Here is a 57,671-nt window from a genome sequence, read left to right as displayed (position 1 = left end):
AGGATGATCGCGGTCTGCTCGTCGCGCGCCTGATGAATGCGGCCAATCAGCTCGTGCTCGGCGTTGGACTGGAACCAGACCAGCTCATGGCCGGCGGCCTGGGTCTGCGCGGCCAGGGCGGCATTGATGTCGGCCAGGGTCTGGCGTCCATAGATATCCGGCTCGCGAACGCCCAGCAGGTTGAGATTGGGTCCGTGCAGGACCAGGATCTTTGCCACACCGCATCCCGTCAGCTTCCGGCAGATCCGGAACGGGCGGAGTGTGCGCGCACTCGGGGATGTTGTCTAGTTCGGCGCAGTTCGGCGCAGTTCGGCGGAGAAGTGTCATGACAACCGTGCGTCGCCGTATGTCCGACTGCTTCTGCGGGGTGATGGCCGCGGTAGCGCGAGGCCGCCGCGGCCAGACCTAAGGCTGCCCCGAGGAGGGCTTTAGCCACGTTTCCAGCTGCTGCGGCGTGAGCTTGCCGACGTGGCGCTCAAGCACCCGGCCATCGCCATCGAGCAGCACGCTATAAGGCAAAACCTCGGCGGCATCGCCGAAACGCAGCGAGGTGCTGGGGCTGTCCAGCCGCCCCAGCAACATCGGGTAAGGCACCGGATGGGCGGCCAGGAACTCGCGCACCGCCGCCGGCTTGTCCATCGCAATGCCGACGACGATCGTCCCCTGATCGCCGAACTTAGCCTGCATGCGCGCCAGCGCCGGCATTTCTTCCAGGCAGGGCAGGCACCAGCTGGCCCAGAAGTTAAGCAGTACGCGGCGCCCGCGGAAGTCGCCAAGCCGGTGTTCGCGGCCGTCGATGCCCGGCAGCGACAGCTCGGGGCCTAACTCACCGACGCCGCCGACCGCGGCCGGCACGCCGGCGGTTACTTTCGCTGTCTGCTGCTGATGTTGAAACCAGCCGCCTACGGCGGCGGCCAGTACCGCGAGCATCAGGATCGCCCAGTTGCTGCGGCTCATCGCTGCTTACCCGAGGCTGGTTGAAAGGAGCCTTTAGCGCTCTTTGTGCGTAAGCCGCCCGGGGTGGTGCTTGGTGTAAGCGTCACTGCGCCGCCTCGGTCAGGGCCTGCTCGACCAGCGACGAGGTCAGCACGGTGGATAGCTTGCGTCCCTCGCCGCCGTTTTTCGGAAACACCACATACAGCGGCACACCGGGCGAGTGGTACTGCTGCAGAAAGCTGGCAATGGTCGGGTTGACGTCGGTCCAGTCGCCTTTCATATAAACCGCACCGGTGCGCTTGAGCAGGGCACGGAAGGCATCGGTATCGAGCACGGCATGCTCATTCGCCTTGCAGGTAACACACCAGTCGGCGGTCATGTCGACCAACACCGGCGTACCCGCCTTGCGCAGTTCGGCCAGCTTCTCCGGCGAATACGCCACCACGCCATCCTCAGCGACCGCCACCGCGCTGGGCGGTGGCAAGCTGGCCACGTAGTACAGCGGCACCAGCGTCGCCAGGGCCAGCACAGCAACCCATGCCCGGCTCAGCGCACCGCGCGAGCGGCTGCGCTCGAGCCACCACAGTGTCATCGCCAACAACACCGCCGAGACCAAGACCAGCCCCACCGCATCGGCACCGCGCTGCTTGGCCAATACCCACACCAGCCAGGCCGCGGTCAGATACATCGGGAAGGCCAGCACTTGCTTCAGCGTTTCCATCCAACGGCCAGGACGCGGCAGCAGGCGGGCCAGGGCCGGCACCGCGGCAATCGCCAGAATCGGCAGCGCCAAGCCCAGACCCAGCGTCATAAAGATCAGCAAGCTTTGCAGCAGCGGCGCGCTCAGCGCATAGGCCATCGGCGGACCCATGAACGGACCCGTGCATGGCGTGGCGACCAGCACCGCCAGCACGCCGGTAAAGAAATCGCCGCTGGGGCCTTTGCGTGCCGCCAGCGATTGACCGACGTTACCCAGCGAACCACCGAACTCCACCACGCCGGATAGCCACAGCCCCACGGCCAGCATCACGCAGACCAGCACCGCCACCATGGTCGGGTTTTGCAATTGCGCGCCCAGCCCTTTGCCGAACAAATGCGCAATCACCGCCAGCAGCGCAAAGCTGAGCAGCACGCCCGCGGTGTAGAACACCGCATGCCGGCGCAAGGCGCGAAGTTCGCTGGCGTTTTCCAGCACACCGATGACCTTCAGCGACAACACCGGCAACACGCAGGGCATCAGATTCAACAACAAGCCGCCCAATAGCGCACCGAGCACCAGCGCCAGGGTGAACTCGGTGGTGGCGGGGGCGGTTGCCGCGGCCTTGGCCAGTACCTCGGCCGGCGGCGCCTGCGGCGCGGTTTCCGCACTGACACCGGTAGCTGCCGCCCCGCTGCCGAGATCGATACTGACCGCGCGGGTCATCAGCGGATAGCACAGGCCGCCATCCTGGCAACCCTGAAAACTGGCTACGAGCTGCAGTGATTTTTGCGCGGCGGCATCGCCTTCGATCGTCACCGGCAACTCGACCTGATCGAAGTACACGATAACATTGCCGAAATTCGCATCCTGATGCGCTACGCCACCTGCCGGCCAGGCGGGTTTGCCCAGCTGCAGCCCGGCCGCGTCTTTCAATTGCACGCGGGTCTGATCGCGATACAGGTAATAGCCCTTGGGCATGCTCCAGCGCAGCAGCAGCTGTTTCGGCGAACGCGCCAAGGCTTCGAAATGAAAAGCCTGCTCAGCCGGTAGCGGCGCGGCATCCATCCCCTGGCTGGCGCCGCCGGGTTTGCCGGCACCCAGTTGATTGAGCGCTGCGCCCAAGCTGCCCGCCGCTGCATCGGTCGCTGCCGTGTCAGCGCCAGGCAGCGGCAGATCCAGTTGTTCGGTATGCGGCGGATAGCAGATCTTGGGCTCGACCTCGTGGCAACCCTGGTACTGCACCGAAAGCTTTAGCCGCTGGGTGCCGGGGGCCACGCTGTAAGGCACGCTGGCGTCGACAGCGTCGTGATAAGTCTCGACATCGCCGAGGAATTCATCGTGATGTTTTTTGCCGTCCGGCAGCTGTGCGTCACCCAGGGTGATCCCTTCGCCAGGCTTGAATTTCATCCGGCCGCGATAGAGGTAGTAGTCCGGCGCAATCACCCAATGCAGCTTGACGACGCCCGGTGTACCGGCATCGGCACTGAGCTTGTAAGCCTCGGTGACCGGTAGTAGTCCATCCTCGGTATCCTGCGCCAGCGCAGATCCCGAGCAAAGCAGCCAGGCAAATAACAGCAGGCCGAGCAGGGCGGTGAATCGTGCGGCCATACGGCCGGGAAGGGTCGAGCGCATTGCAACTCCAGCTTCAGAGGGCCCGCGCCTGGACGCGGGTGAAAGGGGATTATGGCGCAGCTGGCCGGGTGAAGCCGGTTAGCCGTGTACTCAGGTCTCTTCGGTGGCTGGCTTGGCGACTGCGGCCAGGCGAAAACGGATCAATCCGGTAGTCAAGGCGGTGCCGAGCAAAATCACCGCACAGCCCACGGCCATCGCTGCGGTAAAGGCTTCGTCCAGAAACAGCCAGCCCCACAGCACGCCGAAGGCCGGGATCAGGTACAGCACGGTCATGGTCGGCGCTGTGCCGGCGCGGGCAATCAAGCGAAAGAACAACAAATAAGCCAGCGCGGTACAGGCCACCGCCAGCCCGGCCATAGCGAACCAGGCTTGCAGCCCCGGCGTCGTGGCCGGCCATAGCCAGATCGTGGACGGGGTCAGTAGCAGCGCCGCGGCGACCTGGCTGCCGGCGGTGGAGGTCATGACCGAGACATGGCGCAGATAACGATGGCTGTAATGCACCGAGAACGCATAGCACACGGTGGCGCCCACACAGGCGGCCATGGCCCAGCCGGCGGTGGCGCCGCCATGGCCGAAGCCGGCGGTATCGCCAACCAGCCACAGCACGCCGGCCAAGCCGATCAACAAACCCCAGATGCGCGGCGCATCGAGTTTTTCGCCCAGCCACAGCCAGCCTGAGGCGGCGACCAGCAGCGGGGTAATTGCATCGAAAATCGATGAAAGCCCGGCCGGCAGTATCTTTGCGGCGAACGAAAACAGCACATAGGGCAGGGCCGAATTGGTCAGGCCAAACAAGGCAATGGGCCGCCAGTGCGCGCGCAGTTCCGCCATGTGCTGGCGCGAGGCCAGCAATGGCAAGAAGCACAGCGCGGCGCCGATCGCCCGCATCCCCGCCAGCGCCATGGTGCCGAAGGCATCGGCGCCCATGCGCATAAACAAGAACGAGGCGCCCCACAGGGCTCCCAGCAACAGCAATACACCGACGTCAGAGCGTTTCATGAGAGGGCTCGGCAAGGGAGGTTTTCAGGCAATGGCTTTGGTTGCCGCTGCGGCGGCTGCGATCAACGCGTGGTGGTGGCGCTTTGTCCGAACAGCACCTTGCGCTCTTCGTCAGACATTGGCTTGCCCTGCGGCGCATACGGATTGGCTACACCTTTATAGGTGCGCTGCGTGGCCGGCCGTGCCGCCATGGCGTTGAACCAACGCTGCAGATGCGGAAACTCGGCCAGGTTTTGCCCGTGCTCCTTATGCGGCACCAGCCATGGATAGCAGGCGATGTCCGCGATAGAGAACTCCTCGACAATGAACTCGCGATCGGCCAGCCGCTGATTGAGCACGCCATAAAGACGACCCGTTTCTTTGCTATAGCGCTCGATCGCGTAAGGCACCTTCTCTGGCGCGAAGACATTGAAATGCCCGATCTGCCCGGCCATCGGGCCTAGTCCGGCCATTTGCCAGAACAGCCACTGCAGCACCTCGGCACGGCCGTGAATATCGGTAGGGATGAAGCGGCCGATCTTCTCGGCGAGGTAAAGCAGGATCGCCCCCGATTCGAACATGCTGACCGGCGCGCTGCCATCGGCGGGTGCGTGATCGACGATGGCCGGAATTTTGTTGTTCGGTGAAATGGCCAGAAACGATGGTTTGAACTGCTCGCCCTTGCCGATATTCACCGGTAGCAGCCGATACGGCAGGTCCGCCCCGGCCAGCGCGGCCTCCTCCATAAACAAGCGTGCCTTGAGGCCATTGGGGGTGGCGGCGTAATAAAGGTCGATCATGATCGGATGCTCCGGTAGGGCTTTGCACGTGGGACACAGATTAGGTGTAATTTTGGGCCCCCATAAGATCCACATATCGGACATTTAATGGATCCAATTTTCGGGTTCCCGATCGTCTTGCCGCCGCCCGGCACACGCGAACGGCTGCGCGCCTTGCATGGGCAATTGCACGCGGCGATTCTCGATGGCCGTTTGAAGCCAGGACTTCGTTTGCCGGCCACCCGTGAGCTGGCGGAAGCGCTGCAGATCTCGCGCAATACGGTGGTGGCGGCCTATGACTTGCTGCTCAGCGAAGGTTATGTGATCGCCCGGCGCGGGGCGGGGAACTATGTCGCCGATTTGCTGGCGCGCCATGGCCATGGCCGCGCGCTGAGCCGTCACGCCGACATGCAGCGCCGCCTGGCGCCTTACTGGCGCGAGTCCGCCGGGGCTCATTCGCTGGCGCGGCAGGTGTCGTCGCCGCAGGATTTCCGGCTGGGCATTCCGGATAACCGGCAGTTTCCGTTCGAGGTATGGCGGCGCTTGTCGGCGCGGGCATTGCGCGATTTGTCCAAGGCGGCGCCGGTGTATGGCCCGGCCGAAGGGCGCCCCGTGCTGCGAGAGGCCATCGCCCGACATGTCTCGTTTGCCCGCGCGGTGGCCTGCCAAGCCGACGATGTCATCGTCACCAGCGGTGCGCAGCAGGCCTTCGATTTGTTGGCGCGGGTACTGGTGACGCCAGGGCAAACCACCTTGGCGATGGAAGATCCGGGTTACCCGCCATTGCGTGCGGCGTTTACCGCGGCAGGCGCCAATGTCGTGGCGGTGCCGGTGGATGACGAAGGGCTGGTGGTCGAGCAACTGCCTGCTTCGACCCAGGTGATTTACGTCACCCCATCGCACCAGTTTCCACTCGGCATGCCGTTGTCGCCGCGTCGGCGCACTGCGTTATTGGCGTTTGCCCAAGCGCACAACGCGACCATTATCGAAGACGACTATGACGGTGAATTCCGTTATGGCGGGCGCCCGCTGGACGCGTTGCAAACGCTCGACCGACACGGTTCGGTTTGCTACGTCGGCACGTTTTCCAAATGTCTGTTCCCAACCTTGCGGTTGGGCTACGTGGTGGCGCCGCCGTGGCTGCATCCGGCGCTGGCCGAGGCCAAGCAACTAAGCGATTGGCATTGTGATGTGGTGGCGCAGGACACCTTGGCGGCGTTTATCGCGGAAGGTCATTTGGTTCGGCATGTCCGCAAGATGCATAAGGTTTATGCGCAGCGGCGGGCGGCGCTGCTGCATGCGCTGGCTAGCTATGGTGGCAGCGCGGTGCAGGTGTTGCCGTCGGATGCGGGCTTGCATTTGGCGGCGTTGTTGCCGAGCACGGTTGAGATTGATCGGATGATTGAGCGGGCTGCCGAGGAGGGGATTCAGCTGGAGGGGTTGGGCGGGTATGCGGTGGGCGCGTTGGTGCCGCATGGGTTGGCGTTTGGTTTTGGAACAGTGGATGTGCGGTATATCGATGAGGCGGTGCGGCGGGTGATGCTTTGGGTGGGTGAGTAGGTTTTGTGGAGTTTTCGTGAGCTGGTCGCCTGCGGCGTGTTTCGCCCTCCTGCCGGAGACCGAGTTACTTTCTCTTGCGTGGCCAAGAGAAAGTAACCAAAGAGAAGGCCATCCCCGCTTGTCGCCCTTCGGGTGCGTGAGGGTTGGCCGGGCTTTTCGACAGGGCTCCTGCCCTGGCGAAAAGGACTCGGCGTCCATGCCGAGTCCCCTGCGGGCCTGATCGTCCAGCCCTCACCGACGCACAGGGGCCCCTGACGTCAAGAGCAACGGCAACATCAAAGGCAAAGGCAAAGGCAAAGGCAAAGGCAAAGGCAAAGGCAAAGGCAAAGGCAAAGGCAAAGGCAAGGGCAAAGGCAAGGGCAAAGGCAAAGGCAAGGGCAACGGCAACGGCAACCGTATCGGTCGTGTGTGGTGTTCGCGTTGATCGTCGGCGCTCAGGCTTTTGCCCCTCCCCCTACGTGTAGGGGGAGGTTAGGAAGGGGGCTTTTCGATAGTCAGGAGTAGCGCCAGGGTGTCGGCTCCATGCCGAAGCGCTCAAAAAAACGCTCCTCAAGGTGGCTCCCTTAGATTTGCGCAAAGTGGTTCTTATCGGCGCGGGGCGATGTCGCCAGTATGGCGGCATCGTAACTACCCGATCATCGACTATGCGCATCTTGCTGGGGCTTTTTTGTTTGTTGTTTTCGTTGAGCGTGCTGCCGTTGCGGGCGGATACCGGGCAGCAGCGGGCTGAGGCTGCGGGGCATGGGCTGGTGGGGTCGCTGGCGCCGCGGTTGGTGTTGAAGACGATTGATGGGAAGACCATCGATCTGGCCAGTCTGTATGGCAAGCAAGCGGTTTATTTGAAGTTCTGGGCGACCTGGTGCGTGCCTTGTCGTGAGCAGATGCCGCACCTGGAACATACCTATGAGCAGGCCGGAGCGGATCTGGCGGTGATCGCTATCGACGTCGGTTTTGACGATACGGTGGAGGAGGTGCGCAAGTATCGTCAGAAAATGGGTTTGCAGATGCCGATCGTGTTTGACGATGGCAGCTTGGGCGAGGCGTTCAATTTGCGGGTGACACCGCAGCACATCGTGATCGGTCGCGATGGGCGCATTCAGTATGTGGGCCATATGGCGGATGCCAAGCTCGATGCGGCCTTGCTCGCCGCACGCACGGCAGCGCCGATGCCGATGGCCGGTGCGGCGGCATCGAAAAGTGGCGTGCAGGAGGAGGCTGCGCATGTCGATATCGGAGATCGGCTGCCTGCTTTCAGCGCACAGACGCTCGATGGCGCGACGTTTCAGGCGCAAGACGCCGCGGTGAAGCGGCCTACGGTGTTGGTGTTTCTGTCGCCCTGGTGCGAGTCGTATCTGGCGAGCAGCCGTCCTGCGGTCGCCGCGAGTTGCCGTGCGGTACGCGAGCAGGTGGCGAAGTTGTCGCGCCAAGGCTCTACGCGTTGGCTTGGTATCGCCTCGGGTCTATGGGCGGGCAAGGACGATTTGAGCAGCTATCGCGACGAGCATCACATCGGCATTCCGTTGACGCTCGATGAATCGGGCAGCTTGTTTCGCCGCTTTCGGGTGATGCATGTGCCGACGCTGTTGGTGATCGATGCCGACGGCAAGATCGTACGCCGCACTGAAGGCGTGGACGCGCAGCTTTCCAGCACGCTGCGGGCCTTGTCGGCACGTTGAGTATCTGGCCGCGTGGGTCATCCATTCGCGTTCACTTGCTCCCGTATCCCTGTTCAACCATCAAGGTGAGGCTATGAATCACGGCTCGATTTTTGCAAAAGGACTATTTGCCACGCTGTGGCTGATGCTTGGCTGCAGTAGCCCCGCTATCGCTGCCGGCGCGGAGGAGCAGTCGCTGTTGCAGGCCAGGTTGACCCAGGCGCCGGGGCAACAACTCAGCGCGCTCACGGTGACTTATGCGCCTGGCCAATCGACGCCGCCGCATCATCATGACGCCGATGCGTTTGTTTACGTGTTGTCGGGGCATATCCGCAGCCAGCTGGCCGATGGCCCGGTCAAGGTTTATGGCGTGGGCCAGAGCTGGTTCGAGCCCGCGGGCACCGAGCACCGGGTCAGCGGTAACGCCAGCAGCAGCGAGCCGGCAAGCATGCTGGTGGTTTTTGTGGCCAAACCTAGCGCTGAGTTGATGATTACGAAGTAGTTGGCAGTGTAGGTCGTGGCCCTATGTTTTGCGCTGGCGGATTCAATCTTTCACGCTTGTCCGCACCCAGTCCAGATAGGTCGCATGGCCGCGATCCACCGGCACGGCGATCAGTTCGGGCAGTTCGTAGGGATGCAGCTCCAGCAGGCGCGTCTTCAATGCCTCGAAGCGCTCCGCGGTGGTCTTGATCAACAGCAACACCTCGTCATCCGTGGTTACCGCACCTTGCCAGCGATAGGTAGAAAGCACGCCGGGCAGGCGATTGACACAGGCGGCGAGTGATTCGCCGACCAGGGTCTCCGCCAGCCGCTGGGCGCTGGCGGTATCGGGGCAGCTGCAATAGCAGAGCAAGACGGTCTGGGGCATGGGCAGGTTATGGCAACTGGTAGTCGAAGGTGTATGAGTGTTGTCCATGCTCTATGATGATCGCCATGCTGCCGGTCAGCCCGGTCAGTTGTTCGGTACCCGAATCAGGGATGACATGGATGGCCAATTGCGGCTCGCCGCGATTCATCGTACCGCTGTGCTGCAACAGGAAGCTGCCATGGCGGCCGTGCAACGTGCCGGTGACGCGTTCGATCGCCACATAGCCGGCCGAGCCGGGCACTTCGCCGCCGGCCGAAAGCATTTCGCCGAGGCTGTGCGCCTCCAGCTCGCCATGAAACTGCTTGTCGATGGTGCGCGCATCGACGCGTGCCGGCTCGATGCCGGGTATTGCCGGTTGTGGCGTCAACTTCACTTCAAAAGGTCCGCTGGCGTGCATGGTGGTGGCTTCCTTCGACATCGATGGGGCTGAAACAAGCAGGCCAAACATGAGGCCTAGGGCCGCCATGATGCCTGCTGACGAGGATGATCGGGTGCGCATGATTGCTTTACCATTCGGGCACGGCGTGGTGGGCGCCGCCTTGCCATGGATTACAGCGAAAGTGCCGCGCCGATGATTGGAAAAACGCGACAGCCTGGCGCTGACCCGGGCCCACCGCGCGGTGTCTTGAAGACGCGGCTGGATCATGGCGAGTTTCAGCACGTCCGGCGCGCGCCATCGGTGGCTTTGGCGGAGTGGATCGAGCACTACTGGCTAGTCGGCTGGGATCTCCGTGGCCTGCCGGCGCAACAGCAGGAAACGTTGCCGCATCCCAATGTGCAATTAGTGATCGAGGCTGGCTGCACACGTATCTACGGTGTGCATAGCGGCCGCTTTACGCGCCTGCTCGAAGGGCAGGGCCGGGTTTTCGGAGTCAAATTCAGGGCCGGCGGCTTTTATCCTTTTCTGCGTGCGCCGGTAGCTACGTTGATGGATCGCTCGATGGGCGTGACCGAGGTATTCGGCGCATCGGCGGCAAGCTTCGAAAGCGAGGTGCTTGCCTGTGCCGACATGGATGGCATGACGGCGGTAGCAGAACAGCTGCTGTCCGCTCATCGGCCCTCGGCGGATACGCAACTGGCGGGCATCGCGGCGCTGGTTGCCGATATTGCCAACGATCGCAGCCTGACGTCGGTGGAGCAACTGACAGCACTCAGCGGCTTAAGCAAACGCGCGCTGCAACGCTTGTTTCGACAATATGTCGGTGTCGGTCCGAAATGGGTCATCAACCGCTATCGCCTGCATGAAGCGATTGCGCAACTACAGGCAGGCAAGCCGGTGCTCTGGGCCGACCTGGCCTTGGAGCTAGGCTATTTTGATCAGGCGCATTTCATCCGCGACTTTCGCCAGCTGGTGGGGCGCTCGCCGAACGACTATGCGCAGGCGGAGCGCCGATCCACTTCGTAGCGTTTATCGGAGTCAAGTCCTGGTCAATGGGTGGCTGATGCGCTCATCCGGCGCGTATGAAGCGGGCGATGGCGAAGCACTCCGGTGTTGTTGACGAAGTAGCTCTCACGCTCATCCGGTCAAGCGTGCCTCGCGGTCAGGCCGTGGCTTGGCCGTGATCAGAAAATATCCTCGCTTCGTCACGCAGGCATGCGATGCTTCGCCGCTGCCCGTTCCATTACAAGACCAAAGGTCGAAGCATGTTGCCCACCCTGCTCACGCGCAAACCCATTGACGAACTCACGGCCGACGATCTGGATACCTTTCACGTCTGGGCGTTTGCCGATGACGAAGAAGAGGTTGAGGGGCAGGATGAAACATGGGTTCGCCCACTCGATACGACGGTGGTTCCGCAGGGAGCTTTTTCGTTATCCGTCGCCGCGGCGTTCACTACCTCAAGCGGTTTGGAGCTGAGTGGTTTCGTCGGCGTATCGACCGACGAGGGGGTCGAGATCAGCCACGCCTCGTTGGTTACGTCGGGCCGTTACCTATGCCTGCCCGCTGTGGGCTACGCCGATGCCGCCGCGGATTACGACGAGCTTGCCGACGCACTCGGTCAAGCCGTTGCGGCGGTTTTTCCGCTGCATTTCGAGCTGCGCGTTCTGCTGGACGGCGAAAGCGTGTTTCGCCGCGGCCAGTTCAAATAAGCCCGTTGGGCTGGTCGGCCTGATCAACCCATGTAGGCACCGCCATTCACGGCATAGTCCGCGCCGGTGACGAACGCGGCGTCGTCGGAAGCCAGCCATGCGCAAACCGCCGCCACTTCGTCAGGCGATCCCAGTCGCCGCATCGGCACATTGGCAGCGAGCCGATCAAGCATGTCGGGTGGAAACGAGCTAAGCGCGGTACCGGTGATATATCCCGGCGACACCGTGTTGACGGTGACGCCGTGCGCGGCGATCTCGGCGGCCAGCGCGCGGGTAAATCCTTGTACCGCGCCCTTGGCGGTGGCGTAGTTGATCTGGCCTATCTGTCCTTTTTGCGCACTCACCGAAGCAATGTTGATGATGCGTCCCCAGCGGCGCTTGACCATGCCCTCGGCAACCTGCTTGGTGACGTTGAACAGCGAATTGATATTGCTGGAGATCACCGCGGACCAGTCGTCCGGGGTCATTTGTCGAAACAACACATCGCGAGCGCTGCCGGCATTATTGATCAGCACGTCGATCGGCCCTACTTCACTGCGCACCTTGTCAAAGGCTGCAACGGTGGATGTCCAATCGCGCGCGTTGCCTTCGGAGGCGATGAAGTCAAAGCCGCCCGCTCGCTGATCACGCAGCCATTCCAGCCGTCGTGGCGAAGCGGGGCCGCAGCCAGCCACCACGGTGTGGCCGCTGCGGGCCAATTGTTGGCAGATGGCGGTACCCAGACTGCCCATGCCGCTGGTGACGTAAGCAATACGCAAACTCATAGATATCTCCAAGATTGGTTGGCGCGCACGCCAGTCACAGAGGAACAATGCCGAGCAACAGCGAGGCGCTTAGCAGTGCCAGGCACATCAACAAGGCCCACTTCAGTGCGAAACGCTGGAAATCGCCGAAATCGATGCCAGCCATGCCCACGAGTAGATAGGTGGACGGCACCAGTGGGCTGAGTAGATGCACCGGCTGGCCCACCAACGAGGCGCGCGCCATTTCCAGCGGCGTAATGCCGTATTGGGCGGCGGTGTGAGACAGCACCGGCAGAATGCCGAAGTAGAACGCATCGTTAGAGACGAAGAAGGTCAACGGAATACTGATGATGGAGGTGATGACCGCCAAGTGCGGCCCCATGGAATCGGGGATGATCGCCAGCAGGCTGCCAGCCATGGCCTTGACCATGCCGGTGCCCGACAAAATGCCAGTGAAAATGCCGGCCGCGAATACCACCACGACCACGGATAAGGCATTGCCCGCGTAATGGGCAATGCGCTGTCGCTGTAGCAACATGTTCGGGTAGTTGATCGTGATCGCCAGCGCAAAGGCGATCATGAACAACACCGGCAGTGGCAACATGTTCACCACCAGGGCGGTGAGCAGCCCAATGGTAAGCAACAGGTTGACCAGCATGAGCCGGGGGCGGCGCAAATCGTCGGCAACCTCGACCTTCGGCAAGACCGGGTCGGCATCGTCCTCGTCTGGGCTGGGGATGAGTGGCTGATCGCGGCGGTAACCGAGCCGGCGACGCTCGCCCATGCCCAACACCCAGGCGACCATGACCACGCCCAGCATGCCTGCCAGCATGGCTGGAATCATCGGCATGAAAACCTCGGCCGTGTCCACGTTCAGTGCGGTAGCCGCGCGTGCCATGGGCCCGGCCCAGGGCGATATATTCATTACCCCGCTGGCTAGAATGATCACCCCGGCCATTTTTATGGTGCTGATTTGAAAGCGTCGGCACAGTGACAGCATCGCCGATACCGAAATCATGTAGGTAGTTGTGCCCTCGCCATCCAGCCCCGCCGTCATGGCCAGCACCGCCGTGCCCACCAATATTTTTAGCGGGTCACCTTTGACCATGCGCTGCACGCGGTTGACCAGCGGATCGAACAGGCCGGCATCGATCATCACGCCAAAATAGAGGATCGCGAACATCAGCATGACGCCGGTGGGCGCGATCTTCTTGATGCCTTTCAGCATCATCTCGCCGATGTCACTGCCGAAGCCGCCGAACAGCGCAAAGATGATGGGAATAGCGATAAGCGCGACCACTGGCGATAATCGCTTGAGCATGATCAACGTCATGAACGTGATCACCATGCCAAATCCAAGTAGTGTCAGCAAAATATTGCTCCCTATCAGGCAAGGTCGAATCGCATCGTCGCGGCACAACGCCGCACGATGGCGATGCGATCAGAAAATGAGTTGCACTCGGGTCGCCAGAGCGTTGGTGTTGTCGAGCGTGGAGTGAGTCAGCCGATCGCGACTGCGGCTATGAATAAAATTAAGCATCAGGCGCAGATTGGCGCTGTACGTCCAGGTGAGGCCTAACGTGTAGGCATCCACCGCGCGGTGGCTGAGTGGAAGGTCGCCCAGCGTGCGCTGACGGCCATCGATATGGTCGTAGCGCCATACGAGATCCCATGCACCCGATCGTTTGTTGCGCGGTCCAATGCCGTCGAAGCGTCCGACATTGCGGTTGTATGGGCGCGACTCGCCGGTGAGGGCATAACTCAGTTGCGTGTAGTACGTCGTCACGACGGCGCGCTGAATGCCATCGTCATAACGGGCATTCGCATATTCGCCCTGCAACGACCAAGGGCCATAGACTGTGCCCAGCTCCAACGCGCTCTTGATTACATCCGTCGGTGCGCCGTTGCGGAACAAGAGCAGGTTGAGCCGGCTATCGTCGCCCTTGGCGCCTACGGGACGCACGGTGAGGCTGGCGGCCCGTCCTTGTTCTGTGGCATTGCTGCGTGAGTAGCGTTCCTTGGCCAGCGACAAGCCCAGGTGCAACAACCGATTTTCGGCGCTGGGCGGCGACCAGGTGAAGCGTGCCGCCTGACCCGAGCCATTGGAACGCACGCCGTCGATATCGTTGAGACTGTAGGCGGTCAAGCCATAGGTGAGTTGGTGAAACCGCCCCTGATAGGCTGCTCCAAGACGGAACAAAGGGGCCACCGTAGTGGCGACGAAAGCACGCTCCAGCAGCATGATGTTGTCGGAGCTGATGGTGTCGTCCAACGAGAAAAAAGGTTTGAACTGGCCGAGAATCAACCTGCCTGGACCGATCCGCCGACGCAGATAAAAACTTTTGTAAGACACCTGGTTGTCGGCCAGATCCACCGAAACGCGATAATCGAAATCGTAGATCTTGCCGACTAGATTGACCCACCCGCGCCGCACCTGAATGCCACCGGCATTACCTGCGCCACGGTTATCATTGTCGAACCTCACGAAATCCAGATGCAGACGACCGCCAAGCTGCGCGGTGATGCGACCGTTCGCCTCCTTGATCGGCGGCAGCAGCCACGACGGCGTCACCGATTCAGCCGATAGGGACTGCCATACGATGCTTAGCCCCAGGGCTATCGCTGCGATCCGTCCATTGCGCATCTGCCAATCTCCTTGCGTATCGCTCATATCAAGCGATCAACATGGAAGGCAGGCTAGGTAAATCTAGCTGTCAAATACCTGTCATTCGATGTTGCGCCGCATCCTGGCCGCGCAGCCGTTAAGGCCTATGATGTTTCACGCCTTGACGGAGAAACGATGCGAATTTTGCTGGTTGAAGACCACGCCGAGCTTGCCCATACCATCGCCCGGCGATTGCGACGCGGCGGTCACACCGTGGACTGGCAAGCAGATGGAATGCGCGCAAGCGGACTGCTCGAGTACGAACGCTACGATCTGGTGGTACTCGATATCGGTTTGCCTCGACTGGACGGCATCGGCATTCTTCGGCACATGCGCGACCGCGGTGACCATACCCCGGCACTGATGCTTACCGCCCGCGCCGAGATCGAGGATAGGGTCAGCGCTTTGGATGTCGGTGCTGACGACTATCTGGGCAAGCCTTTCGACTTTCGCGAGCTTGAAGCCCGCTGCCGCGCCTTGCTTCGGCGGAGTCAAGCGCATGGGGTTAGCGTGATCCATATCGGTGGCTTGCGCCTCGATCATGCCGCGCGGCGACTCACCCTGCACGGTCAGCCGATAGATCTGCCACGGCGCGAATACAGCTTGCTGGAGATGCTGATCGGCCAGCTCGGGCAGGTGATCGACAAGCAAGAACTGACCAATCGCCTATTCGGTTTCGCCGAACACGGCGGCCCCAATGCCATCGAACTGTATGTGGGGCGCCTGCGCAAACGGCTGGGCGACACGGCGGTACGCATCCAGACGGTAAGAGGAGTCGGCTATATGGCCGAAGCCGTGGACCGCGCCGAAACCCTGCGCGATGGATAGCCCGTTGCAGGTGCGTGGTTCGATCCGGCGCAAGCTGATGACTTATCTCGGCGCGTTGTTTCTACTCGGCATGATCGCCTTGTTTGTTGTGGCCCAGCGCTATGGTCGAAGTGCAGCCAATACCGCCTATGACCATTTGCTGGCGGCTTCCGCACTGTCCATTGCCGACGGCGTTACGTTGGATCGCGGCCAGTGGAAAATGGATCTGCCCTACGCCGCGCTCGACTTGCTCGCGATGGCGCCGGACGACCGCGTGTTCTACCGCATCGTAACCTCCGACGGCCGCACCCTGAGTGGCTACGACGATCTGCCAGGGCCGCCCTCGGGCACGGCTTCGCAAGTCTTTTACGATGCGATGTATAGCGGTGAGCGCGTGCGTGTGATCAGCCTCGAACGCTGGTCGGCCGACCGCAGCAAACACGGCTGGGCTCGTGTACAGGTGGCGCAAACCAGCCTGGCCCGCGATGCCCTGGCCGACGACATCGTTTGGCGGGCAACATTGGCGATTGCCTTGCTCACCGTATCGGCCTTGTTGCTGGGCTGGTTGGCGGTCCATCGGGCATGGCGGCCCATCGGCCGGCTGGAACACGATCTGCGTACGCGCGAACCTTCCGATCTAAGCCCGTTGCAAGGACCGGTGCCAAAGGAAATGTTGCAGCTGGTTCACGCGCTGAATCGCTTCATGATCCGGCTGGCGGAAAACCTCGATACCTTGCGTGCCTTTATCGGTGAAGCCGCGCATCAATTGCGCACGCCGCTGGCGGCTTTGCGCGCGCAGGCGCAAGTCGCCGTGGACGAGAGCGATCCGGCCGAACAGCACCTGAGTCTGTTGGCGATCGAACGCAATGCCGAAACACTGACCCGCCTGACCAATCAATTGTTGAGCGATGCAAGCGTCAGCCATCGCGACCATTTGCGCCGCTTCGAGCCGCTCGACCTGGCCGAGATCATCCGTCAGGCCTTGTACGCAAGCGTGCCTCAGCGCGAACCGCGGCCAAGCCTGGAGCTGCATGGGCTTGATGCGCCCGCGCCCATGCGCGGCGATGCCCTGATGTTGCGTGAGGCAATTAAAAATCTCATCGACAACGCCCTGAAACACGGTGCGCACGAGCGCGGCCCGCTGCGTCTCGCGCTCGACTCCTACGCCGCATGCTGGCGCGTGGAGATCGCCGATCACGGGCCCGGCATTACAGCGGCGGATGCCGGCAGTGTGTTTGAACGCTTCCAGCGCGGCAGCGCTGCAACCGTCAGCGGCGCGGGCCTGGGGCTGGCGATTGCGCGGCGGGCGATCCTCAGTCACGGCGGCAGCATCTCGCTGGAGAATCGCCGCAAAGGCGGCCTGCGGGTCATTCTGGACATCCCCAAGGCGCCCGCCACATGAGCCGTATCGCGCTGAAACACTGGCTGGTCTCGCTATGCCTTGGCTGCTCAAGCCTGTCATTGCAGGCGGCCAACAGACCGCTCACCGTTTATCCGGCGCGACAACCCGGTGGGATCACGTTGAACATCTACAGCTCTACCAACACAGATAGGTTTGCTGGCTTGATCGAGGATTACATCAAGCTCAATCCGAGCACCACGATCCGCTATCAGGAATACGACTCGCAAAAACTGTACGCAGATTTTCTTGCCGGCCGCATGGCAACGAATAGCCCGGACCTATTGATCAGCAGCGCTATGGATCTACAAACCAAACTGGTCAATGACGGCTACGCGCAAACCCATGTCACTGATCAGAGCAAAGCGCTGCCCGGCTGGGCGCAATGGCGCAAGCAGATTTTCGGTTTCAGCTATGAACCTATCGTGCTGGTCTACGACACCCGCCGGCTGCCTGCCGCGCAAGTACCGCATACACACAAGGCGCTGCTGAACATGCTGCTGGATCCCAGCGAGCCCTTAAAAGGGAAGATCGGCACCTATGATGCGATCACTAGCGGTCTGGGCTATCTGCTGGCTACTCAAGATTCCCGCATGGGCAATATGGCATGGAAAGCGGCGAATTGTTGATCGGCTACAACCTGCTCGGCTCGTATGTCCATGCACGCATCGCCCGCGGCGCACCGCTGGCGATGGTGCTGTTGGAGGATTACACCTTGGTGATCACCCGCACCGTGCTGATCCCGAAAACCGCAGCACACCCCGGCGAGGCCGCGCATTTCGTCGACTATCTACTGTCTATCCGCGGGCAAAGTGTGCTGGCGCGAGAAGGCGGCATTTTGCCCATACGCAAAGATCTACCCCGGCCAGCACTTGATTTTGCGCTCGACAGCAGCGCCAGTGGACCGATGCGACCGATCCGCCTGGGCCCCGGCCTGCTGGTCTATCTGGATCGATGGAAGCGGCGCAATTTCATTGAAGATTGGAAAAGCGCGCTGGGTGAATCTTCTGCTTCACCCTTGCCGCAGCAGGATGAGGGCGGGCAGGGTGAGCTTCGCGCTAGATAGGTTTTCGTGTTCGGGGGGCGGTTGTCGGGGTTCGCCCTCACCCCAGCGCAGGGGCCGCCAGTGGTCTCGATCACATCCGCATTCACATCAAGGTGGCCCGAGGAAAATATCATCAAGCACGCTGGCTAATGCTTCGAGTTCTACCGTTCGCTGCTGGGTCAATTTTCCGACTGGTTTGCCTAGCGTTTCGATCAGGATGGCATTCATCGCCGGTCGCGATGTGGTGGCATGCGAGGCATAGTTGCCGAAGCTGACACCTTTTTCGTGCGGCGACTTGTCGGTGGGGTAGGTGGCGCTTTCTTTCTTGGTATCGAGTTTATTGCCTGGCAGCCGTGCGCCAAGACCCTTGGCTTTGTGCGCCATCTTCAAGGCCAGGGCGTTATCGCCGGCTTCTTCGCCCGGACGAGGATCGGAGGTGATGCTGGCTGCACCGGGCCCTTTCTTGCCATGGCCATGAACGCTGGCGATGCGTTCGGGTTTGAAGCGTTCGATCAGGTCGAGCAGCAACAGATTTTCGGGTTCGATCTGGCGGCCTTCGGAGTCTTGATTCTTGCTGGGATCGACCGCTTGGCCAAGCTTAGGCATCTGTCGATTGGGGTCGGCCTCGCCTGGTGTTTTACGGCGTTTGGCGTCGACATTATCGGCAAACAGCTTGGGCACGATGATGACGGAGTAGAACGGAGTGGCCGCACCCGCAGCGGTCATCTGCGCCAGCAGGCGGTTGACCACATCGACACCGGCCGTTTCATCGCCATGTACCCCGCCGATAATCATCGCCCGTTTATCGCTGGTACCCGGAAAGTAGAACGCGCTAATCGTTTGCCTGTTCGCACCTACATCGAACTTGCCTTCGATATTTCCCGCCTCCTTGCCCCAGTGATGTCCATGTGCACGCTTTTCACGTTCCAGTAACGCAGCATTGGACCAATGGGGTTCGGGGCCAAATTGAATAATCTGGTCAGCTAGCCAGCGATTGTCGGTAATGGTGGCTGGGTCGGTATTCGGGCCAAAGGTTTTATCCAGCACGGCATTCAAGTCAGGGTCGGGCTTGAGCGGGCCCTGCGCGCGCAGCACGTCAAAGACGTGATCCTTATTGCCCTTGCTCAGCGAGTCGTCGACTTGATCGCTGATCGGGCTGAGTTGCACGGTGCCGGCGGCGATGGCCGTACTTGCCCGTGCCGGTCGTCCAGTCAACAAGGTAGCCGCGGCCTGCGATGCTTCGTGCTCGGCGGCGTTGTGTTGCATGTCGCCGGTAGGTTCAGTGGCAACGCATGCACTGGCGTGTTGCTGTGCGACATGGGTCAACTCATGTGCAAGCAGATGGCGTCCAGCGAGTGTCTCGGGTGAAAACTGCTTGCTGCCGAAGAAAATGTGTTCGCCACGAGTGAGCGCGCGAGCGCCCTGACGATCCACCGAGGTAGCGGTTTCAGTGTGGATGCGTACCTGACTGAAATCCTGGCCTAGCCGCGGTTCAAAAAAGGCACGCGTGGATGCATCCAGCGCCTGCCCGGAAGAGGGGCTGCCTGCAGCTTCAGATGGTGGCGGGTTGACCGCGATCGCGCCCAGATCGAAATGTGCGGTTGGGCCAGCACGGGCGGCCACATCGCGTCGAGGCAGCGGTTTAGCTGGCTGCTTCGCCAATGAATCGATGTCGCCAGCGAGCTTGTTTGCCGGGGGCTGCGATGTGCGACTCACCTGGGCACTCCTCGATTATTCGCGCGGTTTGATCACGGCATCGCGTCGGCAGGTTGCACTGGGTCGTTTGCCGCTAAGGTGGCTTGGGTGGGCCTTGGCCCGCCCCCGGAATTGCCTTCACCGTGAATTTCTTGGTCGTGCCAAAAACGCCACGGGCGGTGCGCAGCTCGATACCTGCCGATACTTCAAGCATCCAGTCGCTGCCGGAGCGTCGCGCTGTCACAGAGCCACTGCCGGCGAACAACATGAGGCTCTTGTCGTCGCGACCGACAATGAAGCCGGTGAAACTTTGCCCATCGACAAAGACCAGGTCTTTGTTGGTCGGATAAATATCGGTTTCACCGGCGGGGGTGCCACCGAATTTTTTCTCCAGAACGTCGGCGAGTTTCTGATCTGGCTTGCCCTTCGGGTCGGGGGCTTTGCTCACCGCATCTTGGGTAGCGGCGGCCCCGGGCTTATCCGACTTGGCTGGATCAGGCGTCTTCGCCGCGTCGCTGTCGGGGGCTTTCTTCGCGTCGTCGGTCTTCTTGGTGTCGCCACCGTCGGCGGCTTTTTTGTCTTTGTCAGCAGCGGGGTCGGTGGGTTTGCCTCCATCCTGGCCATCGCCGGTGCCAGCTCCTTTGCGTTTGGCCAGTGCGTTTTGAATCGATGCCAATATTTCATCGATGGTTTTGCCTTCGGTCGCTTGCAATTGCTGCATCAATGCGGTGACATCGTCGTCGCTCAACGGTGGATTGGCGGCAGCAATGATGGCGCGCAAGCGCTGCAAATCGGCCGGGGTCGGCTTGGGCCCGGTGCTGCCTTTGGTAACAGCATCGAACAGTCGTTGCGCGGGCGCCGGCAACGGCGGTCCGGTGTCGCCAGTTTGCGTGGGCGGCGCATCGTCCGGGCCTTTCTTGTCACCACTGTCGTCTTTTTTGTCGGCACCGGCTCCCGGCGCAGCTTTTTGGCGTGCCTCCAGCGATTTTTTCAAAGCTTCGACGGTGATCTTGCCGTTGGGAATCACCGTGCTGTTTTCATCGGTCACCTTGAGCAGCTCTTTCAGTTCCTCATCGGTGAACTGGTCGCGATTGGCTTCGATCACCCGGGTCAGTTCGTTGCCCAGCGCTTGCTGTGCCGCGTTGGTGTTGCCTGACTTGGAGGCATCTTCCATGATTTTTCGCAATGCCGGATCTTTCTTGATGGCATCGCGCACATCGTCCGGTACTGGCGCGCCTTTTTGCGCGGATAGTTTGCACAAGGCATCGATGTAATCGTCACCGGATAAGCCGATGCTGGCCTCTGCGCCATTGCTGATCAGCACGATGGCGGCAAGCACCATGGCTGGTGCGGCAGCCCTGCCGGCCATCCTCTTGCCCATCCAGGCCATGGCCGCTGCCATGAGCGCGAGCAACGCCAGGTCGCGCGCCGCGATGGGGATGGGAATGGGTTCGGGGTCGCCGAAGATCGGTTTGTCTTTATCCTTTCCTTTGTCTTTGTCCTTCTCTTTATCCTTGCCCTTGTCTTTCTCCTTGTCGTCATCCTTCACTTTGTCTTTGTCTTTGTCATCGACCTTCTTGTCTTCTTTTTCCTTGACCTCGTCGGTTTTTGGGAACGGTTTGGGGATGCGGTCGCGCGGCCCGTCCTCGCAATCGCATTCGGCGACGAGCTCTTTGAAGTCGGGGATGCACGAGTACGTATAGACGCCGAGAATCGGTGGGTTGACGCGGAGCTCTTGTTGCTGCGGGCAACCCTTGGGCGCCATGGTGGGGAAGGGGATCGGTGCGAACGGCGGCGGTATGGTCAGCCGCTGCGTATGCAGGCCTTGCTTTTCCAGTTCGCCGGAATACCACAGCAGATCGCGGTCGCCGCCGAATACACCGCCAAGATTCGCGGGCTTGATCTCACCGATGATGACGGTGTCGTGTTCCATATTGAACATGCCCAGATCGAGCCGCCCGTTGTCATCGGTCGGGCTGGGCAGCATCCCAGGCAGATGCAAGGAGATTTCCGTATCTACCTGTGGGCGTTCACGATGGAATGCGCCTTCGATCAAGGTATGCGCCATGGTGCCGACGTCACCGAGATTGTCAAAGCAGAGGCCACAACCGCCCGCTGGCGATCCCGGCAGGCGATGCAAACCGGCGCCCGCGTGCTGGCGCACCGGCGGTAGCGCGTTGCCGCTATCCACCGCGGCACGCACCTGTTCGGCTTCTTGTTCCGCGCTGGAAGTGGGTGAGCCGATGGTCAGTGGACTAAGCGACGCGCTGCTGCCCGACTGTTGCACCACGTGCGTCAGCTCATGCGCGAGTACGCCGCGGCCGCCGCGATCGTTCGGCTGGTAAGCACCGCTGGCAAACGCCACGTGATGGCCCACGGTATAGGCTTGGGCGCCAACCGCCCGTGCTGACGCATTGGCTTGTGCATCGGTGTGAATGCGCACCTGGCTGAAGTCGTGTTTGAACATCGTATCCATGTCATGGCGCAGCGGTGCGGCCATCGGCTGCCCCGATGATTCCAATACCCGATGCACGCTCGCCGGTACCGTTGATGCGGCGCTTTCGGCTGCGCCGCTGGCTTTACGTTGCAGTTCACCGCGTTTTTTCTCGGTGCATTCGCTGCAGTCGCCGCCGCTGCTGGAGGCGCCGCAGGCGCATTTTCGTTGTAGCAAACCGGACGTGCTCGGTGATTGGCTCGGCGTGGCGAGGTCGGTTGGCGGCGGAGGCACGATGCCGATGGTGCCTAGATTGAACGCCGCCCTGGTGCGAGATTCGCTGGCGGTTGCGCGCGTATGCGAAGGCTCTTCGCCAAGCACGGTCGGGCCGCGCATCGTCGGGCGAGGCGACTTGCCTGCTGACTTTGCCAAGCTTGCCTGCGGCGTGATGGCTTGGGTTGCGCGCTGCATGTCACGGCCTCTGGTGCAGCTAAGCGTGCAGCTTGATAAAGGCCGCGATATCGGTGTGCAGAACCTGGATCGCCGCGGCACGCTGCGGGGTGGTTTTGCTGGCGCTGGGTGTGGTTCCGGCCAGTTGGGCGGCGGAAGCCTGCTGCACCGATTTGCCGAGTTGATTAAGTATGTTCATCACCGCATCGCGCTTGGGGTCGATCTGATTGCTCAGGTTTGTGCTGAGGCCGGGCAGGCTGGGCACCACCACCGGGGTGCCCGCCGGCATCTTGCGTAAATCGGTGGACAAGTGTGGGTTGGCGAGGGCCAACGCCTTGCTTGCTTCGGCGAGACGCTTGTCTTTGGGCTTTAGCGCATAGACCCGCGCGGCGATGTCGGCAAGCGTGGCGTCGTTGCTCAATGGCACGATGTTCATGAGATAGGTTTCCGGTTTACGCCAGCAGATTTAGAGGTTCCCACGGAGCTTTCAGCATGTCGTTGTTGAGCGTGATACGTCGACTGACGATGTTGCCGAGCACGGTGGCGGCGGGTTCTTGCTTGTCGATCGAGACCGTGGTCACCGTGATCGCCAGGCCAGTCTGTATGCTGCTACTGACGATGCGATTGTTGCCGGCGATGGCGGTATCGCAGGCGATTTGCACGACGGGGTTGGCGGTATCGGGTGTGCCGGTTTGCTGACAAACGTTGCCGGTGAACCCGCAATGGCCACCCTGGCCGATATCTACCAGCGGGATGACACTGTTGCCGGTGAGCATGTTGCCTTCGGCAATCAACATCTCGCCGCCTTTTTCGATATCGTTGACCGCAATGGCACTGAAGCTTCCCGACTGGGTCGTGTCGGTGCTGTTCTGCCGTACCGTATTGCCGGACACGGCAAGCTGGGCGAAGTTGGCTACCGCAATGATGCCGTAGCAGGTTTGATCGAGTGAGCCCGGCATGCCGATATCGCTGATATCGTTGCCCGATACGGTGGCGGTCTGCACTCTCTGCAAGCGTATGCCTGCCGCAGAAACCGGTTGCGTGCTCAGGCTGCCGATCAATCCGACGGTGTTGTTTTGCAGCATGGCCGTCGGCACGCCGACGACCTCGATACCTATCAAGTACGAGCCGACCGTGGTTACTTGCACGCCAGCGGGTTTGACGTACTCTTTGGCGAAATCGCCCAGCTTGACCTTGCTGCTGGCAACGTTGACGACGCTGGTCCCGGTACTGACCGGCGCCAGCACCGCGAGCACTTCGTTGCCGCGAATGATCGCCTCGGCGGGCGTGCCGCTGCCAGCCACCACAATGCCGACCCGGGTCACTTCGGTAATCGAGTTGTCGATGACCGAGCTGACCAGTACGTTGCCGGTGATCTGCACGCCGGCCCCGGCGAACGCGTTGATGTGATTGCGGCTGATATGCGCCTCGGTTATCGGCAATTTTCCGCCGGGGATCGGGCCAACATGAATTGCCGCCTGGGCCGTCACGTAGCCGCTTCTTATCGCGCTGCTCGAGGTACTGTAGTCCGCCTGGGTGACCACATTGTCGGCGATGATCAGCCCGTCGGTGCCGCAATAAATACCGCCGCCTTGCACATCAATGTGATTGCGCTCACTGCGTATCGCCGCCCCCGGCATGGCAATACCTTCGATACCGATGCCTGCGGTCTGACAAGCCATGATGCGGTTGGCCGATAGCGAGGTTTCCAGCAGGAAAGCGCTGAGCGCGACGTCGCTGTTGATGTCGATGATGGCGATAGCCGCCATGGCGCAAGGCATCCAGTTGTCGAGCACATCGAGATCGCCGGCGATCAACACGTCGCGGGTAGTCTGCATGGCGCCGTTGACCAGCCCGCCACCGGTGGGGGTATTGATGCCGGCGAGCAGGCTGGCCTTGCCGAGGCCAACGTCGGCGATCAATACGTTGTCGCGGATCGACGTTTCCAGCACAAAACCGTCGATGGCGATGGCGATGCCGCCCGGTGTAAACAAGTTCGCCAGCGATGCCGTGTAGATCGGCGCCGCATAGTATTCGAGCTCGGTCGCGATGCCGTTGACCGGTGCTGGAGCGGCGGCGGCTGGTGCCGGTGCCGGCGCGGCGGCACCGGCATTGTTTGCCTGGGCAGCTGACACCGCCATGATGCCGCAGCGTTCAATCGCCACCTCGGCCGAGTTAATCACCTGGATGCCCATCACTACCGGTGTCACGGCGGGCGTGCCGACCGTAGCGCCGGCGGCCGCGGTGCCTGTGCTCGTAGCGGTCGCTATCGCCAGCACGGAGAGATCTTCAATGCGCAGGCCGAAATCAGTGTCGAGCTGCAGCGCCGGGCCATCGCCGGCGAACAGCAGTACGCTGGCCGGGCCTTGTCCGCTCAGGGTTACCGCAGCCAGTCCTTGCAGCAGCAGGGTTGCGCCGAGGACGAAGACGCCCGGGCCCAGGCAGATGCGCCCGCCGGTGGGTCGAATCTGTTCCACCGCCATGGCGATGGTGGCCGTGCCGGCGTTGTGATCTTTGGCATCGACGCACACGGTGCAACCGCAACCGGTTTCCGAGGGGTTGGCCGGCGGCCATAACGTGCGGCAATCGCTGTTGATGGATACCGTGCCGCCGGAGGTTGCATAACTGGCAAGCACTGCATAGTGGTGGCGAATGCCCAGCGGCGGCGTTTGGCTGAGTGTCTGCACGGAGGCATCGGCGGTACGCGCGGCAAAGCACCAGAAGTCGGCGGTGTTGAATTGTCCGTTGACGATGCTGGCATCTAGCGCCAGGGTGACCTGCACGCCGTCTTCCAGATCCATCCAGCCGGCGCTGATCGGCAGCAGGCCATTGCTGTCGACGCCTTGCGATTGATCCCAGCGAATGATGCGGGTGTGGCGGTTGGGGTCGGCGGCGTTGAAGCTCGCGGGCAAGGCACGGTCCAGGGTGATGCTGAGCGTAGTCTCATCGGGTGGGCCGACAACTTGCGCCATGGTGCCGGGCAGGCCGGCCAGTTCGGTGGCGTCGTCGGTGATTTCCACCCAGTCGTTAGCGTTGAAACGCAGCACCGAATCGCGGCCGATGCGATCGACACTGAGTTTGCAGCTGCTGACGGCGTTGCTGATGCCGGTGACCCGGCTGACGATGGAGGCGTTTTCGCGCGACCATTTCCAGCGCGCGGCAGCGAGGTTGCCGGCGGTATGAATCTCTACCCGGTACAAACGGTTTTCGATGCCGCGATAACCGCCCTGGTCCGGCAGGATGCACGGGTCGGTCGGCGTCACCGGTGCAACCGCCTGGGTGGAAATCTGCCCCGCCGAAGGCGGCAGCAAGCCACTGAGATCGGTGCTGCATGACAGCGTGGCGCCTCCGGCCGCGGTGCTCGGCAACAGCTTGACCTGCCACACCGTTTGCATGCGGGTGGTGGTGTCGACGCCGCCGAGTGCGATATCCAGCAGGCCGGGGTCTTCGATGTAGCTGACCTCGCGCTTCCAGACGTCCAAATACACCAGGCCGTTGCCGGCGATGGCCGGCGGGTTGGGGTAAAACGGCTGGTTGAGATAGGTCACCGCCTGGCCGTTGACGGTTTCGCCGGCAAACAACTCCGCCTGGATGCCGTCGATATAGCAACGGCCGGCGCCTATCGCCAGATCGGTGCCGGCGCCGGTAGCGGTGATCTTGAAGCCATTGGGTGTGGTCAGCGCGGGTACTGCCACCGGGCCAAAGGTATCGGCTGCCTGGGTTTCCCAGCGTCGCGCATGCAGCCACGCCATGCCGTTCCAATCCGAGTCCAGGTGGACCCGGCCCTGCTGCATCAGCACTTCAGCGTAGTGCTTGTGCAGTCCGTCCGCGATGCGGGAATAGTCCCCGGCCATGATGGTCGATCTCCCTGCAGTGATATGAGTATCAAGTGACGAAAAGGGTGGCTGCCTGGCGACTGAACGGCAGATATTCCTGCAATCGGATTTGCAGGTTCTTCAACCGCTGCGGTTGTTTGAGGTGGCAGTAAGCACCCATTTCCGAACCGTCTTGCGCGCCTTGGGAAATCTGTCGCGGCGCATGCAGATGCAGTTGCAAATAGGGCGGCTGTCCGTAATAGCGTTCGGTAAAGGCGGGCAACAGCCACGACACCACGTCATCGTGAATGGCCTGGATTTGTGTGGCGCTCAGCGGCGGCCCGTTGCCGGTGGCGTTGCTGATCTCGGTGGCGATTTGCAGATCCGGCTGGCAGCGATAGCGGCGTGGCGTGCTCGAGCCATCCGGCACAAAACTGAAACGCACGCAGCCTTGTTGGCGGTGCAAGGTGGAGACCACCCCGTTGAACAAGGCTTCGGTGGCGCTGAGCAGCTGCCGAAAATAACTGGCGCCCATCAAGGTGCTGCGCTCGATCCACGCCGGTGGCCCCCAGTCGGGTGTGCCGCCGGCGCCGGTTACCGCCGGTCCGTTGACGCCATCGATGATGCTGTCGAGCAACCACAGGCGGCTGTTCTCCAGCGGCGGTATTTGCACCGGCCCGCTGATGCTGAAAATAAGTTCGACATCGATCGGGCTGACTTCGGATGGCACGGCAATGCTCGGCAACACCGGCACGGGCGCTGCGACATCGATCGCCAAGCCGGGCACCAGGGTCGTATGGATCAAGCGCAAACGGCCCAGGCTTGCGCTGACCTGCACCGCGCCTTCGACCAGCAGGCCGGACAAGGTGACGGTGGAGGCCGGGTGCGAGCCGTTGATGGTGATCGAGCCCTGCACATGCGGCCAATGCTGATCCACCGCTTCAATCGTCAGTGTGCCGCCATCGAGCGGATCGATATGCAGCGACTCGATATAAGTGGCGCTGTCTTGAATCGAGATCAGCACCTCTTGAATACCCGCCGCGGCGGTCAATGCGGCGGAGATGGTGGCATAGCTGCCGCCGGTGCCGACGGTAAATACCTGCAAGCCGGGCAGGCCGCGATTGAGCAACCAGTTTTGCCGGTCATAGCCGCCGCCACCCAGCTCGGCGGGGAAGCCGCAGAAGCTGCTGATGTTGACTTGCTTGGGGCCGGACAAGCCGGTGGCCGCCCAGGCCGAACCGAAACTCAAGCGACCCAGCGCTACATCGACACCGACCATGTTGGCCGGCGGTTGCCGCCACTGCGACAGGTTCATGCTTTGCATCCGCGCGGGCGGCACCGGAGTGCCATCGGCGATGATGAAAAAACTGCCCGAGGGTGCGCCCGGCGCCGGCAGATCCAGGCCGAAGCGACCGTAATATTGCGTGTATGGCGCGCTGCTCGCACTGCTGACGTATTGCAGCAAATCGTCATAGAACGCGGCAGGGCGAATCGGCCCCGGCAGCAGCGGCTCGGCACTGGGCAAGGTGGCGTCGATGCCGGGTTGCCAGCGCGTGAACATGGGCGCGTTCTGGCCCAATCGGCTGACATAAAAGCCACTGCCGCCGGTACTCGGCTCCGGCCGCGCGGTAATTTGATAAAGCGGCGAGCTGAACAGCCGCCACAGGAAGATGCCGACATTGGGAATGTTGTGCCAGCCTTCCAGTTGCCGCGGTGCGCGCACGTCGACCACTCGCGGCGCGGTGTCGAAGGGGCCGTTGATGGTATCGATGGCCGGCACGTTGCGCAGATCGGGCGCGTAGAAACTGTTGGCCCGGACGTGATTGCGCACCGCCTGCGTCCACGCCAGTGTCTGGAAGAATTCGCATACATGCGCCGCCCAGCCGGTGACATCCGACGACAGCTGTTCGAGCATCGGCAAGGTGGTTTTGCGGCGGCGGTAGAAAATGGTTTTGGCGACGTCGGCACGCGCGCGCAAACCGATCGCCGGTTGAAACGAGGGGCCGACCAGGTCGGTGGTCAATCCCGCGGTAGTAGTCGACGGCGCGAGGCGCGAGGCATCGGTCAGCGGTGTGGACTGCACCAGGTCGCCGATATACGGCACCACCCATGGCGCACAGGTTTCGATAAACAAATTGTCGTAGTTCTGCGCCAGGTCTTCTTCCAGTACCGCGATCTGATCGACGGTGACCGAGAGCAGGTCTTTCAGCGGGCTGCCTTGTTGCGCGTCGCGCAGGCGTGTCCACGCCGGCAGCAAGGCATAGACGGTGTCGATATCGAACATCAGTTCATCACTCCCATGGTGACCAGAGGAGCTGGGTCGAGCGTCAACAATTCGGCCGGGGCCGCGGCTTGTCCGCCGGACGGCGCCGCCGCCGCGACGAGGATCGAGTTGAGCCCGGGCAGGCTATCGCTGCGATAGAGCTCGGTGATTTGCACCGCTTGCACGCCAGGCACGTTCTGCGCCACTTCAAGCACTTCGGACAAGCTGACCCACTGGCCGAAATCGCGCGCCTGAAAACCGAAGGCCGCGCGCAGCGCGCTGGTGACCGTCTGCTGCAAGGCAGTTAAGGTGGCCTGGTCGGTGGGCAGGCTGGGGCTGATCAGAATATTGATGCCGAGCTGGAACGTCACCGGCTTATAGGTTTGCAGATTCACCTGCACGGTCGAGTCGCCGAAGCTGGCCAGGGCTGCGGCGAGATTGCCGGCGAGCTGACCATCGTTGGGCACCGCCGCGCCATCGATGCCGGCCAGCGTCAACACGACTTCGCGGTTGGAGCCGTCCCAGCTCCACGTCGCCAGGGCTTTGGCGATACCGGCAAAACCCAGCGCGAAGTTTTCGTAATCCATGATCGATACCGCGCGTTGCAGGGTAGAGACGCTGAGCGGCGCATTGCTGCGCGCCTGCTCTTGCGGCTCGGCGTCGGCACCGTCAATCGCCGGTAGCGGGTTGCTGACCGACTTCAAGCCCAGCGGACGATTCAGCAGCACGTTGACCTGGCCGGCATCGAGATTGCCGCCGCTGCCGATACCGGTGCGATACACCGCGCGGATATTCAAGGTGCCGGTGGGCAGGCGCGCGCCGTAGCTCACGCCATCGCCAAACAGTACCGTGGTGTTGCCGGCATCGTCGTGGCGGGTGGTGAATACCTGCGCGCGCGGGCCCTGGCCGTACAAGGTATCGACCAGGGTCCAGGCGACATCGTTGCAGTACACCTGCAAGGTCGACGCCACGCCGCTGGGTGTCGCCGCCGAGACATAAGTCAGCGGCGGCTGTTTCAGGGTGAAGCGTTGGAACGGCATGGAAGCATTGCCGCTGCCGAGCAATTCCTGCACCGTCTGGCCGGCGGTGGCGGGTGCGACATTGGCGTAGATGGTGACCGAGTTGAGGTCGAAGGCGTGGGTGATCGCGCTGGCGAAATCAATCGTGGTGTAAAGCAGGTCGCCGGAATCATAGGTATCGGCGATGCTGGTGAGATCGGCCAACACCGGATCGCTGGCCGCCGGCGGCGTCCACAGCAATTGCGTGGCGTCGGTGGTGACCGTGCCGCTGAAACCATCCAGCGTTTGCAAGGTGTAGACGCGCGAACCATTGGCCGCCTTGATGCCCAGGCTTTGCACCAGCAGCTGCTCGCCGGCGATCAGCGTGCGGCTGCCGGAAAGATCCAGTGCTTCCAGGCTGAGCGCGGCACCGATCTGCACCTGCACGCGCGCGCTTTGCCCGGCGACGATGATCGATTGCCCGGCGACCAGGCCGGTGATGCGCGTACTCAATTGCACACTGCCGACACCCAAGGGTTCGACCAGCGGTTGTTCGGCCAGCGGAATCTGCTCGCTTTGCACATACACCGCGGCATTGCGCGGCGAGAACCATTCGATATGGTTGCCGGCGATACTGACCCGGGTAACCCGGCCGCTTAAGCCGAAATCGGCCTGGTTGGTATCGACGGTGCCGCTCACTTGATACAGCTGGCTCGGCGGCTTGATGTGGTTGCCGGCCTCGGACAGCACGATCCAGCTGCCATTGGTGATTTGCGAGTACACCGCATCGAGATAGATTTGCGTGGCTCCCACGGCCAGCGTCGCCTCCACCCAACTGTTCTGGCGGCCGGCGTAGACGCCGGTGATAAAGTTACCGCTGGTGCTGGAGGGGTCTTTCTCGCCGATGCGTTGCGCCACCGGCAGGCTGAGCCATAGCGGCGCGTTGTAGCCGAACAGCGATGCCTGCCGCCGCAGCGCATAGACATTGGGCAGGCTGGCTGGCGTTTCCGGCGGCGTCGGCGCCACCGGAATTTCCAGCGTGACGTGGGTGAAGCCGCGCTGGGCGTTGACGTCGATCGAGGCAATCCGGCGGAAGTCCCAGCGGTTGCTGCTGGGGTCGCTTACTTTTTCGCTGCCGACCAGCACCAGGGGATCGCCCGGCTTCAAGCTGAGCGCGGTGCCTTGCAGCCAGATATCGCTATCGCCCTGTTGCGGAATAGCCGTTTGCGTCAGCCGCGGCTTGAGCGCGCTGAAAGCTTGCTGTGCGGTGATGGCCTGGATGGATTCAAATGCTTGCGCCTGCTGCCCCGGCCCAGGGGTACTTTGCACCAGGGTGCCGCCAGGTAGGTTCAGGGTCGCCGGTGCGCCGGCGGTGGTTTCCATGCCAAAGGCCAGCGCGGTATGTGCGGCCACGCCGGGGCTTAGCTCGTAACCGATCAGCCGTGCGAGCTCCAGAATGGAACGACGTTCGGTGGCCGTGCGCAGATAGGACTCTTGCGCGAACTGCTGCTGATAAAACGTATGGATGTCCGCGACGATGGCGAAGGCATCCAGCAGCGCGATCGAAAAATCGTCACTGCTGCGTGCGCTAAGCGGCACCAGCGCGGGGCGGTCGGTGTCGGACAAACCAGCCAGCATGCTGCGATAAAACGTCGTGTAGTTGCCGACGCGCACCGCGACCGCGGGCAGGCCCGGGCGATTGTCGATGCCACTCGGCGTGGCGGCGGTGACCCCGGCGCAGGCGCCGCAGCTGGGATTCATCTGCGTGCTCATTGGCCGCCTCGCACGGTCAGGTTGAAGACGCCATGGCCTGGGTAATTCGGGTCGTTATCGCAGCGCGGTATTTCGATTTGCGCAAACGTCAGCTTCCATTGATTCAAGCCATCGCTGCTGGCCTGGTACAAGCGTTCGAAGCGGGTGATCTCAACCGCATCGACCCCTGGCACGGCTTGGGCCAGCGCATACAGTTTGCTCAGGTAAAGCGTTTCGCCGAACGTATGCAGGTCGGGGTTGAAGAACGCGGGCGTGCCGTCGCTGCCCAGGCCGGTGCCGAACAGTCGGCGCAGTTCAAGTTCGATGTCGGCGCGGAACCATGGCGATTGCACGCACACTTGCATATCGATGCGCAACGGCACCATCGACGGCGCGTTCACCTGCAAATCGTGACCGATCACGCGGTAGCGTTCCAGATACGAGCGGATCGAACCGGTAAAGGTCGCGTCTACGATCAGGCCATCAGGCCGTTCGACGGTGTCGAACACGGTGTTCCAGCTGCCGGTCCAACGGAAGTTCGCCGAAGCGGCCGATACCAGTGGATTGCGCAGCGAGACCGCGGCGTAGTCGGCCGGGGTGACCGCACGCTCTTGCACCAGAAACGCCGCGGGCGCGGCTTGCAGCACGCTTTCATTGCTTTCCGGATCGATGCCGCCGACCGCCGGCAAGGGATTGGTGACCGACAGGATGCCGGGCGGCAGTGCACCGGAAAGTGGCGCCACCACGTGCGCGATGCTGTTGGCGCCGATCATTCCGGCGACCCCGTTGCCGATGCGGTACACGGCGGTAAAGGCGTCGCCGGCGACCGGGCGTTGGCCGTATTCGTCATCGCCAAAACGCAGCCGCGCCACCATGTCACTGTCGATCTCGACCACGAAGTCGGCCGAGGTCGGGGTGCTTTCCAGCAAATCATGCCGCGCCGTCCATAACTCCATGCCGCCGGCGCCATTGCTGGCAACGGCCATGGCCGGCACCGCGTTGGCGATATCCCATTGCATGGCCGCGCTGGCAGGCGCGCTGGGATCAAATGCCAGCAAGGCGGCTTCGGGCTCGCCTTCGAACACGGTATCGACGATGACTTGTCCTTGCTGGGTCAGCGGCGATTGCGCCAGCGGCGGATTGAATCGCGCCGGGATGGAGCTTGGCGGCGCGGGCTCGCAGCTGTCGCCGCCGCACGCGCTGATCGCGTACAAGCTGGGCTCGGGCATGCTGCCGAGGTTTTCGATGGCCTGCGCCAGGCCGTGGTCAGCCAGCACCACGTTGCCCCAGGCCAGGCTTAATTTATCTTGCGGAATACCGCCGTGCGCGGCATCGGTCACCGAGGAAATGCATAGCGGGAAGCTCAACGCATCGGCATTGTCCCAGCTGATATTGACGATCGAGGTACCGGTGAGCGGATCGGTCTGCACCGGTTCGCCCGGCAACGGATCCTGCGTCACCACACGCAGCGCCTGGCGATGCGTGGCATCGGCGTCGGCGGCAAGGCCGGTGGTTGGGCTGCGCATTTCCTGCACGATCAGCACACGGCCACGCAGATCGACCGCGGTGGCCGGTGCATACAAGGTGGCGCTGGTGCTGCCGCTGGGCAGGCAGCAGCGGGCGTCGCCCCAGGTATAGAAGTAGAGCGTGTTGATAGCGCTGTAGAGCAGCAGGTCGTGCATGGTTTCAAAGCAGGTCGGTGTGGCGGAGAGCGCGGCCTCGCGATGAGCCAGATCGATCAGCGTGGTGTTAGACAAGCGGGTCAGCAGCAGGCTGCCCGGTTGCGGCGGGAAGCTGCTGAACCGCGGGCCGGGCAGGGTCTTGCCATCCGCTGTCGCCGCAACCTGCAGCACCGCCCACACGCGCGCGTTGCAGCCATCGTGCATGGCGTAGTCGACCAGCTTGGCGTGCCGCCGCACCGACACGCGGCGCCGTGCGGTGCCGAGGTACGCCTCGGTGGCGATGGCATCTTGTTGATAGCTCAAGCGGTCGGCGACATAGGCCAGCACTTCGACCAGGGCTATGCCCGGGTCGGCTTCGCTGCGCTCGCTCCAGCTGGGCGCGGTGACGCTCATGCGATCGAGCATCTGCTGGCGGTAAGTGGTGTAGTCCTTGGCCAGGTAATCGATCGGCGGCAGGGGTTCGGCCGGCGGCTCGCAGCAGGTGTTTTGCTGGCAATCGATATCGGCGGGACATTCCACTTTGAAGCCGAACGATAGGCTCGCCAGCAACGGATCGAGTCCGCTCAGCGGCTTGCCGTCCGAGCCGATCACATTCAGCACGTAGGGCGAAAAATCGCCGTAAGCGGTCAGGTGCAACACGACCACCGTGCCGTCGTAACTGACCTGGTCGACCAGGATGCCGACGATGCGTTCGCCACCGGTAATGGAGAAATTCGCCGGGGTCAGTGCCGCCGGCGGCGGGTTGTTGACGAAGCCGACCCGCAACTGCCGTTGACGCAGGGCCGGCGTGGCCGCTTCCAGATCCACCACGTCGAGCCAGTCGATGCCATTCAAGGGGCTACCGCGCACCAGTGTGCGGCGGTTTTGATCGCAGCACAGATACATGGTCATGGCGATGGCACCGGGGCGGAGAAGCTGGCCGTGCGCTGCTCTTGGGTCAGGCGGTTGATATAGACGATGTCGATAATCAGGCTACTGTCCTGATCGGTGACCGTGAGGCTTTGCACCAGGATGTTTTGCGCCAGCCAGCCTTGCAGCGAGCCTTGAATCAAGAACTGCGCGGTGGCGGCCACGGTGTCTGAGGCCGGGCCAAAAACCATTTGCGGCACACCGCAACCGAAGCTGGGCAGATTCACCCGCTCACCGGCGCAGGTCATCAGCACCTGCTCGATCATGTCGCGCAAATGGCTGTCGTCGTCGGTGATCGCGGTGCGGCCGCGGGCATCGAACTGGTAGGGAAAGGTGATATTGCCGCTCATCGCATCACATCCCGGTTACGCGCACTTGCGTGCTGGCGATCACCAGCGGGGTCGCCGTCGGCACGCACAGCGCCTGGCTGTCCAGTAGCAACAGCGGCTGGCCATTGCTGGTAACGCGCAATGCCGAAGTGACGAATTGCGCGGTGACGCAGGGGCCATTCGCCGCCGGCGGTGGTGGAAAGGCGCAGCCGGCAATCGTGAAAGGCCCGGCGATGGTGACCGTCGGCATGCTGCTCACCAGCACCCGCGGATTGGGTACGGTGGGCTGCGCCATGCCGCCATGCGCGCACATCACGACAGCGCCTTGATGCAGTAGGAATCCGGGCATGCGTCACTCCTGACCATGATCTTGCCGAACTTCAACCGGCCCGCTCCGCTGCACGCAGCAGCGCAGGCCGCGCGATCAAATCACTACCAGTGCTCCTTCGTTGATGGTTACCGACGGCCCCACCATCGCGATCGATGCGCCTTGCCCGTTCTGGATGATGATGCCGGTCTCGTTCACGGTAATCGTTGCCCCGGTCATGCTCTTGATCATGATGCCGCCGGTGGGGCCGGGCAGGTCGGAAATCGACAAGCTGTTCTGCAACGGCGTCTGCATGGTGATCGCCGGCACCGGTGGCGGCGACAGCAAGGCGGCGGCCGGTACCTCCGCGGCGCTGCCCCAGTAACAGCCACTCCAGATCGGGTAATCGGGATCACCTTGCTCGAATTCGACCCATACGCCGGCACCGATAATCGGCACGCAAAACACCCCGGTCTGGATACCGCCCCAGGGCATGCAAGGCATCGCCCAGCTGCTGGGCAGGAAGGACGAGACATCCGGCACCAGCACCATGATGCGGCCGATTTGCATCGGGTCGATATTGTTGAGGACCGTGCCGCGGAACTTGCCGTAGAAACGGCCCGAGCCAAGCGCGGTCATGCCACCGGAAGTTTCGGTATCGGTCATGTCACACCGGAATGTTGGGGAAGGTGGAAAGCAGTCCGTTGCGCGCCAGCGAAAAACTCTGCTTGTACTCACCGCGTTTGATTTTGTGGGTGACTTTCTTGACGTAATGCAAGCCATCGAAGGCCTGGCCGACACCGCGCACACCGACCAGGCGGCGCGCCTTCAGTGGCTGGCCGTAGCGCAGTACATCGAGCGTGCCTTCGCCGAAGACGCAGTCGGATGTTTTGGCGGCCTTGGTCAGGCCGATCACGATGCCCTGCAAGATCGAGTACTTGGCATTGCCCTTGAGCAGTTCGATTTTCGGCGGAATCGGCGGGATCAGGCCCAGCGGCGGACTCAGCGGCGTGACATCGGGAATCGGGATCGGGATCGGAATCTTGGTAAAGGGCTCTTGCACCACCACGATCGGCATCACCTTGGCGTCTTTGTCGAAGCGGAAATTGATCTGCTCGATATTGGTTTCCGCATCCATATTGAGATTGAGCGCCGGCTGCGGCTGGCCGACGCGGATCTCCGGTCCCCAGTACGCGTAGCTGACGCCGGGCGTGGAGCTAGGCTCGATGCAGAAGATGTAGCCCACTTCGTCGGCCAGTTGCCGTACGTAGGCCAAGTCATAGCCTTGTTGGCGCGGAATGGTTTCGATAGGCAGCGGCACGTCGATAAGAATGCTGGGTATCACCAGGGGTATCAGACCGAGCACGGCGTATTTGGCTACCACCAGGGCCACTCGGGCCTCGCGCGGCATCGCCGGATACGGGATGCCGGAGAAATCGATGATGCTCATGATGCTGCTGAGGTCGGTGCCTTTGACGGTCAGCGTGCTTTGGCCGTCCGCGGTGCCCGGAGTGAACTGATGATCGGTCATCAGGCCATCCATGATGACCTCGGAATTACCCGACACGGTGACCACGATGACCACCCGGGTGAACGGCAGCGCGCCGCCGCCGGCCAGCAAGAACAAGGTTTGCAGCGGCGAGTTGTTGCTCAGCGTGAATACCAGCTCGAAGCCGCTGGGTTCGTTGCCGGAGTTGGCGACGACTTCGATGCTTACCAGCGCATCGAGCACGCTCTCCGGTACGGCAATGGGAATGCCGGGCCCGATCATCAAGGTCAGGTGTACGCCCTTAAGCATTAGCGGCTCCTGGAATACCGGCAGGCAGGGTGATGCGCAGCGTGGCGCCGGCGGTTTCGGTCAGCTCATCGGGTCGCAGTACGCCGTTGGCATCGCATAGCCGCCAGAACAGCAGCGGGTCGCCCAGGTATTGGGCGGCCAGTTGATCGAGCCGGTCGCCATCGCGCAGGCTGATCAATTGCAAGGTGGCAAATGCCGTGGGCTGCGGTACGACGCGACGGACCAGGCAGGTGACGGTGCGACCGTCTGCGGTGGTCACGCTTTGCGTGGGTACGCCGTAGTAGCGGCTGTTTTGCGCATACGCCTGCGAAGCCAGCCCCAGTGGGGCCAGCATGGCCATCAGGCTGCTGACATTGTTGCTGGGGATGGTATTCATGACAGCCCTCGCAAACCGAGCGCAGACAAGGTCGCCGCAGGTCCGCTGCGGGCGAGATTTTCTTTTTGCTGTTGGTAAACCAGATACAGGCCGGTGCCGCGATGATCGAAGGGAAAGTCATCGACGGAGAGCACGCGCATGCCCAGCGATACCTTGGCGCGAATGGGGTGCAGCGATGGGTCGAAGGCTTCTTCGGTAACGCTGAAGTCAGTGAGCCGCACCGGCACGATGCGGCTGCTGTTCCATACGAACAAGGTCAGCGCCGCTTCCATCGGCACAATCTCCAGGGTGCCCTGCTGGGCCAGCGAGTGATTGGCCAGAATGGTCTGGCTGGAGGGATAAATAATGGTTTCCAGCAGCGCCAGTTGCGACAGCAGGCCGGCCTTTACCGCACCGCGGTTTTGTTCGGGAAATTCCAGCTGATCGGTGGCGTCCAGCTCGGCGTCGAGCTTGAAGGTTTCCACCGGCGGGCCTTTCAGGCGCAGTGGCTCGGAGCGGTTATGGCCATCGGAGGCAACCGACTGCGCCTGCAGGGTACGGGTGATGCTGTCCGGGTTGTACTGCAAGGCGATCACACGCAGCATCGCGCCGCTATTGGGGTCGAGCAGCACAATGCCGCCCTTGATCAGCCGCGGTGAGCCGGAGAAGCTCATGAGCGTTCTCCACCGCCGCTGGCGGAAGCGCCGGCAGGTGTTGCCAGGCAGGACGACAGGCTTTGATGCAGGGCGCCGCCGATCGCATGGCCATCGCGTTGCGCATGGGCTGCGAGTGTCACCGGCGCGGTGTGCAGCCGATCGAGACTCAGGCTGGCGGCCGACGCGCCCGGGCCGAACAGCGACGGCTGCAAGGCGAATCGCCGCTGCAATTCGGCCTGCACCGCATCGCCGATGCCGTGGCGGCTGGCTGCATCGAAACCATGCAGCACCAGCTCATCGATGTGCACGTGCAACCGGGTCACGCTCATAGCCAGTCCACCGTTTCGGTGCGGCTGAAAGGCCGCTTGATCTTGGTCGATTCGATTTCTGCCGCGGTGCGTAGATGCGGCATGGTGATCGGCGTGCCGGCGCCGGCGGCGAGAAACGCGGCGGTAAGCGCGACGTTGCGAATGGTACCGCCGGAGAACTGCAGCCGCGCCAGCTTGTTGGCCTGCACGTCTTGCAGTGGCGTCTGCAAAGGAAAAATGCGTTGCCAGATGCGTTCGCGCATCTGCGCATCGGGGAACGGAAAGGGGATGATGACCCGCAGGCGGCGCAGAAAAGCCTGATCCAGCGCACTTTCGTTATTGGTGGTGAGCACCGCCAGGCCGCGATAGTTTTCCATCCGCTGCAATAGAAAACTGATTTCCAGGTTGGCATAGCGATCGTGGCTGTCTTTGACTTCACTGCGCTTGCCGAACAAGGCATCGGCTTCGTCGAACAGCAGCACCGCGCCGCCGGCATCGGCGGCATCGAAAATTTGCGCCAGGTTTTTCTCGGTTTCGCCGATCCACTTGCTGACGACCTGCGACAGATCGATCCGCCACAAATCCAGCTGCAGCGCTCCGGCGACGATTTCCGCCGCCATGGTTTTGCCGGTGCCGCTGGCGCCGCAGAACAGCGCGGCGGTACCCAGGCCGCGCGCACTGTGCGCGGCAAAGCCCCAGTCGTCGAAGACTTGGGTGCGGCTGCGCAGATGGGCGATCAGGCTGCGCAACAAGGCCAGCTGTGCCTCGGGCAGCACCAGGTCGTCCCAGCGTGCCCGCACCGGTACCGACTCGGCCAGGCCGGCCAGCGCGGTGGCGCCTTCGCTACGGCAATGCAGCCATAGCCGCTCACTCAGATCGAGTGTGTTGGCGTCGTTGGCCTCGTGCTGGATGAAATCGGGACGGATGGCATCGGGCTTGAGCAGGTCGGCCTCGGCGCGGTCGGCACGCAGTTTTTGCGCGACGGTGCGCAAGGCGCTGGCCGAAAGATGGAACTGGCCCATGGCGCGTTCCAGCGCGCCGTCGGGTAAATCGATGCCATTGAGCGCTTCGACCCACAGCCGTTTGCGGTCGTGCCCCTCGGGTACTTTCAGTGAATGAGTGAGTGGGCGCCGTTGTAGCCATCCGCGCAGAGGCGCTCGGGCGGTGACGATAGGCCCGCGATCGATGCGTTCGACGACGCTGATCACGCGGTCTTGCAGCACTTTGTCTTGGCTGTCGCCGGCATCTAGCAACAGGCAGGCATCGATCAGGGTGAGGTCGCGCTGCAGGCGGCGCAGTTGGATATCCAGCAGCTCAGGCGTGCTGGACAAATCGGCCGCGGCGAGCGAGACCAGATGCAAGCCCGCTTGTTTGCAAAGCTGTGCGGCGGCGGCTTGCAGCTCCAGCGGGTCGGCGCCGGTGAGCTCCAGCGCGGGTATCGCGTTGTCGCTGTCATGCTGGCCTGGCCAGCGCTGCGCCAGTTGCACTAAGGCCTCGCTATGGCTGGGCGCGAGAATCTCCGGCGGCGGCAAGGGGCGCGTCAACGGTGCCAGCCGCTCATCCAGTTCGACGATACCGAGCAGGTGATGCAGCACGGTTTCGCTGATGCGCAGGCGACCCGCAACCACGCCGTCGGTGGCATCCAGTTCGATCAGCCACCAGTAGCGCAGCGGCGCACTCGCGCTCAATGCGGACCAGTGCCCGTCGTTGAACAACGAAAGGGCGAGGGCAAAGCAGGGCCATGGCGGCGCCTGTTTGCTTTGCCGTTCGGCATCGCTTGGCCGCATGCTGCCGTCCAGTTCTTGCGCGGCGCAAAGTAACAGCACGCTGGCTTCAAAATGAGACAGGCCAAAAAGCCGGGCCAGGCGCGCCAGGCTGGGTACCGATAACGGTGCCACTGATGCGGCATCGGCGTCGCCGCGGACACAGGCTCGCAAGTCGGCAAGCGCCTGGGTCAGCGCTTGCTGATTTTCGGTAAGCCAATGCTCGGAGCGAGGCTGCGCGGTCATGGCGGCACGATCTGGGTGGCATCGAACTGCGGCGGATTGACCGCGTTATTGACCAGGATGCTGTCCACGCCATCGACGCGCAGACGGATCCACGGCTTGGCCCCGGCCACGAACGGGGTGGCGTCGAAGGTGAAGCTCAAGGTGTTGGTCGATGGCCCGGCCCAGGCGCTGGGGAAAACTTCTTGTGAGCCGATCAGAGCACTGACCCGCTGCCCTTGCCAGACCTTCGGCGCGCAGGTCAGGGTCAACACTTTTGCGTTGACCGGGCCGGCGGTAACCATGCTTTGGATCAACGGTGCCAGCGCCAGCGGCAGTAGATTGGTCGAGCGCATATCGACGCCGCTGCCGACCACGGCTTGCACGTTATAGATGCCGGCACGCAGCGCATCCGGTGCAGCGGCGGGTGTCGGCAACTGTACGGTCAGGCTGGTGGCGGTAGCGGTGGATGCGCCGAGCGAGACCATGTCTGAGGTGGTGGTGTTGGTGAACAGCAGCGTGGCCGGGCCGTCGGCCAAGTGGTAGCCGGACAAGCCGAGTACTTCGTTCAAGCGCACCGCGGACTGCTGCGCCGGTGGCGTGGCCGCCGTGAGGGTGGGCAATGGCGGCAACATGTCGGGGTTGACGGTGACGCCTAGCGGTTGCTTCCAGACCGGGTCGACCTTGCCGATGGTCAGCACGGGCAAGGCCGCTGTCGCGGGCTGCGGGTTTTCGATCAGCACCACCGAGACGTGATACACCGCCGACGGTCGATAGGTGGTCTGGAAGGCCATCCACAGCTTGGACATCTCTTCGGTGTCCATCACGTAGGGCACGATCTTGACCTGCTCAATCTGTTGCAGCAGATCGTCGGGCTTGATGAAGTTGACCTCGGGCGGTGGCGGTGACAGCGCGTTCTTGATCGATTGCTGGGTGAGAATCGGCACCTCGTGCAGATACTGCATGGCGTAGCCGAGCAGCACATCGGCGTATAGCTCTTGCTGGCTATAGGCGGTCACCAGGTAATACAGATCGATGGCCAGCATCGCGTTGTTGATGCGGTTGCCGACGTTGTCGCGGCTGGGCAGGTTGGCATTGCGCCAGCCGGGATTGGGCGTGACGTGGTACATGAAAAGATTGAGCTGATCGGGCAGGCCGGTCAGGTCGGTGTCGATCAGGTCCGGCGCCTTGGCGGTGACCGACACCGGGCCCTGGGCGCCCAGGCTGACGTGATCGACGATGCCTTGCTGCAGCAGGTAGCGCAGGGTGGCGGTGACACCGGCGACGGCGAGATCGGTACTCATCGCCGTGGGCTGCCGCGCAGATAGTCATCGAGCGACGAGCGCCGCGGCGATTCCTGCCGTGGCGCGGATTTGGCGGCGGGCGTAGCGACGGCGCGCACATCGACACGGCCGATGGTGACGTGAACCACAGTTTCGTGATGCTCGCTCAAGGCCGGCGCTTTCGAGCCGTTTTGCCCGGCGGCGACGCGCGGGCGTTGCACCTGGACCTGCGATGAAACCGCGAGCGCGGCGACCGCTTGAGGGGCGAATGATGCGGGCGTTGTGCCGTCGCTGGCGGCATCGAGCATGGCGGGCAGTGTTGGCCCGGTGCGCCGGGGCGCAACGCGCGCTTGATCCATATCGACGCGAATGGCCGGGGCAGGCACGGTGCTGTGCAAGGCGGGCTGGGGCGATGCTGCGGAAGGGATATGGGCGTTCGCGGCGACCGACGCGCTGGCCGATGTCTTCGTCGCCGTGGGTTCCGCCGATGCTGTAGCGAGCGGCGGCGGTTGGGTGGATTTGGCGATGTCAGCGCTGGCCGCTGGCGGGATGTCGGAGGCGGCCCGATCGGGCATGAACTGACTCAGGGTGTCGATCACCGCTGCCGACAAGCCGGCCTGGGCCGGTGCTGGCGGTACCGCGGGCGTGGCCATGAGCGCGGGCTCGGCGGGTGCAAGATCATGGCCTTGGGTGGGCTCGAAACGCCCCGGCAATAGCGGTTGCAGCGTGGGCAGCTCGCCGCGGCTACGCGCAATCAGTCGTCCCAGATAGTTATTCATGGGTGTCGATGCTCATGCGCAGATCAGGTCGAGGTAGACCTGCCTCCGGGTCGGCGTTAGCGCGAGTATCTCGGCCTCTGACCAGCCGTAGCTGCTGGCGATGGTATGCACGTCGGCCATCAGGCGCGCGCTCCATGCTTCGATTTCACGCCAGAGAAAGGCCGCGATATCGAAGGCCACCGTAAAGTGTTCGTCGCAGGCTTCGCAGGACAGCGCCAAATGAGGATCGGCCAGCGGGTCGCTGCGGGCTATCTCGGTCAGCAGCGCCGCTTCGGCGTGGATGGCGTGCGCGCGGTCGTGGTCACTGACGCAGGCGAGCAGCAACTGGGTTTGCGCGTCTGCTATCGGCAGGCTGGGGTCTATCGCCTCGAGATCTTCCAGCGTCGGCAGACGAAAATGCAGGGTTCGTCCGTCGACATCGACGCTGTGCGTTGCCGCGAGGATGTCGTCGTTCGCCGCGGCGAGAAAATCCTCCACCTGCATGCTTAGTTCCAGCGCGGCATCACACGTCGGGCAGTGGGCGATGGCGGCGATATCGGAGCCGAACAAGCGGCGCCGAAGATGCAGCATGCGCGCGCCGCTGGCACCCATGGGCAAGGGCGCGCCGCGGGTATCGGCCGGCTCCAGCGCCGAGAACAACCGCGCACGCCGCAGGGGCGCAAGCTGTCTTCCGTGTTCCCAGATCGCCAGCAAGTCGGCCGCATTCACGGTTACGTAGTCCCACGAGTGGTTGAAGGTTGACCAATGGGAGGGGTGCTCCACGCCTTAACTCGCAAGGGGTGAAGTCTTGTCGCGTATTCATCCCTCCCTATCCATCCTCCCCTGCTGTCAGGGGAGGGACGTCAGCTGCGCAAGACTTCAGGTAAAGCTCGGTTCGCTAGGTTCGGCCACCGAAACATCGCGCTCCCAACCTTCGTTCTCCAGCTTCAGATGCTGGATGGCGACGGCATTGGCGTTGGAATCCAGATCGGGCAAGGCCTGGTACTCGGACACCCAGCAGCGGAAGATCTTGTACGACAAGGCGAGCTGCCCGGCTTCGTTGTAGAACTCCAGGATCAGATCCTTGCGGAAATCCTTGAGCGAGGTTTCGGCGCCGAGGCCCGCGCCGTAGTTCCATACTTTTTGCGCCCATGCCTCGAACGCGGTGTCATGGGTGACGCCGCGCTCCATGGTGATCGCATCGAACTCGGTGCGGCCGGGCGATTTGCGGCTGGTGCTGGGGTCGCCGCCTTCGCGATGCTTGACCACTTCGGTGGTGCGCTTGAGTCCGCCGACCTTGCTCATGCCTGCGACGTATTTGCCGTCCCACTTCACCCGGAATTTGAAGTTCTTGTACGGATCGAAACGTTGCGAGTTTTTAGTGAACTGCGCCATGACGAAAGTCTCCGATAGGACTTAGACCGCTACCTGTCCAGCCATCTGTTGCAGTTGGATAACGACGAACTCGGCGGGTTTCAGCGGGGCAAAACCGACCTGGATATTGACGATGCCGGCATCGATGTCGGCCTGGGTCGTGGTGGAGCTGTCGCAAAGCACGTAGTACGCCTGCGAAGGCGTCACGCCCTGGAAGGCGTGTTGCAGGAACAACGTCTGCATGAACGAGGTGACATTCATGCGGATCTGCGCCCACAGCGGATCGGCGTTGGGCTCGAACACCACCCATTGCAGGCCCCGATAAAGGCTTTCTTCCAGATACAAGGCGAAGCGGCGCACCGGTATGTACTTCCATTCGGAGGCTTCGGCGTCGGCCCCGACCAAGGTGCGCGAGCCCCACACCACCGACCCGTAGATGGGGAAGTTGCGCAGGCAGTTGAGCGCGATCGGATTAAGCACGCCTTGCTCGTCGTTGTTGAGGTTGTAGGTGAGCTTCTGTACGCCGGACATCACGGTTTCAATACCCGCGGGTGCTTTCCAGACCCCGCGATTGCCGTCTTCGGTGGCATAGATGCCGGCGATGACGCCGCACGGCGCGAAGCTGCGCAACTGGTTTTGATTCAATGGATCGGCGATCCGCACGCGTGGGAAATAGGCCGCGCCGTTGAGGTCGACGACGGTCAGGCGACCGTTGCGCCAATGGATGGCCGAAGGCAGATCGAACACATCCGGTGGCGGGTCCAGCAGCAAGAAGGCGCGCCGTTTTTTGCAGTAATCCATCGCCGCGGCATACACCGCGTTGATGTCACTGTCGGTCAGGGCGGGGGTGGTGGGGGCGCCGGGGGTGGCCCGGGTGACGTCGGGCAGGCTGAGGATATTGAACAGGTCGACCTTGTCCAGCGCGTAGATGCCGGTACCCAGCAACTCATCGCCGATCAGTTCGGTGCCGGTGGGCAACGCGCTGCCATTGCCGGCTGCGGTCACCGTAATGGTGAAGGGGGTGGCCTTGGTGGCGCCACCCATCCAATACGACGCCACATTGTGGCTTAGCGCGCCGGTGCCCAGGAGCAGATCGCTGCAGACATCGATGCCGCTGGCCGGCGGGGCGAAGGTGACGATGCAATCGGGCTTGCTGGCGATTTGCACGACGACGCTGAGCGAGTCGAGAATGGTCGAGGTCAACGTTGCTTTGACCGGGGTGACGCTGACCTGCGCGCCCGGGAAGCTAGCTTGCAGAGCCCGCGCGACCTTGACCGACAACATCAGATAGACCTGCGCCAGCGACGTCGGCCGTGGGTCGGCTGCCCCGTACAGGGTTACCGGGATCGCGGTGGCGCCATCGATCGAGACGGTCAGCCCAGCGGCCTGTCCGGCGGTTTGCAGGCTGGTCAGCGCGGTGGCTTGCTGTGCCGCGGTCATCGCGCCGGAGATCAGTCCGGTGCGGGCCGGTTGCGCGGCGGTGGCTGCCGGCACGGTCGGTATCACCTGCACCATGCTTGAGCCGGTATCCGGATCGTTGACCACCGCCATGACGTAGTTGGCCAGGGCCGGATTCGCACTGACGTTGGCAAAGCTTTCCGTGCTGCCGGTGCTTACGTTGGTGATGGTGAGATTAAAAGCATCGTGGTCGCTGTTGCCAAGGCCGATATAGTCGATCGACATGGCAATGTTGCCGGCCCATGTTCCGGTGCTGAGTGCCTGCAAGGTCAGCAGCGTTTCGGTGTCGGCGGCATTGGGTATGGTGATCTTTGCGGCGCTGGCGCCATCGCGCGGCACTCGCACCACAAACGCATCGGTGCCGCCATTGGCAAAAAACTGCTGCACGGCATAGGACAATTCACTATCTGCCGCGAGGCCGCCGAAATTGCGTTGAAAATCCGCGAAGCTGAATAACTCCACGGCGAGATGATCGGGTCCGCTCGAGGTATAGCCGACAAAAGCCGCTATTGACGTGGCGACGCCAGTAATCGAGTGCACTCCACTCGAAATCTCTTCGATATAAACGCCAGGATAAGTGAGCTGCATGACTGACGACCCCTATGTTCGGACGAACGATGGAAGGGCAAGCAGAAAGCTCTACAAATGCTCCATCACATGTGCTGTTTGACACACGCATGGCCGTACCAGATCGATTGACCCTACAGCTGCTGCGCCGGGGCGTAGCAGTGTTTTCATCGATATTGAGGGCATGACACAACCCCTCCTGCGATGCGTACAGGCGAAAGTTGTTGATCTGACCGGCCAGAGATCCCCCGGTGGCCGGGCGCTGATGGTTCCAGTATTTAGGTAATGGCTGCGTGAAATTTGCGTTTTATTATTGGTTTTTTTTATCGGTTGCGCGTTATATCTGGGATTCTTAGTGGATTAATTTTTATTGGATTTCATGGGCCTATTTATTGACCTGGTGAGTAATGAATTTCATTTGGTTTGTATGTACTGATTTGTATTATTCGCATGTTTATGCGGATCGATATCTTTTGTCGGATAGGTATTTTCAAATGGGTGCATGTGGTTCGATTTAATACAGCCAATAAAATGATTTGTATCGATCCACCTCTTGATTCACGCCGTTACCTCTGCGTTGCACAGGGGTAACGGCGCTATCGGTCATCCAGTAAGTTTTAGCGGCAACGCTTACTTGCCATCGAGCACACGCCATTTGCCATCACGCAGCTCATAGCTGAGGTGGTCTTCACCTTGGGCGAAATAGGCGTATGAATCTTTGCCCGATGACACGGCGGTCAGCGGGCCAGCCAGCAGGGTGGCCTTGGGGTGACCCAGATCTTTCCAGTATTGATCCCATGTGCCGCGATACTCGCGCGCCCAGAGATGACCGTCGCTGGCGATACCGGCCACCGCATACTGCTGGCTGGCCCACGCGGTCGAGGCGAGGGTTTTCAATGGCGTGGGCGCATGTCCCACACTGCTCCAGGTGGACCAACCCGCGGCATGCCATTTTTGCCAGACCTGCCCATCGGCGCCGAGCGCATAGACGCCGAAGCGAAAGCGATTCCACGACACGGCGGTGAGCGGGCCGGACAGCGTGGTCGAAGCCGGGTGACCAAGATCTTCCCAGTCGTGCCAGCTGTTGAGACTCCACCACTTTTGATAAAGCGCGCCATTGTCACCGACGGCATAAAGACCATAACGCCCCTCCACCCAGGAGGTCGTCGCCAGATCAAGCAGCGTCACGTCTTCGGGCGGATGGTGTGGCACCCAGTTGTCCCAATGCTTGCTCAGCCATGGCTTCTCATAGATGAGGCTATTGGTGCCGAGCGCGTAAATGGCGTAGCGGGAGGTGATCCAAGACACCGCGGATATGGGCCCCAGCAACTCTGACCCTGGGCCAGGCAAGTTGCGCCAGTCATCCCAGTGGTCTCCCAGCCAGGCTTTCTCGGCCAGCGAGCCGTCGGCACGGGCGCTATATAGCGCGTAGCGTGAATCCGCCCATGAGACCGAGGCCAGTTGCGCACCGGTATAGAGCGGCGCGACTTCGCCGACGAGGTCGCCATCCCCGTCGATTTGCAGCATGACCGGACCGGGACCGGCAAAGCCTTCCAGCAGCGGAGCGTCGTCGTCGAAGCGGTCCGCGGCAACGCAATGAATCAAGCCCTCACGTTGATACAGGGCAAAGGGTTGACCGCCGACGACTAGCCGGATGTGCGAGTCGGTGAAGCTGCTGGCGGATTCGGCGACGGGAACAGGCAGGCTGGCATCTCCATAAAGGGCGTTGTAGCTGGTCGATTGGCCTGGGCCTAATAACAAGTCGTAGCTGAGCTGATCGCGCGGGTTCAGCACGATCAGCTGGACGTATTGCTTTGAGCTGTTGTTGACGCGGTGAATGAAGCTGCTCATGCCTGTTCTCCCTGGCTAAGCTCGGCGAACTGTTGCCAGTCGGTGAATTGAAATTGCTCGGAGTACTCCCAGAACTTGGCCCAGTACTTTTTCAGGAACGAGGCCGTTTCCTGCTTGCCGGAAACCATGAAGCCGAATTCCTGCAAACCTTGCTCGTTGTACGGCGCGGCATAGGCATTGTCGGAGCCGACGTAGAAAGCCTCGTCGTCGATGATGTAAACCTTGGCGTGGTTGGCCGGCTCGATTTTGTTGAGAAGCTTGCTTTTCCTGCGCCATTTCCAACTTTCGGCGGGAAGGTCGCCAGCTTGCCGGTCATACATGCGCACTGGCCCGACGGCGACGTACTGCGCCAGGAATTCAGCCAGCTCTTTGCCTTGCATGCCGTTGATCTTGCTTACGCCGTTGGCAATGTGCCTGGCGGTTTCCTGCACGCCAGCGCCGGAGTAGGGCACGCCGGAACCCGTGCTGGCACCCTTGTCGGAAACGATGATGCTGAGTTTCTTGCGGTCGGCGACATGTTGGAAAAGCGCCTGCATGAAATCGGCGTCGAAATGCCCCATGAGAGAGCCGCCCAGCATTTGCTGGGAAATGCGGATATGGTCTTTCGCCAGCTTTGCCGCGGCGATGCGGGCGGTGCGACTGGCATTGGCGCTGGGGCTGGGGGGCACCAGTTGCGCACCCATGCGTGCCAGGGCCAGCACACGAGTGGCACCTTCAGCCTCGGGCGGAGCTGAAAGTATGCATGGCAATGCGTTGAGATATAGCTTGCCGTTGAGCTGTAGCCGGCTCCAATACCATTTGCTGTGATCCTTGGTCCGCGAGTGTTTGGCCAGCACCGTCCATTGCCTGTCCAGAAAGCGCTGCGCCACGGCAATAGCGGGCCCGCTGAGCTGGATCGAAACGTCATGCACCGGGGCGTAGTCGCAGTAGGTGCCGGTCCACAGATTGTGGCCGCCGCAAATGGCGCGCTTGCCATCGACGATGACAAGCTTGGAGTGATTCCAGGAGGTGTACGCGCTTTGCATGGCGCCGACATACACCGGGATGTTGTCGGGTATGTGCAGGTCGCTGAGGAATTGCAGCATCGGTGGCAGCGGATCGATGTAAGGCGCCGAAACCGGATAGAAAACGCCTTGCAGTATGCGCACCACGATCGATCGCCCTTGTTCGGCCGCGGCCTGGATACCTTCGCGGATAGCGTCGAAAAACAGGCCATCGGGCAACGGCGTCAGCGTGGAGATATCCACGCTATGTTGTGCCGAAGCTACTAGCCCTTTGATCGCATCGACCAGGTTGATGGCGGTTGGTTTGTAGTCGAAGACTTTCGGGTCGTGCCCCCACAGATGCGGGGTATCGAGCAGTTCTTCCCATTGATTGCCTGTGCTGAGGCCATAGCTGACGCCGCAGTCGGGATTTTTGTCGCCGCCCAACAGGGCGTAGATATCGTCGATCAACATCGGGGGATGTCCTTCTCTTGTACATACTGCAAGGGCGTGCGCTAAACGTCGCTGTTGCGTCGCACGGTGTCCCGGCGATGGGCCGCCAGGTTTGCGATGACGGCCTTGTCACCGGCATGGGGCTCCCGTCGCCGCGCATTCAGCGCGCTGCGATCTATCTGTGGAGCGGGATGGGCGTCAGTCGCGCCGTCGTCGCGGTGGGCGGTGCGAAAACGCGAAGTCGAGTAGCGATGCGGGTGACGAGGGGATGCCAAGCAGACGCGCAAGCGAGGGATCGGGATGGCCCACGTGCAAGGTGAACTTGATCAGCAGGTTGATCGAGATATTGATCGGCCGGGTTTCGCTGAAGGTCTTGCCCACCCATGCCGTGGGAGCGCCGTAATCGGTCGCGCAGTTCGTCTTCGTGCCGAGCGTCATGGGCCCTTCGCCAGCCGGGGCCAGCGTCAGCGGCAGCGCTTCGGCGGTGAGGTATTGGTAATCGTCGTGACCATGCGTCTGCACCACGGTGTCCTGGGTCGAGCCCACGGCGGTGGGCGCCAGGCCGGGGCTCGATGGGCTGCGTGTCGCGCGGTCGGGGTCGCGCGGGGTATAGGGCTGCTGGCCGTTATCGAAATCGCGGCCGCGAAAAAAATAGCCGCGATAGTCGGGCAGCAGAAAGTTTTTGCCGTCGCCGCCGTAAGTCGTGCCGATCACTTCGAACAATGGCCAATAGACCGAACGGCTGCCATGGTCACCTGGGATGGGTAAGGCGCTGCCATCGCAGACCAGCCAACCGGATTTCCGCAGGCGGATGCGTTCCGGCCCTGCCGGCGAAGCCTGATCTTCGACCGGCCCGGCATACATGATCACCGTGCCCACGGGCGTGTTCGAGGCGGTGGCGGCGTGACTGCCCAGGCGTTTCAGCGCATCGTTCATGGCCGCTCATCCTGCGCCGGGAGCGAGCGCGGATAGGCCGCGCCCGGCGGCTGCCAATCGACCGTGGGTAGCGCATCGCCTTGCTGCAACATCTCCAGCGCGGTGGGCTCTTCGATCCACCACGAGCAGTGCTCTCGCGGTGGCACCTGGGTCAGCGCGGCGACCAGGCCCAGCGCCGGTTCGGGCACGGGGGCGATCCCACTCTCGGCACCCCACCAACAGCCGTAGCTCAGGTAATACAGCATGGCCAGTTCATAGCCGGGGGTGACGGGTACCAATACTCGTGCCGAGCCTGCGTTGAGAAACGCATTCAGTACAGAAGCATTGGCATGCGTGCTGCTGTCGAGTCCGCGCCAGTGCGCGGCAGCGCAGCTATCCACCGTGCCGACGCCCCAGGGAAAGAAGGCGTAAGCCATTTGCCGCCACTGAAAGGCTTCGTCCATGAGTGTGCGCAAACGCGGTGGCGCCGGCGCCGCGATGCCGGGTGGCGAATGGTAGAGCTCGGCCAGCAGATCGATTGCCCCGCGTTGCAGTTGATTGACGAGGCAGGCGCGTTCAGAGGGTTCGAGCTGTTGTTGCACGCGCGTCGTCCATGCCTGCTGATAAAGGCGACGCTGTTCGATGCACGCACTCAGCAGTTGGTGGTAGATGCCGAGCTGCCATGCCTGCAGGCGCTCTTTGTAGCGACTGTCGTTGGCAGTGAAAGACAACGAAACGCTAAAGGATGAGGCGTGTGAGAACGCGCACACTCGTACCTGTGTGGCTAGCGGATCGATCGGTATGTTGGCATCCGTACCCGCCAGCGGTGTCGCCGCCGGCAACGGGGTTTGCTTGAACGGATCGATCATCGCGCAAGGTGGTGCCGGTGCCGATGCGCTTGCTGCTGCCGCATCTGGCTTGCTGCCGCCATAGCTCGAGGCGTAATTGCCCACGATGCATGCCAGTACGTCGTTCTGGTCGGCGCTGAGATAACTCAAGCTGCCGCTGCTCTTGCCGTCGCTGGTTGTCGCCGGAACGAATCCGTCGGGCAGATCGATGCTGCCCTGGGTCTGGCATGCCTGACCGGTAAGGGTAAGGCTCAGGCGGCGCTCGTTTGGCGGAGGCGGTGGATATTCGATGCCGTACGCGCCGGTCAGGCTGAGATAGTTGTCGGCGGTGATGTCGGTCGGCGCGAGGATCGATAACTCATCGAGTGTCGGCGGCGGCTTCAAGGCCACCCCGGCCGGGCGATTCACCGCGTGGACCAGCGATGCGGCGGGATCGGGCAGCAGAAATTCGATGACCAGGCGCTGCCCCTCGTTTTCCAGGCACAGTCGCGAACGCTTGATCAGCCAGTGATAAAGCCCGTTGAGGTGGCCGTTAGCTTCGCGATTGTCGATGTCCTGGGCCACCACGCTTTGCCGGCGTTGCGCGTGCAGCAGGCTGCGGGTGTGCTGCACGCTGTCGGCAAGGCGGCGCGCCGCACGCTGGGTGAGCTCCTGCGCGAGCCGGGTCACCTGGCTTTGCTCGCGCAGCTTGTCGGTGCGGCTGTCGGACCATGCGCCGCTGACGCTTTGCGGCATATAGATGTCGTTGTAGACGATGTTCAGATCGTTGAAGTCGCGCTCGTGGCAAGCGGAGTCGATGGTGGCTCGCAACGCGCCCTCGATATCGCTGCTTTGGCGCTGATCGGCATCTTGTGTCGTCATCGACGTCTGCGACGCCTGTTGTTCGACCTGCTCGATACGGGTGCTTTCTTCCATGCTGCTGGCGCGTCGGCGTTCGCCGCGCAGCACGGTGGCCGTGCGCGAGAGCGGCCCCAGCGTGTAGCGTTCGCGATCTTTGTAGATCGCCTGCAATAGCCCGATACCCAGCGCGCGCACGCTGCCATGGGCCGATGTGGCGACAGCCCCGCTGGGTGGGAGCGCGTTGGCAGGTATGACGGCGGCAGCCATCAGGCGCAGGCGACGCGCGGGCTCATCGCTCAGCGCGACATCTCTGGCGTGCAGGTCGAGGACGAACGCGGCGGTACGCAGTACGTTGATCAGGTTTTCGGCATAGTTCGCATCGCCTGCACCGAGTATCAGCGCGATCACGCTTTGCCATACCCGTATCCACGCATGGCGACCATTTTCAGCCTCCACGATCTGTTCGGGCGAAACGCTGTACGCGGCGACGATGGCATCGAGTTCGTCCAACGATACTTCGCCACGCAACTGCAGCAGCTGCTGGCGCAGTGTAACGAAGCAGCGCCATGTGTGATCCAGATCCGCCAGCGATGTCACGAATGGGTAGCTGGGATGGTCCTTCTTGGCCTGGCCTTTTTCGCCCGCCATGTAGTTTTTTGCCGTCGCGCACATGGATGTCCATATGGCCGTGGCCGGCAAGCTCGCCTTGCGATCTTGCTCCAGCGCCGACAACAGCGGCAGCGCAGGCAGTTCGGGCCATTGCTCGACCTGGATAAAACGCGATCGATCGATATCCTCGAATGAGCCGTGGCATAACCAGAGGAAGTCGAAGATCCGGTATCGGTTGTGTGGATTGGCAATGCTGAATCCGCGCGCCTGCTCGGGATCGTAGAAGGGACTCCAGCCGGGGGCGTCGGGCGCGTCTGGGCCATCCGGATCGAGCGGCTGCTCAGGCGGCTGTGGTTCGGCATCGGTACCCAGCACATCGCGATACCACCGGTCGGTGTCGACAGGAATATCGGCGCGCAGTTGCAAGCGATGATGATCGTCGTACTCCAGCCGAAACTTCACATGACGCTCCTGTGCTCCGACGATTTGCGCCGGCATCAGGAAATGGCAGGCCGGTTCGTGTGGCAGCGACAGCCGGCAGCTGTGAATCACATAGCTGGGCGCCAGCACCAGCGCGTACAGATACACGGTGACTGCTTCGCCTTCATCCCAGCTCCAGCCCACGGAAAGCTGCGCGGGGCCACCGAGATAGCGCGAGTGCTTGTTGTCGGTGAATGGCATGGTGGCAGGCAGCCCGGTGGAGGTCATGGCGAATCGATCCGTGGATGGCGGTATCAGCGTTTGCGTTTGCCCGATGGCGCCGGTGGGTTCTTGGCTGGTGCCGTGGGTTTGAGCTCGGGCTCACGGGATGCGTCTGGCTCGTCTGCTTCGACGGCGGTTTCCGGCGGCAGCAGAAACTGCGCGTAATTGCCTTGTGCAATCTTGGCGAGAAACCAGCGCGATTCGCCCAGACGGCAATGCACATGCAGATAAACCGGTTCGTAGCAGCCCGGCGCGTGCAGCGTATGCGTGGACGCGGGTGTGCGCGGAGTCGCCAACAGGCCGCCCAGATAAATTTCGCCTTTGGCCTGGGCGAAGTCGACGTTGCGGCCCTGTGCGGGATCGCCGGGGGCTGGCGGACGCACCACATCGAAGGATTGCGCGCCGCTCCAGGGATCGAGCTTTATCGTTTGAACGCCACTGCTTGGCACGATGAAGCTTTCCGGCTCGTCCTTGGCGCGCGTGTACAGCGAGCAGACCAGTAACGGCGTGGGCTGATCGTTGTCGATCCACCAGGTGATGGCCAGGCCGGCGCTGCCTTCGAACCATTTGTTGCCCGATACCAGCCAGGGTAATTCGCTCGGTGCGATATGCGTCGAGCTGACTGCAGGTAGTGCTTTCATCGGAATCTCTCCGCGCTGATGGTCTGAGAGAAGCCGGTTCACGTGCTGCGAACCGGCCTCTTGGTGTGTTGCCTCAATCGGCAAAGCTCACGCTGTAACCGACGAAGTCGGAAACCATTTCGTTGTCTTGGAAAATGTTTACCGTGGCGTTGGTGTTGGTGGTGGCGATCGATGCCGAGGTCACCCCATCGACGATCGATTTGAAACTGTAGTTTTCGATCGTGCTGACAAAGCCGCTGTTGTAGTCGTTGACGACGGTAACGGAGCTCAGCGGGTTGTTGTTCATCGAGGTCTGGAAGGTCACCGGATACTTGGTGTGGTTGTGCAGCGTGACGCCGCTCGGGTTGGTACCGGCCTGCTGCAGCAAACGGAAGATGAAGGTGCCGTTTTCCTGTTTCACTTCAGCGGTGATGTCTTGCGAGTTGCTGGTGAAGGTGACCGGACCGCTGGAGTAGGTGTTGCCGTCGGCCATGGTGACGCGTGCCTTGACCGTGTACGAGTTGGATGTCGGCATGCTGACGCTGCCATAGGCGTTGACGGGCAGGCGACCGCTGAGCGTGCCGGCGCGCGAAACGATGACGAGGCCGGGTACCGCGGTGGTGTTGCGAATGGTGATGTTCGACATGGAGATGATTCCTTGGCATGAGTGGGAAGACAGGGGTGGTGCCGCTGTCGTGGCGAGTCGATGGCTGTGACTCGTTGCCTGTCATCGCTGCCGCAGCGGCGTTTCAGGACGGGATCAGATTAGGTTTGTGGGGGAGGGCTTGGTATGGGTTGGATTTCTGATTTGGGTTGCGGGTGTGGCTGGGGTGGGTCGGTTTTTTTCGGGGGCGTGCTCAGGGAATTTCTTAGAGGCACGTCTGGTTTGAACGAACGGGAATGAGGGGGCGGGCTTTGAAGGTTTGGCTGACGCCGACTAACGCGGGGTGTGCTCTAGGATTGAGAGCAACTTCAAGAGCGGTGGGCTCTTTCGTTCGTTAGTTCGGGTATCGCGAGGTGGCTCGCCTGCGGCGGGCTTTCGAACCCCTGCCGGGGCCCGAGTCACTTTCTCTTGCGTGGCCAAGAGAAAGTAACCAAAGAGAACGCCATCCCCGCTTGTCGCCCTTCGGGTGCGTGAGGGCTGGTCGGGCTGCTCTTAAACGAGATGGACGACAGGGCTCCTGCCCTGGCGAAAAGGCATCGACGTCCATGTCGATGCCCCTGCGGGCCTTGTCGTCCAGCCCTCACCGACGCACAGGGGACGGGAACGTCAAAAGCACAAGCAAAGGCAACAGCGAAAGCGACATCCATAGCGCGTAGTGCTCGCGCTTGAGTGGCGATGGTTATCGCCTCGCCGCCTTGGCCCCTCCCCCTACGTGTAGGGGGAGGCTGGGAGGGGGTAAATCTTGCAGGGAGTTTTTACAGTTCGATCAGTTGACGTCGCAGGGCGAAGCGGACGATGTCGACGTTGCTGCGTAGTTGGAGTTTGCGCATCAGGTTCATGCGGTGGGTGTCTACGGTTTTCACGCTGATGAATAGGCTGGTGGCTATTTCATCGTTGCGCCTGCCTTCGGCCAGCAGGCGCAGTACGGAGAGTTCGCGGCCGGTGAGTTGGCTTTCCGGGGTGTCGGCGGCGGGGCTGAGGTAGCGGGTGGCGAATGATTCTTGCAGGCTGCGCGGCACGAACAGCGCGCCTTTGGCGACGCGGGTGATGGCGGTGATCCATTCGGCGGCGGGCTCGCTGAGGGCGATGTAGCCGCGGGCGCCGCAGCGGATGAGCCGCGCCGCTTCGTCGTCGTCGCGCTTCAAGGCCATCATCAGCGGATGGGCGCCGTGATGGTGGCGCAGGGTGCGCTTGAGTTCGTGCAGGCTGCTTTCGGTCGGGTGGCTGGCCAGCACGACCACCACATGCGCAGCGGCGTCGGCGCCATGGATCGATGGCGAATTGCTGGCTGGCGGTTCGGTGCTTGGTCCGTCCTCCAGTATCACCATGCGTCGAGACTCGTCGAACTCGGCGATGGCCCGGCCGAGCGCGTAACGCAGCAATGAGGGGATCCCCAGCAGGGTGATTCGGATAGGGCCGGGGTCCAGGTCGGCGGGATAGACGGCATGGCAAGACAGCATGGCATTCCCTCTGATGCAGCCCATCGCGTGGATGGCGCTGGGCCTGATGCGAGCGGCCTCAGTGCTGGCCGGGTTGGGGCGGCAGACTGAAAGTGAGGGAGCAAAGAAACCTTCCCTAAACCTGCTTTTTAGAAATGTCTCTGATAAACAATGGCTTGCATATTCGGTACTGAGAGCCTTCACCGTCTGTGCACGGATTGCGGCCGGGCGGCGCTGCAGTGAGGCATACCTCTCTACAATTCCGTAGCGGGCTGCCGGATGCAGTTGCGCGGGCAGGACTGACGCGATGGGCCGCCTTGATCGGCCATGAAGTGTCGCGTCGGTCTCAGGGGGGGACCGATTTGGGGAAGCGGGTTTGGCCAGGCAGCGTACGACAGCGGGCGATTACTTCCGTTTGGGAGATTGGATCGTCAAACCGGAGCAGCGGCTGTTACAGCGAGGCGAGCAATCACGGGAGATCAGCGCCAGAAGCATGGATGCGTTGGTGCATCTGGCTGAGCATGCCGGCGAGGTGGTCAGTGCCGAGCAACTGCTGATCGAATGCTGGCGCGGTACGTTCTACGGCGACAATCCGGTTCACAAGGCGATTGCCGAGCTGCGCAAACAGCTGGGCGACCACGCGCAATCGCCTGACTTCATCATGACCATTCGCAAACGCGGCTATCGGCTGATTGCGCCGGTGAGTTTTCCCGAGAATTTCACCGCCGCGAGTGCGCGCTCAAGCACGACCTGGGCCGATGGCTCGCCGTTTCGCGGCTTGCAGCCCTTCGATGCGCGGCACGCCCCGGTGTTCTTTGGCCGCAGCGGTGCCACGGCGCAAATCCTGCAGGCGCTACGCGAGCAGTACGAGGCAGGCTGCGCTTTTGTGTTGTGTATGGGACCGAGTGGATGCGGCAAGACTTCGCTGATTCGCGCCGGGGTATTGCCGCTGTTGCTGCAGCGTGGTGGCTTCGATGGCATGGAGGCCTGTTCGGTGGCCGAGATGGCTTCGATGGGCAACGATGCGATCGGCGCCTTGGCGCACGCGATGCTGGCGTGGCAAGTGGATCAGCGGCCGGTGTTTCTGCCTGCCGAACTGGCGATGTTGACTGAACAACTCGAGAGCGAGCCCGAAGTCGTCGCCGCACGAGCGGTGGCGGCCTTGTCGCGGCGGCAGCCGAGTGCTCCGTCACGCGCATTTATAGACGGTGTGCTGGTGCTGGTCGTCGATGCGCTCGAAGGCATGTTTGCCGATGCCTTGTCCGATGAAACGCAGATGACGGCGTTTATTCGTGTGCTCGATGCATTCGCGCGTAGCGGTGGCGTACTGGTGATTGCGACGTGTCGCAATGACTTCTATCCGCGTCTGGTCAAGTTGCCCGTATTGATCGAACTCAAGCAAGGCGCCGGCTTGTATGACGTCAAGCCGATGACGCGCGGGGAGATCGCCCAGATGATCCGGCGCCCGGCGCATGCCGCGGCACTGACCTTTGCCCGCGATCCGGGCACTCAGGAGTTGCTTGATGATGCGATACGCGACGCGGCGATCCGTCATCCGGAATCGCTGCCGTTGCTGCAATACACCTTGCAAGAACTGTATGCCCGCCGTAGCGACAGCGGCGTACTGAGCTTCGATGCGTATCGGGAGATCGGCGGCCTGGAAGGGGCGTTGGGGGTGCGCGCGGAGGCGATTTTTCAGCAACTGGGCAGCGCGGCGCAATCGGCGTTGCCATGGTTGCTACAGCGATTGATTCAGATACACGCCGATGACGAAGGTGTGACCGGGCGGCGGGTTGCCTGGTCGCAGCTGGATACCCGCGAGCGGCGGCATCTGGTCGAGGGTCTGGTCGATGCGCGTTTGCTGGTCAGCGAACTGGCGATCGATGCGCCGGTGGTGTCGGTGGCGCACGAAGCGTTGCTGCGGCATTGGCCGCGCGTGGTGGATTGGGTCAACGGCAATCGGGTGGCCTTGCAGGTGCGGGCGCGCCTGACGACAGTGGTGCAACGCTGGCAGCGCGAGGCACGCCGGCGCGATTTGCTGCTGCCACGCGGGCGCCTGCTCGATGAGGCTTATGCGCTGCTGGGGAATCCGGTGGTTCTGTTGGCTGATGACGAGCTGGCTTTTATCCGCACCTCTCATCGCTATGTGCAGTGGGCGCAGCGGGCGCGAGTGTTGATGATTGGCCTGATTGTCCTGTTGGGTTTGGCGGCAGTGGTCGCCGCGCAGCTGGCAGTGCGCGCGCAACATGACGCGGAACGGCGGCGTGGCGCGGCCGAAGATCTGATCGGTTTCATGCTGGGCGATTTGAGTGAGCGCTTGAAGCCCTTGGGCCGGCTCGACCTGCTGGACCGAGTCAGTTCCGAAGCGCTGAGTTATCTGGCCGATGCCGAGTCGAAGGAGTCGGTGCAGCGGAAAGATTCGCGCGACTCCGATCGAAATGCTTCGTTGCACCGAGCCAAGGCGCTGATGCAGCTGGGCGACATTCGTCTGGCGCGGGCCGATCGCGAGCATGCGCGTACGGCGTTTTCCCATGCGCTGGAGGTATTGCAGCAACTGCATGCCAATGCGCCTGCCGATACCGAGATCCTGGCGGAGTTGGGCAAAGCGAATTTCTGGATCGGCCTGATCGATTTTCGCCAGCGGGATCTGTTGCACGCGGGCGAGGCATGGGAGCGATATCGCAGCATGGCGACGATGCGCATGACGCTGGAG

The 57,671-nt window shown here is 62.2% G+C and carries 47 protein-coding genes (1 of these 47 running past the window's edge); 10 read left to right on the top strand and 37 right to left on the bottom strand.

The genetic code is table 11. The features are described from left to right. The 5 genes from aroQ to OUZ52_RS03865 all read right to left on the bottom strand — a co-directional run. Positions 1-218, bottom strand: partial view of a type II 3-dehydroquinate dehydratase gene (gene aroQ / locus OUZ52_RS03885; protein WP_266157003.1) — the beginning only. It extends 241 nt beyond the left edge of the window; 218 of the gene's 459 nt are visible here — the first part of the coding sequence; it begins with the start codon at positions 216-218; its stop codon lies off the left edge, out of view. 187 nt (positions 219-405) lie between these two features. After that, entirely contained in the window at positions 406-957 is a 552-nt protein-coding gene (locus OUZ52_RS03880; RefSeq protein WP_266157002.1) for a TlpA family protein disulfide reductase, read from the bottom strand. Positions 958-1,039: 82 nt separating this feature from the next. Next, on the bottom strand, positions 1,040-3,268 hold the full coding sequence (locus OUZ52_RS03875) for a protein-disulfide reductase DsbD family protein (protein WP_266157001.1): 2,229 nt from the start codon (positions 3,266-3,268) through the stop codon (positions 1,040-1,042). 90 nt (positions 3,269-3,358) lie between these two features. Beyond that, positions 3,359-4,267, bottom strand: coding sequence for a DMT family transporter (locus OUZ52_RS03870; protein ID WP_266157000.1), 909 nt, complete (start codon positions 4,265-4,267; stop codon positions 3,359-3,361). 62 nt (positions 4,268-4,329) lie between these two features. After that, positions 4,330-5,046, bottom strand: a complete 717-nt coding sequence (locus OUZ52_RS03865) for a glutathione binding-like protein (RefSeq protein ID WP_266156999.1) — start codon at positions 5,044-5,046, stop codon at positions 4,330-4,332. Between the two features lie 87 nt (positions 5,047-5,133). On the opposite strand from OUZ52_RS03865, the gene pdxR reads away from it, so the two are divergent. From pdxR to OUZ52_RS03850, 3 genes are all read left to right on the top strand, one after another. After that, complete coding sequence (gene pdxR, locus OUZ52_RS03860) at positions 5,134-6,585, top strand: MocR-like pyridoxine biosynthesis transcription factor PdxR (protein WP_266156998.1); 1,452 nt, start codon at positions 5,134-5,136, stop codon at positions 6,583-6,585. Positions 6,586-7,256: 671 nt separating this feature from the next. Continuing rightward, positions 7,257-8,261: a TlpA family protein disulfide reductase gene (locus tag OUZ52_RS03855; RefSeq protein ID WP_266156997.1), complete on the top strand. Its 1,005-nt coding sequence runs from the start codon at positions 7,257-7,259 to the stop codon at positions 8,259-8,261. Between the two features lie 73 nt (positions 8,262-8,334). After that, positions 8,335-8,742 (top strand): cupin domain-containing protein, encoded by a 408-nt coding sequence (locus OUZ52_RS03850; protein ID WP_266156994.1) that lies wholly within the window; start codon positions 8,335-8,337, stop codon positions 8,740-8,742. A 42-nt stretch (positions 8,743-8,784) separates the two neighbouring features. Here OUZ52_RS03850 and cutA read toward each other — a convergent pair whose 3' ends face one another. Both cutA and OUZ52_RS03840 read right to left on the bottom strand, forming a co-directional pair. After that, positions 8,785-9,108 carry a divalent-cation tolerance protein CutA gene (cutA, locus tag OUZ52_RS03845; RefSeq protein WP_266156993.1) on the bottom strand — a complete coding sequence of 108 codons (324 nt, stop codon included), beginning with the start codon at positions 9,106-9,108 and terminating at the stop codon, positions 8,785-8,787. Between the two features lie 7 nt (positions 9,109-9,115). Next, positions 9,116-9,574 carry a DUF3224 domain-containing protein gene (locus OUZ52_RS03840; protein ID WP_266156992.1) on the bottom strand — a complete coding sequence of 153 codons (459 nt, stop codon included), beginning with the start codon at positions 9,572-9,574 and terminating at the stop codon, positions 9,116-9,118. A gap of 78 nt (positions 9,575-9,652) precedes the next feature. Here OUZ52_RS03840 and OUZ52_RS03835 point away from each other — a divergent pair, with 78 nt between their 5' ends. Continuing rightward, positions 9,653-10,513 carry a helix-turn-helix domain-containing protein gene (locus OUZ52_RS03835; RefSeq protein WP_266156990.1) on the top strand — a complete coding sequence of 287 codons (861 nt, stop codon included), beginning with the start codon at positions 9,653-9,655 and terminating at the stop codon, positions 10,511-10,513. 239 nt (positions 10,514-10,752) lie between these two features. Next, on the top strand, positions 10,753-11,199 hold the full coding sequence (locus OUZ52_RS03830) for a hypothetical protein (protein ID WP_266156989.1): 447 nt from the start codon (positions 10,753-10,755) through the stop codon (positions 11,197-11,199). Between the two features lie 23 nt (positions 11,200-11,222). Here the strand turns inward: OUZ52_RS03830 and phbB are convergent, their stop codons facing one another. The 3 genes from phbB to OUZ52_RS03815 form a co-directional block, all read right to left on the bottom strand. Then, positions 11,223-11,963, bottom strand: a complete 741-nt coding sequence (gene phbB / locus OUZ52_RS03825; protein WP_266156987.1) for an acetoacetyl-CoA reductase — start codon at positions 11,961-11,963, stop codon at positions 11,223-11,225. Positions 11,964-11,997: 34 nt separating this feature from the next. After that, complete coding sequence (locus tag OUZ52_RS03820) at positions 11,998-13,314, bottom strand: CitMHS family transporter (protein ID WP_266156986.1); 1,317 nt, start codon at positions 13,312-13,314, stop codon at positions 11,998-12,000. 69 nt (positions 13,315-13,383) lie between these two features. Continuing rightward, positions 13,384-14,613 (bottom strand): OprO/OprP family phosphate-selective porin, encoded by a 1,230-nt coding sequence (locus OUZ52_RS03815; RefSeq protein WP_266156984.1) that lies wholly within the window; start codon positions 14,611-14,613, stop codon positions 13,384-13,386. 129 nt (positions 14,614-14,742) lie between these two features. Between OUZ52_RS03815 and OUZ52_RS03810 the strand changes: the two genes are divergently transcribed. From OUZ52_RS03810 to OUZ52_RS03795, 4 genes are all read left to right on the top strand, one after another. Further along, entirely contained in the window at positions 14,743-15,435 is a 693-nt protein-coding gene (locus tag OUZ52_RS03810) for a response regulator transcription factor (protein ID WP_266156983.1), read from the top strand. Next, positions 15,428-16,816 (top strand): sensor histidine kinase, encoded by a 1,389-nt coding sequence (locus tag OUZ52_RS03805; protein WP_266156982.1) that lies wholly within the window; start codon positions 15,428-15,430, stop codon positions 16,814-16,816. The genes OUZ52_RS03810 and OUZ52_RS03805 overlap by 8 nt, the downstream gene beginning before the upstream one ends. Before the next feature lie 119 nt (positions 16,817-16,935). Next, complete coding sequence (locus OUZ52_RS03800; protein WP_266156981.1) at positions 16,936-17,442, top strand: ABC transporter substrate-binding protein; 507 nt, start codon at positions 16,936-16,938, stop codon at positions 17,440-17,442. Beyond that, the gene (locus tag OUZ52_RS03795; protein ID WP_266156980.1) at positions 17,421-17,879 is read left to right on the top strand and encodes an ABC transporter substrate-binding protein; all 459 of its coding nucleotides are present in this window, start codon (positions 17,421-17,423) and stop codon (positions 17,877-17,879) included. Before OUZ52_RS03800 ends, OUZ52_RS03795 begins: the two co-directional genes overlap by 22 nt. An 87-nt stretch (positions 17,880-17,966) precedes the next feature. Here OUZ52_RS03795 and OUZ52_RS03790 read toward each other — a convergent pair whose 3' ends face one another. From OUZ52_RS03790 to OUZ52_RS03660, 27 genes are all read right to left on the bottom strand, one after another. Beyond that, positions 17,967-19,574: an eCIS core domain-containing protein gene (locus OUZ52_RS03790; RefSeq protein ID WP_266156978.1), complete on the bottom strand. Its 1,608-nt coding sequence runs from the start codon at positions 19,572-19,574 to the stop codon at positions 17,967-17,969. Between the two features lie 73 nt (positions 19,575-19,647). Beyond that, entirely contained in the window at positions 19,648-22,458 is a 2,811-nt protein-coding gene (locus tag OUZ52_RS03785; RefSeq protein WP_266156977.1) for an eCIS core domain-containing protein, read from the bottom strand. Between the two features lie 19 nt (positions 22,459-22,477). Beyond that, a complete protein-coding gene (locus OUZ52_RS03780) occupies positions 22,478-22,873 on the bottom strand; it encodes a hypothetical protein (RefSeq protein ID WP_266156976.1) in 396 nt (131 codons plus the stop codon). Between the two features lie 16 nt (positions 22,874-22,889). Further along, positions 22,890-26,291: a DUF6519 domain-containing protein gene (locus tag OUZ52_RS03775; RefSeq protein ID WP_266156975.1), complete on the bottom strand. Its 3,402-nt coding sequence runs from the start codon at positions 26,289-26,291 to the stop codon at positions 22,890-22,892. Between the two features lie 31 nt (positions 26,292-26,322). Next, complete coding sequence (locus OUZ52_RS03770; protein ID WP_266156974.1) at positions 26,323-28,536, bottom strand: hypothetical protein; 2,214 nt, start codon at positions 28,534-28,536, stop codon at positions 26,323-26,325. Continuing rightward, on the bottom strand, positions 28,536-31,274 hold the full coding sequence (locus tag OUZ52_RS03765; RefSeq protein WP_266156973.1) for a putative baseplate assembly protein: 2,739 nt from the start codon (positions 31,272-31,274) through the stop codon (positions 28,536-28,538). The genes OUZ52_RS03770 and OUZ52_RS03765 overlap by 1 nt, the downstream gene beginning before the upstream one ends. An 8-nt stretch (positions 31,275-31,282) precedes the next feature. After that, on the bottom strand, positions 31,283-33,838 hold the full coding sequence (locus tag OUZ52_RS03760) for a putative baseplate assembly protein (protein WP_266156972.1): 2,556 nt from the start codon (positions 33,836-33,838) through the stop codon (positions 31,283-31,285). Then, complete coding sequence (locus OUZ52_RS03755) at positions 33,835-34,206, bottom strand: GPW/gp25 family protein (RefSeq protein WP_266156971.1); 372 nt, start codon at positions 34,204-34,206, stop codon at positions 33,835-33,837. The genes OUZ52_RS03760 and OUZ52_RS03755 overlap by 4 nt, the downstream gene beginning before the upstream one ends. 4 nt (positions 34,207-34,210) lie before the next feature. After that, positions 34,211-34,534, bottom strand: a complete 324-nt coding sequence (locus OUZ52_RS03750) for a hypothetical protein (protein ID WP_266156970.1) — start codon at positions 34,532-34,534, stop codon at positions 34,211-34,213. A 75-nt stretch (positions 34,535-34,609) separates the two neighbouring features. Beyond that, complete coding sequence (locus tag OUZ52_RS03745) at positions 34,610-35,158, bottom strand: phage baseplate assembly protein V (protein ID WP_266156969.1); 549 nt, start codon at positions 35,156-35,158, stop codon at positions 34,610-34,612. Position 35,159: 1 nt separating this feature from the next. Further along, a complete protein-coding gene (locus OUZ52_RS03740; RefSeq protein WP_266156968.1) occupies positions 35,160-36,290 on the bottom strand; it encodes a hypothetical protein in 1,131 nt (376 codons plus the stop codon). Further along, on the bottom strand, positions 36,283-36,666 hold the full coding sequence (locus OUZ52_RS03735; protein ID WP_266156967.1) for a LysM domain-containing protein: 384 nt from the start codon (positions 36,664-36,666) through the stop codon (positions 36,283-36,285). The genes OUZ52_RS03740 and OUZ52_RS03735 overlap by 8 nt, the downstream gene beginning before the upstream one ends. Next, on the bottom strand, positions 36,663-37,319 hold the full coding sequence (locus OUZ52_RS03730) for a hypothetical protein (protein ID WP_266156966.1): 657 nt from the start codon (positions 37,317-37,319) through the stop codon (positions 36,663-36,665). Before OUZ52_RS03730 ends, OUZ52_RS03735 begins: the two co-directional genes overlap by 4 nt. Continuing rightward, positions 37,316-37,624: a hypothetical protein gene (locus tag OUZ52_RS03725; protein ID WP_266156965.1), complete on the bottom strand. Its 309-nt coding sequence runs from the start codon at positions 37,622-37,624 to the stop codon at positions 37,316-37,318. The genes OUZ52_RS03730 and OUZ52_RS03725 overlap by 4 nt, the downstream gene beginning before the upstream one ends. Before the next feature lie 2 nt (positions 37,625-37,626). Continuing rightward, positions 37,627-39,618 (bottom strand): ATP-binding protein, encoded by a 1,992-nt coding sequence (locus tag OUZ52_RS03720; RefSeq protein WP_266156964.1) that lies wholly within the window; start codon positions 39,616-39,618, stop codon positions 37,627-37,629. Further along, positions 39,615-40,898 carry a Pvc16 family protein gene (locus tag OUZ52_RS03715; protein WP_266156963.1) on the bottom strand — a complete coding sequence of 428 codons (1,284 nt, stop codon included), beginning with the start codon at positions 40,896-40,898 and terminating at the stop codon, positions 39,615-39,617. Before OUZ52_RS03715 ends, OUZ52_RS03720 begins: the two co-directional genes overlap by 4 nt. Next, on the bottom strand, positions 40,895-41,656 hold the full coding sequence (locus OUZ52_RS03710; protein ID WP_266156962.1) for a hypothetical protein: 762 nt from the start codon (positions 41,654-41,656) through the stop codon (positions 40,895-40,897). Before OUZ52_RS03710 ends, OUZ52_RS03715 begins: the two co-directional genes overlap by 4 nt. A gap of 12 nt (positions 41,657-41,668) precedes the next feature. Continuing rightward, entirely contained in the window at positions 41,669-42,364 is a 696-nt protein-coding gene (locus OUZ52_RS03705; RefSeq protein ID WP_266156961.1) for a hypothetical protein, read from the bottom strand. Positions 42,365-42,514: 150 nt separating this feature from the next. After that, positions 42,515-43,030, bottom strand: a complete 516-nt coding sequence (locus OUZ52_RS03700) for a phage tail protein (protein ID WP_266156960.1) — start codon at positions 43,028-43,030, stop codon at positions 42,515-42,517. 21 nt (positions 43,031-43,051) lie between these two features. Beyond that, on the bottom strand, positions 43,052-45,055 hold the full coding sequence (locus OUZ52_RS03695) for a phage tail sheath C-terminal domain-containing protein (protein WP_266156959.1): 2,004 nt from the start codon (positions 45,053-45,055) through the stop codon (positions 43,052-43,054). Between the two features lie 609 nt (positions 45,056-45,664). Continuing rightward, positions 45,665-46,885: a PLL family lectin gene (locus OUZ52_RS03690; RefSeq protein ID WP_266156958.1), complete on the bottom strand. Its 1,221-nt coding sequence runs from the start codon at positions 46,883-46,885 to the stop codon at positions 45,665-45,667. Beyond that, the gene (locus OUZ52_RS03685; protein WP_266156957.1) at positions 46,882-48,342 is read right to left on the bottom strand and encodes a phospholipase D-like domain-containing protein; all 1,461 of its coding nucleotides are present in this window, start codon (positions 48,340-48,342) and stop codon (positions 46,882-46,884) included. The genes OUZ52_RS03690 and OUZ52_RS03685 overlap by 4 nt, the downstream gene beginning before the upstream one ends. A 177-nt stretch (positions 48,343-48,519) precedes the next feature. Beyond that, positions 48,520-49,257, bottom strand: a complete 738-nt coding sequence (locus OUZ52_RS03680) for a phage tail protein (RefSeq protein ID WP_266156956.1) — start codon at positions 49,255-49,257, stop codon at positions 48,520-48,522. Continuing rightward, positions 49,254-52,241 (bottom strand): hypothetical protein, encoded by a 2,988-nt coding sequence (locus tag OUZ52_RS03675; protein WP_266156955.1) that lies wholly within the window; start codon positions 52,239-52,241, stop codon positions 49,254-49,256. The genes OUZ52_RS03680 and OUZ52_RS03675 overlap by 4 nt, the downstream gene beginning before the upstream one ends. Positions 52,242-52,267: 26 nt before the next feature. Continuing rightward, a complete protein-coding gene (locus OUZ52_RS03670; RefSeq protein ID WP_266156954.1) occupies positions 52,268-52,876 on the bottom strand; it encodes a hypothetical protein in 609 nt (202 codons plus the stop codon). A 73-nt stretch (positions 52,877-52,949) separates the two neighbouring features. After that, positions 52,950-53,501, bottom strand: coding sequence for a hypothetical protein (locus OUZ52_RS03665; protein WP_266156953.1), 552 nt, complete (start codon positions 53,499-53,501; stop codon positions 52,950-52,952). Between the two features lie 773 nt (positions 53,502-54,274). Further along, positions 54,275-54,979 (bottom strand): LuxR C-terminal-related transcriptional regulator, encoded by a 705-nt coding sequence (locus OUZ52_RS03660; protein ID WP_266156952.1) that lies wholly within the window; start codon positions 54,977-54,979, stop codon positions 54,275-54,277. Between the two features lie 355 nt (positions 54,980-55,334). Between OUZ52_RS03660 and OUZ52_RS03655 the strand changes: the two genes are divergently transcribed. Then, on the top strand, positions 55,335-57,671 hold a 2,337-nt coding region (locus OUZ52_RS03655; protein WP_266156951.1), incomplete at its 3' end, for an nSTAND1 domain-containing NTPase.

Source organism: Dyella silvatica (assembly GCF_026283955.1).
Taxonomy (GTDB): Bacteria; Pseudomonadota; Gammaproteobacteria; order Xanthomonadales; family Rhodanobacteraceae; genus Dyella_C; species Dyella_C silvatica.
The sequence above is the reverse complement of the archived record's forward strand: the minus strand, read 5'-3'. Positions and strand labels throughout refer to the sequence as shown.

What these genes read in the sequence shown, in the direction of transcription:
- OUZ52_RS03700 (WP_266156960.1), bottom strand. Translation starts at nt 43,030, where the DNA reads ATGGCGCAGTTCACTAAAAACTCGCAACGTTTCGATCCGTACAAGAAC.
- OUZ52_RS03680 (WP_266156956.1), bottom strand. Translation starts at nt 49,257, where the DNA reads ATGAACGATGCGCTGAAACGCCTGGGCAGTCACGCCGCCACCGCCTCG.
- OUZ52_RS03755 (WP_266156971.1), bottom strand. Translation starts at nt 34,206, where the DNA reads ATGAGCGGCAATATCACCTTTCCCTACCAGTTCGATGCCCGCGGCCGC.
- OUZ52_RS03840 (WP_266156992.1), bottom strand. Translation starts at nt 9,574, where the DNA reads ATGGCGGCCCTAGGCCTCATGTTTGGCCTGCTTGTTTCAGCCCCATCG.
- OUZ52_RS03735 (WP_266156967.1), bottom strand. Translation starts at nt 36,666, where the DNA reads ATGAATACCATCCCCAGCAACAATGTCAGCAGCCTGATGGCCATGCTG.
- OUZ52_RS03710 (WP_266156962.1), bottom strand. Translation starts at nt 41,656, where the DNA reads ATGAATAACTATCTGGGACGACTGATTGCGCGTAGCCGCGGCGAGCTG.
- OUZ52_RS03685 (WP_266156957.1), bottom strand. Translation starts at nt 48,342, where the DNA reads ATGTTGATCGACGATATCTACGCCCTGTTGGGCGGCGACAAAAATCCC.
- OUZ52_RS03780 (WP_266156976.1), bottom strand. Translation starts at nt 22,873, where the DNA reads ATGAACATCGTGCCATTGAGCAACGACGCCACGCTTGCCGACATCGCC.
- OUZ52_RS03670 (WP_266156954.1), bottom strand. Translation starts at nt 52,876, where the DNA reads ATGAAAGCACTACCTGCAGTCAGCTCGACGCATATCGCACCGAGCGAA.
- OUZ52_RS03865 (WP_266156999.1), bottom strand. Translation starts at nt 5,046, where the DNA reads ATGATCGACCTTTATTACGCCGCCACCCCCAATGGCCTCAAGGCACGC.
- OUZ52_RS03750 (WP_266156970.1), bottom strand. Translation starts at nt 34,534, where the DNA reads ATGCCCGGATTCCTACTGCATCAAGGCGCTGTCGTGATGTGCGCGCAT.
- OUZ52_RS03810 (WP_266156983.1), top strand. Translation starts at nt 14,743, where the DNA reads ATGCGAATTTTGCTGGTTGAAGACCACGCCGAGCTTGCCCATACCATC.
- OUZ52_RS03875 (WP_266157001.1), bottom strand. Translation starts at nt 3,268, where the DNA reads ATGCGCTCGACCCTTCCCGGCCGTATGGCCGCACGATTCACCGCCCTG.
- OUZ52_RS03660 (WP_266156952.1), bottom strand. Translation starts at nt 54,979, where the DNA reads ATGCTGTCTTGCCATGCCGTCTATCCCGCCGACCTGGACCCCGGCCCT.
- OUZ52_RS03690 (WP_266156958.1), bottom strand. Translation starts at nt 46,885, where the DNA reads ATGAGCAGCTTCATTCACCGCGTCAACAACAGCTCAAAGCAATACGTC.
- OUZ52_RS03665 (WP_266156953.1), bottom strand. Translation starts at nt 53,501, where the DNA reads ATGTCGAACATCACCATTCGCAACACCACCGCGGTACCCGGCCTCGTC.
- OUZ52_RS03745 (WP_266156969.1), bottom strand. Translation starts at nt 35,158, where the DNA reads ATGACCGATACCGAAACTTCCGGTGGCATGACCGCGCTTGGCTCGGGC.
- OUZ52_RS03785 (WP_266156977.1), bottom strand. Translation starts at nt 22,458, where the DNA reads ATGCAGCGCGCAACCCAAGCCATCACGCCGCAGGCAAGCTTGGCAAAG.
- OUZ52_RS03835 (WP_266156990.1), top strand. Translation starts at nt 9,653, where the DNA reads ATGGATTACAGCGAAAGTGCCGCGCCGATGATTGGAAAAACGCGACAG.
- OUZ52_RS03805 (WP_266156982.1), top strand. Translation starts at nt 15,428, where the DNA reads ATGGATAGCCCGTTGCAGGTGCGTGGTTCGATCCGGCGCAAGCTGATG.
- phbB (WP_266156987.1), bottom strand. Translation starts at nt 11,963, where the DNA reads ATGAGTTTGCGTATTGCTTACGTCACCAGCGGCATGGGCAGTCTGGGT.
- OUZ52_RS03715 (WP_266156963.1), bottom strand. Translation starts at nt 40,898, where the DNA reads ATGAGTACCGATCTCGCCGTCGCCGGTGTCACCGCCACCCTGCGCTAC.
- OUZ52_RS03720 (WP_266156964.1), bottom strand. Translation starts at nt 39,618, where the DNA reads ATGACCGCGCAGCCTCGCTCCGAGCATTGGCTTACCGAAAATCAGCAA.
- OUZ52_RS03695 (WP_266156959.1), bottom strand. Translation starts at nt 45,055, where the DNA reads ATGCAGCTCACTTATCCTGGCGTTTATATCGAAGAGATTTCGAGTGGA.
- OUZ52_RS03815 (WP_266156984.1), bottom strand. Translation starts at nt 14,613, where the DNA reads ATGAGCGATACGCAAGGAGATTGGCAGATGCGCAATGGACGGATCGCA.
- OUZ52_RS03795 (WP_266156980.1), top strand. Translation starts at nt 17,421, where the DNA reads ATGGAAAGCGGCGAATTGTTGATCGGCTACAACCTGCTCGGCTCGTAT.
- OUZ52_RS03775 (WP_266156975.1), bottom strand. Translation starts at nt 26,291, where the DNA reads ATGGCCGGGGACTATTCCCGCATCGCGGACGGACTGCACAAGCACTAC.
- OUZ52_RS03760 (WP_266156972.1), bottom strand. Translation starts at nt 33,838, where the DNA reads ATGACCATGTATCTGTGCTGCGATCAAAACCGCCGCACACTGGTGCGC.
- OUZ52_RS03830 (WP_266156989.1), top strand. Translation starts at nt 10,753, where the DNA reads ATGTTGCCCACCCTGCTCACGCGCAAACCCATTGACGAACTCACGGCC.
- OUZ52_RS03770 (WP_266156974.1), bottom strand. Translation starts at nt 28,536, where the DNA reads ATGTTCGATATCGACACCGTCTATGCCTTGCTGCCGGCGTGGACACGC.
- OUZ52_RS03870 (WP_266157000.1), bottom strand. Translation starts at nt 4,267, where the DNA reads ATGAAACGCTCTGACGTCGGTGTATTGCTGTTGCTGGGAGCCCTGTGG.
- OUZ52_RS03765 (WP_266156973.1), bottom strand. Translation starts at nt 31,274, where the DNA reads ATGAATCCCAGCTGCGGCGCCTGCGCCGGGGTCACCGCCGCCACGCCG.
- cutA (WP_266156993.1), bottom strand. Translation starts at nt 9,108, where the DNA reads ATGCCCCAGACCGTCTTGCTCTGCTATTGCAGCTGCCCCGATACCGCC.
- OUZ52_RS03850 (WP_266156994.1), top strand. Translation starts at nt 8,335, where the DNA reads ATGAATCACGGCTCGATTTTTGCAAAAGGACTATTTGCCACGCTGTGG.
- OUZ52_RS03730 (WP_266156966.1), bottom strand. Translation starts at nt 37,319, where the DNA reads ATGAGCTTCTCCGGCTCACCGCGGCTGATCAAGGGCGGCATTGTGCTG.
- OUZ52_RS03740 (WP_266156968.1), bottom strand. Translation starts at nt 36,290, where the DNA reads ATGCTTAAGGGCGTACACCTGACCTTGATGATCGGGCCCGGCATTCCC.
- OUZ52_RS03675 (WP_266156955.1), bottom strand. Translation starts at nt 52,241, where the DNA reads ATGACCTCCACCGGGCTGCCTGCCACCATGCCATTCACCGACAACAAG.
- pdxR (WP_266156998.1), top strand. Translation starts at nt 5,134, where the DNA reads ATGGATCCAATTTTCGGGTTCCCGATCGTCTTGCCGCCGCCCGGCACA.
- OUZ52_RS03880 (WP_266157002.1), bottom strand. Translation starts at nt 957, where the DNA reads ATGAGCCGCAGCAACTGGGCGATCCTGATGCTCGCGGTACTGGCCGCC.